The organism is Planctopirus sp. SH287 (assembly GCF_056500625.1).
In genome coordinates this window covers 4,572,743-4,630,108 of the sequence record NZ_CM151403.1, presented here as the reverse complement: position 1 = coordinate 4,630,108, position 57,366 = coordinate 4,572,743, and the positions used below count along the sequence as shown (strand labels likewise).

The 57,366-nt window shown below is 53.9% G+C and carries 52 protein-coding genes and 1 tRNA gene (2 of these 53 only partly in view); 20 read left to right on the top strand and 33 right to left on the bottom strand.

Translation table 11 applies throughout. The features are described 5' to 3' along the window. Positions 1 to 15 carry the final stretch of a PAS domain-containing hybrid sensor histidine kinase/response regulator gene (locus SH287x_RS17185; RefSeq protein WP_479515613.1) on the top strand. The gene continues 2,832 nt to the left of window position 1, outside the view, so 15 of the gene's 2,847 nt are visible here — the last part of the coding sequence; the start codon falls outside the window, past its left edge; its stop codon occupies positions 13 to 15. Continuing rightward, a complete protein-coding gene (locus tag SH287x_RS17180; RefSeq protein ID WP_479515612.1) occupies positions 15 to 1,247 on the top strand; it encodes an HD domain-containing phosphohydrolase in 1,233 nt (410 codons plus the stop codon). Before SH287x_RS17185 ends, SH287x_RS17180 begins: the two co-directional genes overlap by 1 nt. A gap of 212 nt (positions 1,248 to 1,459) precedes the next feature. Here the strand turns inward: SH287x_RS17180 and SH287x_RS17175 are convergent, their stop codons facing one another. The 9 genes from SH287x_RS17175 to SH287x_RS17135 all read right to left on the bottom strand — a co-directional run bounded on the left by SH287x_RS17175 (position 1,460) and on the right by SH287x_RS17135 (position 9,482). After that, on the bottom strand, positions 1,460 to 2,407 hold the full coding sequence (locus SH287x_RS17175; RefSeq protein ID WP_479515611.1) for an ATP-binding protein: 948 nt from the start codon (positions 2,405 to 2,407) through the stop codon (positions 1,460 to 1,462). 174 nt (positions 2,408 to 2,581) lie between these two features. Next, positions 2,582 to 3,001 (bottom strand): hypothetical protein, encoded by a 420-nt coding sequence (locus SH287x_RS17170; RefSeq protein ID WP_479515610.1) that lies wholly within the window; start codon positions 2,999 to 3,001, stop codon positions 2,582 to 2,584. Between the two features lie 445 nt (positions 3,002 to 3,446). After that, complete coding sequence (locus tag SH287x_RS17165; RefSeq protein WP_479515609.1) at positions 3,447 to 4,862, bottom strand: PepSY-associated TM helix domain-containing protein; 1,416 nt, start codon at positions 4,860 to 4,862, stop codon at positions 3,447 to 3,449. Positions 4,863 to 5,054: 192 nt separating this feature from the next. Then, positions 5,055 to 5,543: a hypothetical protein gene (locus SH287x_RS17160; RefSeq protein WP_479515608.1), complete on the bottom strand. Its 489-nt coding sequence runs from the start codon at positions 5,541 to 5,543 to the stop codon at positions 5,055 to 5,057. A gap of 72 nt (positions 5,544 to 5,615) precedes the next feature. After that, on the bottom strand, positions 5,616 to 6,566 hold the full coding sequence (locus SH287x_RS17155; protein ID WP_479518722.1) for a DUF1559 family PulG-like putative transporter: 951 nt from the start codon (positions 6,564 to 6,566) through the stop codon (positions 5,616 to 5,618). A 328-nt stretch (positions 6,567 to 6,894) separates the two neighbouring features. Beyond that, a complete protein-coding gene (locus SH287x_RS17150) occupies positions 6,895 to 7,389 on the bottom strand; it encodes a TIGR03067 domain-containing protein (protein ID WP_479515607.1) in 495 nt (164 codons plus the stop codon). A 63-nt stretch (positions 7,390 to 7,452) separates the two neighbouring features. Beyond that, the gene (locus SH287x_RS17145) at positions 7,453 to 7,740 is read right to left on the bottom strand and encodes a DUF1330 domain-containing protein (RefSeq protein ID WP_479515606.1); all 288 of its coding nucleotides are present in this window, start codon (positions 7,738 to 7,740) and stop codon (positions 7,453 to 7,455) included. Positions 7,741 to 7,774: 34 nt separating this feature from the next. Continuing rightward, positions 7,775 to 8,530, bottom strand: coding sequence for a glucose 1-dehydrogenase (locus SH287x_RS17140; protein ID WP_479515605.1), 756 nt, complete (start codon positions 8,528 to 8,530; stop codon positions 7,775 to 7,777). 70 nt (positions 8,531 to 8,600) lie between these two features. Beyond that, on the bottom strand, positions 8,601 to 9,482 hold the full coding sequence (locus tag SH287x_RS17135) for an RNA polymerase sigma factor (protein ID WP_479515604.1): 882 nt from the start codon (positions 9,480 to 9,482) through the stop codon (positions 8,601 to 8,603). A gap of 389 nt (positions 9,483 to 9,871) precedes the next feature. On the opposite strand from SH287x_RS17135, the gene SH287x_RS17130 reads away from it, so the two are divergent. The 4 genes from SH287x_RS17130 (at position 9,872) to SH287x_RS17115 (ending at position 12,555) form a co-directional block, all read left to right on the top strand. After that, a complete protein-coding gene (locus SH287x_RS17130) occupies positions 9,872 to 10,339 on the top strand; it encodes an Rrf2 family transcriptional regulator (RefSeq protein ID WP_479515603.1) in 468 nt (155 codons plus the stop codon). Continuing rightward, a complete protein-coding gene (locus SH287x_RS17125; protein WP_479515602.1) occupies positions 10,329 to 11,024 on the top strand; it encodes a class I SAM-dependent methyltransferase in 696 nt (231 codons plus the stop codon). Before SH287x_RS17130 ends, SH287x_RS17125 begins: the two co-directional genes overlap by 11 nt. 63 nt (positions 11,025 to 11,087) lie before the next feature. Further along, on the top strand, positions 11,088 to 12,128 hold the full coding sequence (locus SH287x_RS17120) for an NAD(P)/FAD-dependent oxidoreductase (RefSeq protein ID WP_479515601.1): 1,041 nt from the start codon (positions 11,088 to 11,090) through the stop codon (positions 12,126 to 12,128). A gap of 61 nt (positions 12,129 to 12,189) precedes the next feature. Continuing rightward, positions 12,190 to 12,555 (top strand): carboxymuconolactone decarboxylase family protein, encoded by a 366-nt coding sequence (locus SH287x_RS17115; RefSeq protein WP_479515600.1) that lies wholly within the window; start codon positions 12,190 to 12,192, stop codon positions 12,553 to 12,555. On the opposite strand, the gene SH287x_RS17110 is transcribed toward SH287x_RS17115, so the two are convergent. The 3 genes from SH287x_RS17110 to glgP form a co-directional block, all read right to left on the bottom strand. After that, a complete protein-coding gene (locus SH287x_RS17110) occupies positions 12,462 to 13,670 on the bottom strand; it encodes a PDDEXK nuclease domain-containing protein (RefSeq protein ID WP_479515599.1) in 1,209 nt (402 codons plus the stop codon). The two genes, SH287x_RS17115 and SH287x_RS17110, sit on opposite strands and share 94 nt — an antisense overlap. Continuing rightward, entirely contained in the window at positions 13,649 to 13,945 is a 297-nt protein-coding gene (locus SH287x_RS17105; protein ID WP_479515598.1) for a hypothetical protein, read from the bottom strand. The genes SH287x_RS17110 and SH287x_RS17105 overlap by 22 nt, the downstream gene beginning before the upstream one ends. Before the next feature lie 243 nt (positions 13,946 to 14,188). Next, positions 14,189 to 16,330 (bottom strand): alpha-glucan family phosphorylase, encoded by a 2,142-nt coding sequence (gene glgP / locus SH287x_RS17100; protein WP_479515597.1) that lies wholly within the window; start codon positions 16,328 to 16,330, stop codon positions 14,189 to 14,191. Positions 16,331 to 16,986: 656 nt separating this feature from the next. Between glgP and SH287x_RS17095 the strand changes: the two genes are divergently transcribed. Both SH287x_RS17095 and SH287x_RS17090 read left to right on the top strand, forming a co-directional pair. Then, a complete protein-coding gene (locus SH287x_RS17095) occupies positions 16,987 to 18,039 on the top strand; it encodes a DUF1559 domain-containing protein (RefSeq protein ID WP_479515596.1) in 1,053 nt (350 codons plus the stop codon). A 264-nt stretch (positions 18,040 to 18,303) separates the two neighbouring features. Further along, positions 18,304 to 18,762 (top strand): carboxypeptidase-like regulatory domain-containing protein, encoded by a 459-nt coding sequence (locus SH287x_RS17090; protein WP_479515595.1) that lies wholly within the window; start codon positions 18,304 to 18,306, stop codon positions 18,760 to 18,762. Between the two features lie 93 nt (positions 18,763 to 18,855). On the opposite strand, the gene lipA is transcribed toward SH287x_RS17090, so the two are convergent. The 3 genes from lipA to SH287x_RS17075 all read right to left on the bottom strand — a co-directional run bounded on the left by lipA (position 18,856) and on the right by SH287x_RS17075 (position 20,958). Further along, positions 18,856 to 19,830, bottom strand: coding sequence for a lipoyl synthase (gene lipA / locus SH287x_RS17085; protein ID WP_479515594.1), 975 nt, complete (start codon positions 19,828 to 19,830; stop codon positions 18,856 to 18,858). Continuing rightward, the gene (locus SH287x_RS17080) at positions 19,796 to 20,563 is read right to left on the bottom strand and encodes a lipoyl(octanoyl) transferase LipB (RefSeq protein WP_479515593.1); all 768 of its coding nucleotides are present in this window, start codon (positions 20,561 to 20,563) and stop codon (positions 19,796 to 19,798) included. Before SH287x_RS17080 ends, lipA begins: the two co-directional genes overlap by 35 nt. A gap of 179 nt (positions 20,564 to 20,742) precedes the next feature. Continuing rightward, positions 20,743 to 20,958, bottom strand: a complete 216-nt coding sequence (locus SH287x_RS17075; protein ID WP_479515592.1) for a DNA gyrase inhibitor YacG — start codon at positions 20,956 to 20,958, stop codon at positions 20,743 to 20,745. Positions 20,959 to 21,314: 356 nt separating this feature from the next. On the opposite strand from SH287x_RS17075, the gene hisB reads away from it, so the two are divergent. Then, the gene (gene hisB, locus SH287x_RS17070) at positions 21,315 to 21,914 is read left to right on the top strand and encodes an imidazoleglycerol-phosphate dehydratase HisB (protein WP_479515591.1); all 600 of its coding nucleotides are present in this window, start codon (positions 21,315 to 21,317) and stop codon (positions 21,912 to 21,914) included. A 99-nt stretch (positions 21,915 to 22,013) separates the two neighbouring features. On the opposite strand, the gene SH287x_RS17065 is transcribed toward hisB, so the two are convergent. The 5 genes from SH287x_RS17065 to SH287x_RS17045 all read right to left on the bottom strand — a co-directional run bounded on the left by SH287x_RS17065 (position 22,014) and on the right by SH287x_RS17045 (position 26,816). After that, entirely contained in the window at positions 22,014 to 22,553 is a 540-nt protein-coding gene (locus tag SH287x_RS17065) for a GNAT family N-acetyltransferase (RefSeq protein WP_479515590.1), read from the bottom strand. A gap of 110 nt (positions 22,554 to 22,663) precedes the next feature. Then, positions 22,664 to 23,899 carry an aminotransferase class I/II-fold pyridoxal phosphate-dependent enzyme gene (locus SH287x_RS17060; RefSeq protein WP_479515589.1) on the bottom strand — a complete coding sequence of 412 codons (1,236 nt, stop codon included), beginning with the start codon at positions 23,897 to 23,899 and terminating at the stop codon, positions 22,664 to 22,666. Between the two features lie 283 nt (positions 23,900 to 24,182). Further along, a complete protein-coding gene (gene trmB / locus SH287x_RS17055; protein WP_479515588.1) occupies positions 24,183 to 24,917 on the bottom strand; it encodes a tRNA (guanine(46)-N(7))-methyltransferase TrmB in 735 nt (244 codons plus the stop codon). 212 nt (positions 24,918 to 25,129) lie between these two features. After that, complete coding sequence (locus SH287x_RS17050) at positions 25,130 to 25,648, bottom strand: 3-hydroxyacyl-ACP dehydratase FabZ family protein (RefSeq protein WP_479515587.1); 519 nt, start codon at positions 25,646 to 25,648, stop codon at positions 25,130 to 25,132. A 91-nt stretch (positions 25,649 to 25,739) separates the two neighbouring features. After that, the gene (locus SH287x_RS17045) at positions 25,740 to 26,816 is read right to left on the bottom strand and encodes a hypothetical protein (protein WP_479515586.1); all 1,077 of its coding nucleotides are present in this window, start codon (positions 26,814 to 26,816) and stop codon (positions 25,740 to 25,742) included. A 105-nt stretch (positions 26,817 to 26,921) separates the two neighbouring features. Here SH287x_RS17045 and SH287x_RS17040 point away from each other — a divergent pair, with 105 nt between their 5' ends. Further along, positions 26,922 to 27,224 (top strand): hypothetical protein, encoded by a 303-nt coding sequence (locus SH287x_RS17040; RefSeq protein ID WP_479515585.1) that lies wholly within the window; start codon positions 26,922 to 26,924, stop codon positions 27,222 to 27,224. A 19-nt stretch (positions 27,225 to 27,243) separates the two neighbouring features. Here SH287x_RS17040 and SH287x_RS17035 read toward each other — a convergent pair whose 3' ends face one another. Both SH287x_RS17035 and SH287x_RS17030 read right to left on the bottom strand, forming a co-directional pair. Beyond that, entirely contained in the window at positions 27,244 to 29,151 is a 1,908-nt protein-coding gene (locus SH287x_RS17035; RefSeq protein ID WP_479515584.1) for a transglutaminase domain-containing protein, read from the bottom strand. A gap of 299 nt (positions 29,152 to 29,450) precedes the next feature. After that, positions 29,451 to 31,310: a tetratricopeptide repeat protein gene (locus tag SH287x_RS17030; protein WP_479515583.1), complete on the bottom strand. Its 1,860-nt coding sequence runs from the start codon at positions 31,308 to 31,310 to the stop codon at positions 29,451 to 29,453. A 352-nt stretch (positions 31,311 to 31,662) separates the two neighbouring features. On the opposite strand from SH287x_RS17030, the gene SH287x_RS17025 reads away from it, so the two are divergent. Next, on the top strand, positions 31,663 to 32,118 hold the full coding sequence (locus tag SH287x_RS17025; RefSeq protein WP_479515582.1) for an SHD1 domain-containing protein: 456 nt from the start codon (positions 31,663 to 31,665) through the stop codon (positions 32,116 to 32,118). A gap of 509 nt (positions 32,119 to 32,627) precedes the next feature. Here the strand turns inward: SH287x_RS17025 and SH287x_RS17020 are convergent. Next, positions 32,628 to 32,897, bottom strand: a complete 270-nt coding sequence (locus tag SH287x_RS17020; RefSeq protein WP_479515581.1) for a hypothetical protein — start codon at positions 32,895 to 32,897, stop codon at positions 32,628 to 32,630. A gap of 430 nt (positions 32,898 to 33,327) precedes the next feature. On the opposite strand from SH287x_RS17020, the gene SH287x_RS17015 reads away from it, so the two are divergent. The 3 genes from SH287x_RS17015 (at position 33,328) to SH287x_RS17005 (ending at position 37,063) form a co-directional block, all read left to right on the top strand. Then, positions 33,328 to 34,863, top strand: a complete 1,536-nt coding sequence (locus tag SH287x_RS17015; protein ID WP_479515580.1) for a YifB family Mg chelatase-like AAA ATPase — start codon at positions 33,328 to 33,330, stop codon at positions 34,861 to 34,863. Positions 34,864 to 35,159: 296 nt separating this feature from the next. Further along, on the top strand, positions 35,160 to 36,278 hold the full coding sequence (lpxK, locus tag SH287x_RS17010; protein WP_479515579.1) for a tetraacyldisaccharide 4'-kinase: 1,119 nt from the start codon (positions 35,160 to 35,162) through the stop codon (positions 36,276 to 36,278). Further along, positions 36,278 to 37,063: an HAD family hydrolase gene (locus tag SH287x_RS17005; protein ID WP_479515578.1), complete on the top strand. Its 786-nt coding sequence runs from the start codon at positions 36,278 to 36,280 to the stop codon at positions 37,061 to 37,063. Before lpxK ends, SH287x_RS17005 begins: the two co-directional genes overlap by 1 nt. A gap of 142 nt (positions 37,064 to 37,205) precedes the next feature. Here SH287x_RS17005 and SH287x_RS17000 read toward each other — a convergent pair whose 3' ends face one another. From SH287x_RS17000 to SH287x_RS16990, 3 genes are all read right to left on the bottom strand, one after another. After that, positions 37,206 to 38,780, bottom strand: coding sequence for an HTTM domain-containing protein (locus SH287x_RS17000; RefSeq protein WP_479515577.1), 1,575 nt, complete (start codon positions 38,778 to 38,780; stop codon positions 37,206 to 37,208). Between the two features lie 119 nt (positions 38,781 to 38,899). Next, complete coding sequence (locus SH287x_RS16995; RefSeq protein WP_479515576.1) at positions 38,900 to 39,559, bottom strand: hypothetical protein; 660 nt, start codon at positions 39,557 to 39,559, stop codon at positions 38,900 to 38,902. A 319-nt stretch (positions 39,560 to 39,878) separates the two neighbouring features. Then, positions 39,879 to 40,340, bottom strand: a complete 462-nt coding sequence (locus tag SH287x_RS16990; RefSeq protein WP_479515575.1) for a GNAT family N-acetyltransferase — start codon at positions 40,338 to 40,340, stop codon at positions 39,879 to 39,881. Positions 40,341 to 40,568: 228 nt separating this feature from the next. Here SH287x_RS16990 and SH287x_RS16985 point away from each other — a divergent pair, with 228 nt between their 5' ends. Together SH287x_RS16985 and SH287x_RS16980 are read left to right on the top strand one after the other, a co-directional pair. After that, a complete protein-coding gene (locus SH287x_RS16985; RefSeq protein WP_479515574.1) occupies positions 40,569 to 42,929 on the top strand; it encodes a DUF1549 and DUF1553 domain-containing protein in 2,361 nt (786 codons plus the stop codon). Between the two features lie 237 nt (positions 42,930 to 43,166). After that, positions 43,167 to 44,555, top strand: coding sequence for a DUF1501 domain-containing protein (locus tag SH287x_RS16980; RefSeq protein WP_479515573.1), 1,389 nt, complete (start codon positions 43,167 to 43,169; stop codon positions 44,553 to 44,555). A gap of 118 nt (positions 44,556 to 44,673) precedes the next feature. Here SH287x_RS16980 and ggt read toward each other — a convergent pair whose 3' ends face one another. Continuing rightward, positions 44,674 to 46,455: a gamma-glutamyltransferase gene (ggt, locus tag SH287x_RS16975; protein WP_479515572.1), complete on the bottom strand. Its 1,782-nt coding sequence runs from the start codon at positions 46,453 to 46,455 to the stop codon at positions 44,674 to 44,676. A gap of 318 nt (positions 46,456 to 46,773) precedes the next feature. Between ggt and SH287x_RS16970 the strand changes: the two genes are divergently transcribed. After that, complete coding sequence (locus tag SH287x_RS16970) at positions 46,774 to 47,499, top strand: hypothetical protein (RefSeq protein WP_479515571.1); 726 nt, start codon at positions 46,774 to 46,776, stop codon at positions 47,497 to 47,499. 35 nt (positions 47,500 to 47,534) lie between these two features. On the opposite strand, the gene SH287x_RS16965 is transcribed toward SH287x_RS16970, so the two are convergent. The 3 genes from SH287x_RS16965 to SH287x_RS16955 form a co-directional block, all read right to left on the bottom strand. Beyond that, positions 47,535 to 48,743 (bottom strand): type II secretion system F family protein, encoded by a 1,209-nt coding sequence (locus tag SH287x_RS16965; RefSeq protein WP_479515570.1) that lies wholly within the window; start codon positions 48,741 to 48,743, stop codon positions 47,535 to 47,537. Between the two features lie 604 nt (positions 48,744 to 49,347). Beyond that, a tRNA-Glu gene (locus SH287x_RS16960) sits at positions 49,348 to 49,420 on the bottom strand. A gap of 275 nt (positions 49,421 to 49,695) precedes the next feature. Continuing rightward, on the bottom strand, positions 49,696 to 49,938 hold the full coding sequence (locus SH287x_RS16955; protein WP_479515569.1) for a carbon storage regulator: 243 nt from the start codon (positions 49,936 to 49,938) through the stop codon (positions 49,696 to 49,698). An 842-nt stretch (positions 49,939 to 50,780) separates the two neighbouring features. On the opposite strand from SH287x_RS16955, the gene SH287x_RS16950 reads away from it, so the two are divergent. Both SH287x_RS16950 and SH287x_RS16945 read left to right on the top strand, forming a co-directional pair. Next, complete coding sequence (locus tag SH287x_RS16950; protein ID WP_479515568.1) at positions 50,781 to 51,776, top strand: diacylglycerol/polyprenol kinase family protein; 996 nt, start codon at positions 50,781 to 50,783, stop codon at positions 51,774 to 51,776. Between the two features lie 136 nt (positions 51,777 to 51,912). After that, positions 51,913 to 52,890, top strand: a complete 978-nt coding sequence (locus SH287x_RS16945) for an ABC transporter ATP-binding protein (protein ID WP_479515567.1) — start codon at positions 51,913 to 51,915, stop codon at positions 52,888 to 52,890. Between the two features lie 13 nt (positions 52,891 to 52,903). Here SH287x_RS16945 and SH287x_RS16940 read toward each other — a convergent pair whose 3' ends face one another. Together SH287x_RS16940 and SH287x_RS16935 are read right to left on the bottom strand one after the other, a co-directional pair. Beyond that, on the bottom strand, positions 52,904 to 53,971 hold the full coding sequence (locus SH287x_RS16940; RefSeq protein WP_479515566.1) for an Ldh family oxidoreductase: 1,068 nt from the start codon (positions 53,969 to 53,971) through the stop codon (positions 52,904 to 52,906). Positions 53,972 to 54,121: 150 nt separating this feature from the next. Continuing rightward, positions 54,122 to 54,556, bottom strand: coding sequence for a hypothetical protein (locus tag SH287x_RS16935; RefSeq protein ID WP_479515565.1), 435 nt, complete (start codon positions 54,554 to 54,556; stop codon positions 54,122 to 54,124). A 515-nt stretch (positions 54,557 to 55,071) separates the two neighbouring features. Between SH287x_RS16935 and mscL the strand changes: the two genes are divergently transcribed. After that, positions 55,072 to 55,497: a large-conductance mechanosensitive channel protein MscL gene (mscL, locus tag SH287x_RS16930; RefSeq protein ID WP_479515564.1), complete on the top strand. Its 426-nt coding sequence runs from the start codon at positions 55,072 to 55,074 to the stop codon at positions 55,495 to 55,497. Between the two features lie 16 nt (positions 55,498 to 55,513). Here the strand turns inward: mscL and SH287x_RS16925 are convergent, their stop codons facing one another. Further along, positions 55,514 to 57,366 carry the 3' portion of a PQQ-binding-like beta-propeller repeat protein gene (locus SH287x_RS16925; RefSeq protein ID WP_479515563.1) on the bottom strand. 2,869 nt of this gene lie beyond the right edge of the window, so the window shows 1,853 of its 4,722 coding nt (coding positions 2,870–4,722); its start codon lies beyond the right edge, outside the window; the stop codon is at positions 55,514 to 55,516.

Below are 57,366 nucleotides of genomic sequence, written 5' to 3'. Positions count from 1 at the left end.
GTAGGAGCTTCCTGATGACTATCAACAAACATCAAGAAATGACTGAAGTTCTCGATATGATCGCACAACAGCAATTACAGGTGGAATCTCATCCTGAGGCTCCGACGCTCATGTTTTCCGCAGAGTCTCCGACAGCGAAAGTGCTGATTGTCGACGACGAGGTTCTCTCGGCCAAAATCATTCGCAAGCAATTGCGTGATTCGGGCTATCTGAATGTGGATTATGTGTCCCAAGCCACTCAAGCGGTGCAGCTTCTCCGGCAGAACACTTTTGACGTGGTGCTGTTGGATGTCCAGATGCCTGGCTGTTCCGGCTTTGAGTTACTGGGCATTCTCCGTAACCAGATTGACATGCCCTGGACACCCGTGGTCATGCTGACGGCCGATACCGATCAGGAGACTAGGATTCGGGCACTGCAATTGGGAGCGACGGATTTTCTCAATAAGCCCGTCAATATCCATGAACTCTTGTTGCGTGTCCGGAACATGCTGCTGGTCAAAGAGAATTATGATCGGCAACGAACCTATGCCGCTGATCTGGAACGCGAAGTCCGTCAGCGCACACGTCAATTAGAAATCGCCCAGCAGCAAATTGTCCATGCCCTCGGGCGTGCGGCAGAGTTCCGCGATGATGATACCGGCCATCACGTCTATCGTGTCGGACGCTATACCCGCATTATTGCAGCCCGTCTGGGAATGGACGAGCAACGTCTCGACCTGCTGGAACAGGCCGCCCAGCTGCATGATGTCGGCAAGATCGGTGTCCCTGACGAAATTCTCTTAAAGCAGGGGAAGCTGCTTCCAGATGAATATGACTACATGCGACGACATGCCCAGTTTGGCAAGCAGATTATTGAGCCGCTCTCACCTCGGGAAGTCCACAAATTCCGTCATCATCCGCAGATTGGCTCTGAGATCCTCAACTTTAGTGAGTCGCCACTTTTAGGATTAGCCGCCAAAGTGGCTCTGACTCACCACGAACGATGGGATGGTGCAGGTTATCCCCTGGGACTGGCCGGTACTGATATTCCGCTGGAGGGACGAATCACGGCTGTGGCCGACGTTTTTGATGCCCTGAGCAGCAAACGCCCCTACAAGCCAGCCCTGCCCATTTCCAAATGTTTCGAGATTCTTCGTGAAGAATCGGGCAAACATTTTGACCCTGATGTGGTCAACGCCTTCTTCGATGCCAAGGACGAAATCCTGGCGATCCAGATGCAATATATTGATGAGCTACCGGTCTCATAAATACGCTGCCGATAGTTCGTCTCGCAAGTAGTAGGGTGGGGTTAAGGCTTTGCGCAACCCACCTTCGCTTTACTTGAAAGATCGTTCTGTGTGCCATGCCTTGCAGTAACTCTGAGCAAACACGTTTTGCGATCTTCAACGCGCCATTTCAAGTTGCGATTCGTCTAAGTGGCATAAAGGGAGTGGTGCCAATTCTGCTGACAGAGTCTTTCTCACGTCATACTTGACTGTTGGCGAGTGGCTTTCTTGCTGAGGCGAAGTTCGCTGCCGGTCGGCCCGTGTTCGACCGTATCAAAGAAGCTGCGAATCAGAAGCAGACCGCGCCCCGAGGGTCGTTCGAGATTATCCACTGACGTGGGGTCGGGCAGCTTTCGGGGATCGTAGCCGGGGCCTTCGTCGCGAACAACAAATTCTGCCCCTTCGCGCGACAACCGCATGAGAAACTGGACGTGCCGCTCACGAAAGGGAGCCTGATGACGCCGGGCTTCGGCTAGCTCGAAATAGGTTTTCGTCGCCCCGGCATCACGTAGCGCCGAACTGACTTCCAGATTCCCGTGAAAGATGGCGTTATCAATTGCTTCGTGCAAGCCAATGACCATGCGGGTGACGTCAGCCATTTCAAACAGACCGCTGGTCTGCAATTCATCCTCAACACCGGCTAAAACGGCGGGCGTGATCGAAGGATCGTTTTCTAGCTCATAATGAAATTCGGCCCGTACGAGAGCTTTACGAATGCGTTTCTGAGCCGTAATTCGCTGAAGCAAACCATAAGTGTTTTTGAGCGTCTGAGGCAGATCCTGCTCCAGCAGCCGCTTGCGAATATAGCTGACCGCCCCTGTTTCCAGAGCCTGTAATGCGCAGATCTCCTCGTTTCGGGAAAGCGACAAGACAATGGGAACATGCCGCTGATGCTGGTGTAACCACTTAATAAACGACATGGCATGGACATCACAGGCGGTGTCGGGCATGTCGGTGACGACAAGTTCCGGAGGCGACTTTTGACAAGCGGCAATGGCCTCTGCGGGAGTGGTTGTGGTCTCTACGGTGAAGCCTTGCTCCGTGAGGAGTTTAGCCATCCGACCGGCTTCTAAGGCATTGTGTTCGAGCAACACGACTCGTTGCATGCTGGTTCGTCCCTGAATCGCTCTGAATTTGGACATCAAAAGTCGCACTGCCGACCATGGTAACACGATTTCCGGCTGAGCATGAGGCCAGTGCGTGACGACAACCCTGCGGCGCGACAGAGGCGACCATAAGCCACGCTCAGTTCCTGGTCTAGAGAAAAAACCGCCAATGCCCCTGAAACCCGTACCGCGTCCGGGTGATTGTGTGAATTAATTGACGGTGATGGTGTACTTTTCTTCGAGGGGCTTCTTCGTTCGGTCGAAAGTCTGTTTTGAGACAACGATGTCGAGAAGTCCCGCTTCAGTGGCTTCAACTTCGTATTCAGTGACCATGGCACCAATCATCGGCCGACCATCTTTGAATGTGCGTATCGAAGATTGACGAACAAGCTTCCCGGCTCCTTTAACGGCAATGGAGAGCGATCCACCCGCGACCGTCGATCCCGTGATCCGCAGCAGACTCCCTTTCTCGACGGTCGCCTTCTGTGGCCCATCAAGAACAATCACGTGAACGATCTGCCCCGCAGGCTCGCTTTCTTGAGCCTTCACCACCGGCATGCAAAGTGAGAGTGCCGCAAGTGTCGACAGAACGGCCACTGATGATGAAATCATGCTCGGTGACGAAGTCATGCGCATAGTCAATTCTCTCGCGAAGTGTCCCTCTTGGCTCCCGTGTAAAAATCACGGGAGCAGGTATGAGCATTCTCCAGCGAGAACTTGAACGCAAGGTTCAGATGGAAACTCCCGCGATCCCCCCGCTGATTTTTCAGAATAATGGTTCCATTTTGTCGAAATGACTGGAGTCACAAGCAACATGTCTTCTCGATGAAGTGAGGTGCTGACGATTTCACGGACAGTTCAACACACACAAGAAAAATGTTCTTCGGGTCTCACTTTACCCACGGTGCGACGTCATTTGACTTTGCTCAGACATCTGACATCACTAAAAAGTTCAAATCCCGCCAACAGTCACTTTCGCAACCACTGACGAGATTTGATGTGTGAAAATCGTCGGAGTGACATGACCGGATGCTATATAAACGATTTCCAGAGAACTGTTTCCTCCAGAGAGATGTCACTGCGGGGGAACTGTGGTCGCCGGTTCTTCTGAAGACACTGGTCGGATCCTCGAATGACGCAGTCGGCGGATTCCGTAGCGTAGAAACTCCCAGGCGAACAGAGCGATAAACGAAATGCCGATCAAGGGGAAGATCAAGCTGACTAGGATCAATGAGGCGATGAGCCATCGGGAAATCGGCTGATTTTCCAGTTTTCTGGGCAGAGCACGGGATGTTTGAGAATCTCCCTTCCCTTTTTTGAGTCGCTTCCACCACCAGATCAGATAGCCAGAGACGGACAGAATCGGAACCACTAGGCATGAGAGCAGAGCAATAATTTTTGTGGGGAGGCCGAAGATTGATCCGTAATGCACCGTCAGACAGAAAGTCCAGAAACGATCCATCACATGCATCTGATTCCAGGGTTTGTGAGCCACCTGTTGACCGGTGAATTGATCGAAAGTCCAAGTCTCCAGGTCTTCCAGCCGGTGCCATTGAGGGCGATGCTCGCGAATGGTGGCGAGCACAAAATGTGCTTTATCATTCCGGGGCAGCGTGACCTGCAGAGGAGTTCTCGGTGGTAATTGTGGACGGACAACCGCCAGGAGCTGATCGATAGCGATTCGGGTTTGATCTTCCTGGCGGACGGAAGCAGGAAGCTCTTTTTTTTTAGCCGAAGTCCATTGTTTCACACTCTGATACATGCTTCCGGAATAGGTGGAGAAGACCATTCCCGTCAGGCACATCAATAGAACGGCGATCCCTGTCCAGGCTCCCAGTGTATTGTGCAGCCGCCAGTTGACTTTATAAGCACTTCCTTGAGCTGAAAGTGTCAGGCCGTGTTTCAAGGCTTTCCACGTTTTGGGCCACCAGAGATAGAAGCCGGTCAGAGTGAGAATGATCATCCATCCGGTGATCAGTTCCATGATCGTACTACCGTTCTCGCCATTGAGCAGGCGGCGGTGAAGTTGCTCAACAATGCGGACAAACGATGTTTCCCGCATTCGCTCGCCGACGATTTCCCCCGTGTACTGGTTGATCCAGACATCATGAATCCCGCCTGACCGCAGGCGTTTGGCGTTCATGAGAAACTGATAAGGTTGATCTGCCCGCTCGGCCTGTCGATAGAAGATGATCGTTTCGTCAGGATATTGCTTGATGATCGTGTCAACAATTTGTTGATCAGGCAGGACAGTTGTGGCAGCTGTGATCGGAGGAGAAATCTTCCAGAGATCCGGTCGCAGCAGTTCATCAATCTCAGGGCTGAAAACCAGAATCGCTCCGGTAACCGCAATCAGAATGATTAAGGGCCCGCCCAGCCAGCCTGCATAAAGATGCCACTTCCAGAAGAGCTGACGATATGGAAATGCTCGCGGAGGGATGACAACGGCTGATTTGTCAGGCGAGGATTTTGCAACAGTATTCGGCAGCATCGTCTGACTACTTTTTGCTATGTGGACTACGAAACGATTGTACCGTTTCAGACACTGGCTTGAATTCAGGACTCGCTGGAGGGACAGTCCGGAACCTCATCTTCCTGCCGGTGAGGGTTGCCTCATCCTTGGCATAGCAAGCGCGAATGCCATTCTGTTTGAATCGTGGACGGCATCTGCGCTGAATTGATATTACTTTTGAGGCATTGCCGTTTGTGCAAGCCGCTGCACAGCTTTCGTCACATTGGCTTCACTTGCCTGAAGTTGAAATGGAGGAACTTCTACGTTGGATTCACCCACGTTGATGCGGAAGCTGGAGTTCGCTCGGTTGGCATATTTGCCATCCAGAAAGTCTTTAAGGCTATCGCTCCCATCGTACCAGCGCATCGTGACGATGTACTCACCTGCGACGGCTCCGTCCTTCTCGCCATTGGTTGATAGCTCGTACCTGCCCTCTGCATTCGTGACGGCGATAGGTCTGGCAGCATTGCCTTTGACGGATTCATCGACGTGCTGAAGACTGAGTACCACACCGCGATACGGCTTGCCGTTGATCAGGACTTGCCCGCGAACAGGCTGTTTGACCAGCCCGTCCCCACCGCTACCACATCCACTCAATGCCAGTGCTGCGAACATCAACACGATGTGGGCGTAGTAAGAAATCGCAATCACTGGTTTCATAAGATATCTTGCTCAGCATTACGAAAGTGAGACTGATCTCGACCAAATCTTCAGTTTGGGCAACACAAGACTTTAAAACTCTCCGGTGACGCGGCCGTCGTCCCGAATGATGAGTAGTTCGACTGTTGTCACATCAATATTCGCAGACAGGAATCTGACGGAGCCATCGCCCATGGCCACGTGAGCGCCACCTGAGTGAAAACTGAAAATGTTTCCGTTGGCACTGCTGCAATTCACGACACAATTTCCACCATTCTGAACCAGGCCATCTGTGCTGAATAGACGCAACGCCAGGCGATTGAATGTTGCCCAGTTCTTGAAATTCATGACAGAAGCTGTCGGAAGAACTTGTAATTGTCGGTTGTAATTACTTCCCCCCCCAGCGATTTCGCAGAACATCATGGTGTTGCTGAGGCCGTCGGTGACCTGACTGAGTTTGACGGAATTTGTAATGTCCCCGGTGTAAGGGAACATACCGTTGCCGTTGACACCGCCAGCTGTCTGGCTGTGAGAAACAGACGCATACTCGTTGATCCCCAGGAGCAGTTGATCCCCGGCATTGATTCCCCCTGAATAAGCAGTGGTCGTGGTCCAGGTAAAAGTGCCTTGAGCCACTGAGGATGGACATCGATAGACGGCAAGCGGTGTTGCGGCTAAAGCCAGATTGGGCTGTTCAGAGAATCCCAGGCTGTAATTCCATTTGTTGCCAATCGTTGCCTGATCCAAAAATGGGAGCAATCCCAGTGACCAGGTCGTATTGATCCGGGCAGGACTATTCACCGCCCAGGACTGACAGATCGGCAAGCGGGAGTAGACATCCGCATAATTGTGAGTTGCCAATGCGATCTGCTTCAGGTTGTTCCGGCACTGACTTCTTCGAGCCGCCTCTCGCGCCTGCTGGACAGCGGGCAAAAGGAGAGCAATCAGGACTGCAATGATCGCGATGACCACAAGAAGTTCAATCAATGTGAACCCTGCGGTCGCCCGAGTTGAGTTCCGCCGGTTCGCCGAAGTGAAACTCAAAGCGGAGTCAGATGCAGAGCCAATAGGAAGGTTGAACATTGGTAGGCCATTTGTGGGGGGGCATTGGAGAGGCCATAAAAGTACTGCAACTGAATCTCAATGTCAAACACTATTCGATCCACTTCTACTTTGAACATTCCGGCCAAGGCCCGTAGTGAAAACGCCTGAAACCATTTGCTGTTTGAATGTTACTCAAAATTAATGAGTCCTCGCTGCACGCTGAAAAACTGGAATTCCCCACGCATGATGGACTCTGGGGAAAGACCTTGTTCTTCCCAGTGAGGAGAGCATGGCGTGCTCCAGTGTCGTCTCGTTTTTACAGCAGAGTTCAAGCGCCAGACACTGCAACAGATGCAGTGGGATGGCCTCTCACAGGTCGAAATGGCACGACATCGGCAGTCGATCGCTTAAAATCGGTTGGACGGGGCTTTCCTGTCCATTGTCCATCTTTCCAAACGCCGACGACGCAGCAGACTTTCAGTTTGTCGCCGTTCAGTTCGTAGATCCCCAGAGCATCCCCGCCCTTCTTCTGCGACTCGTGCGAGCGGTGATCCCAGACTTTTGGCGTCGCCGCTGGATCGAGATTGAAAGTCCCGGCCCACAGTTCCTGCCCCTCGGCGTTCAGTGCCGCGTAGGTTCGATCCTTCCGGAAGACCAATCTTTTGGCTTCCTTCGTACTTCCCGGCGGTTGCACGGCGACGATCTCCCAGGTGCCGGAGAATTGCTCGATGGCAGCCCTCGTCGCTTTCTCGGGGCCTTTTTCATCTGCAATCGCTCCAAAGCTGAGGGCGAGTAAGGCGAGTGCCGATAGGATTGGCTTCATGAAATTGCTCCCATGATTAACAGGTATTGTTATAGCGATGAGTGGATAGTGGATTAAGAACGCTCAAACGCCTTCGACGATCAAGCCACGATAGACCGCGCCGCGATGCCGATGCTGAGCCGCCTCCTGGTAGGCCGGACTGTGATAAAAGTCACGGGCCTCTTCGAAAGTCGGGAACTCGGCAACGACGGCGCCTTCAACATCAGAACCCTCCAGGGTCAAATGTCTCCCGTAGGCGGCCAGCGCCTTGAGTGGGCGGCCCTCCAAAGCTCCCTTGACCTTCTCCCAGTAGACCTCCAATTCAGATTGGTCGAGTGTCGTTTCTCGAATAAATATCATGTAGGCGGCCATCTGTCTCTCCTTGATCAATGAGTAGGAATCAGGTTTAACGCAACCCGCCGGAAGCAAAGATGACTTCGCCAGTCAGCCAGCCGGAATCGTCCGAAGCAAGAAATGCAACAACTTTGGCGATGTCAGATGGCATGCCAGTTCGCCCTAACGGGGTCATGGCCACGAGTTGCTTTTCAAAGTCGCTGCCGACCCCATACAGTCCCGCCTGTTTCGTCCCCTCGCTAAGCGTGGCTCCTGGATTGACGGAGTTCACGCGAATTCCTCGTGAAGCAAGTTCTTTCGACAACACGCCAGTCACGGCATCAAGACCTGCCTTGCTGGCCGAGTAGATCGAGTATCCCGGTGGTTGGGCACGAGAGGCAACGGAGCTGATGTTGATGATGCTTCCGCCGTCGGAACTGAAGTGCTTCAGCGACTCCTGGATGGTCAGTAGCGGCCCGAGCAGATTGATGTTGATCTCGCGGTGGAACTTTTCCTCGGTGAGTTCCGCGATAGGGACAGCCTGATAGACTCCGGCGTTGTTGACCAGAATATCGAGCGGGCCAAATGCTTCTTTCGCCTGCTCAAAAAGCCGGGCGACATCGGCGACCTTCGCGACATCCGCCTGAATCGCGATAGCACGGCCGCCGGCATTGGTAATCTCATCGACGACCACTTCCGCTCCGGCCACATCGCTTACATAGTTCACCACGACTGCCGCACCTTTTGCGGCAAGTTCTTTGGCGATTCCTGCTCCGATTCCTTTGGATGCTCCCGTGACGAGAGCCACTTTGCTTTGCAATTTCGACATGATTTGTCCTCCTTGTTGCCCCCATAGACACCCCGGGAAGGAGACTGTGACAACTCTGTTCAAATTTTTTTCAGTTGAGGTGCAGAGAGTTCCTGAAATCGCCTTTGTCGAGAAGTTGCCTCAACCAGCGGATCTGATCGTTCGGCTCCAGAAATGGATGCTCGCGGAAGAGGGCTGCGTATTGTCCCTCCACGGTCGTCTCGATGCTCCGCACGACCCCTTCTGCCGCTTCCGAAATGCGTCGCAGATGCTGAGGGATGAATTGCAGGTGATCGGGATCAACATGCCCCGCCTCGATGAAACCCCTGGTTTTTTTCGCGCAGCGGCAGGGGTTGTTCGCGTTGACCAGTCCGCATTGTCCGTGCATGAACTGGTAGAGATCACGCCGGGCGCGTGAGAGGTTCTGCCGGAAGTTATCGGCGGTCATCTCCAGGATTTCGCTGCCGACCGTGTCGCTGGCACCCAGGATCTCACCGAGCGTGAAGATCAGCCGTTGCTTGCGATCCAGGCACAGCAGCATCCCCGTGGTGCAGGAGACTTTGGTTTCTTCGACCAACAGCGGCACATCGACCGGCACGGATTTCGGGTCGGGAGGATCGAGATCAGGGGTGTCGTTGATGGCGTCGGCGTAGCTGGAGAAAGTCTGAGGCCCCCTTTCACCGCCACGGCGTTTCATGTTCAACACATGGTTCGCTGTGATGCGGTAGAGCCAGGTACGAAACTGGCTTTCCCCCTGAAAGGTACTGAGTCGAGTGATGGCCTTGATCAACACTTCCTGCGTGACTTCCTCGGCATCCTGCGGGTGAAAGACCATGCGGACAGCGATGTTGTAGATCCACGATTGATGCCGGAGAATCAGCTTTTCCAGCGCCTCACCGCTGCCATGCCTGGCTTGCTCGATCAGATCCGTCTCTGTCGATTCATCGACAATTTCGGCAAAGGGATTGTGCATTTCCGCATTCCTCGTTGAGAACATCTCATTCACCTTTTTATCGGCAGAAACTCCTTGGACACACGAGGCAATGGACTGTGACAATCGCCTGTGAAATTGCAGCAACCACCCAAAACGTTCAAATCCCGCCAGTGGTTGCCAAAGCGACTGTTGTCGGGGCTTGAGCTGATGAATCAGTCGAGGTGACAAGACTTCGTTTGAACTTTTCCTCGTTCCGAATTCGGCTTGGAAACATGCCCGGCGGGATTTGGCGCAATCGTGCAACTCCTGAATTGGAAAAGCGTTGCGATCTTGATGATCTCTCTGTTCTCCCGTGCAACGTCCGGCCCCGATCTCGTCAATGTGGCAAAGACTTGACATCGGCCCTTTCATGTAACATGATTAGTTACATGAAACGCGATAGCAGACTTTCTGGTGTTCTTCATATCCTGCTCCACATGGCGGAGCGGACGGGGCCTGTCACCTCGGAAGACCTTGCCAGGATGATGGCGACCAATCCTGTGGTTGTCCGGCGAATCATGGCTGGTCTTAGACAGCAGGGGTATCTGAGGTCTGAAAAGGGACATGGCGGCGGTTGGACGCTGGCGTGTGACCTGTCGAAGGTGACGTTGCGGGACATTTATGTTGCGATCGGAAGCCCTTCGCTTCTCGCTATTGGAAACCGAACCGAAGCTCCGGGTTGTCTCGTCGAGCAGGCTGTAAACGCTTCGCTTCAACAGGCCTTCCATGAAGCGGAAGAGTTGCTACTCACCCGCTTTGGCGAAGTCACGCTGGCCATGCTGAGCGCCGACATCCACGTGCGACTGGCTGCTCGCGGCAACTCTCAAGGTCACGAGGAATCCGTTCATGCGCCCTGAGTCACCCCATTCCCAATTCGCGTTCTCAGATCCCGAGTTCGTTGCTCAGTACGCTGAGGGGCCGCCACGGTTTGTGCCTGGCTATTTCGACTTGCACCGTATGGCGGCGATTCTCCTGGCCGAATGCGTGCCTCGAAATGGCCGGATCCTTGTCCTTGGGGCTGGTGGAGGCCTGGAGCTGAAAGCGTTTGCGGAAACGCATCCCGATTGGACGTTCGACGGTGTCGACCCCTCCTCGGAAATGCTGAAACTGGCCGTTCAGACCCTCGGTCCGCTGGAACCTCGCGTGCGTCTGCACGAAGGCTATATCGACGATGCGCCGGATGGGCCTTTCGACGGAGCCACATGCCTGCTGACCTTTCACTTCCTGAGTTCGGAGGAACGGCGGCACACGCTGGCAGAAGTTCACCGCCGCCTCAAACCCGGTGCGCCCTTTGTGACTGTTCATGCCAGCCTTCCACACGGCGACGACCAGCGTAGTCGCTGGCTCGCTCGATACGCTGCGTTTGCGAAGACTTCCGGTGTCAATTCCGAACATGCGGAAACTGCACGCAAGGGTGTTCAAACGGGCGTGACGATACTCGCTCCCGAACAAGAGGAAGAGATGCTGCGTGGAGCGGGGTTCTCGAATGTCGGCCTGTTTTATGCCGCGTTGATCCTTCGTGGATGGATTTCATATGCGTGATTCTCTCCCACGAAAGCAACAGGGGCGAACGAATCGACACCACTGTTGTGAATCGGACAAGCCATGACTGCCAGCCATGACATCAGCCGCAGAGACGCCATCACCGTCATCGCCGGTGCGACGACGGGGCTGATGATCGCCAGTTCCCAGACACACGCCAAGGAGACGAAGATGCCGCCTTTCAGGTTTGACTATGACGTGGTGATTGTTGGTGGCGGACCGGCTGGACTCAGTGCCGCCCTGGTTCTTGGCAGGGCTTGCCGCAAGGTGCTGGTGTGCGACGAGGGCAAGCCCCGGAACCACACGTCTCCTGCCGTCCACGGCTTCTTCTCACGGGACGGGATCAGCCCGGCGGAATTACTCGACATCGGGCGAGAGCAACTGAAGCCTTATGCCGTTGAGTGGCGAGACGCTCTGGTCACGGACGCAGAGAAAGTGGACGGGGGCTTTCGGATCGTGATTTCTGACGGCAAAGCGGTGACGACCCGCAAGTTGATCCTGGCGACGGGCGTTAGGGATGAACTGCCTGAAATTGAGGGACTGCCCGTCTTGTGGGGGACCGAAGTATTTCACTGCGCGTACTGCCACGGATGGGAAGTTCGGCATCAACGGTGGGCATTCATCGCGAGAGGAGATCAGGCCGTCGAGTGGGGCACTGAACTGCTGGGATGGACGACGAATTTGACTTTCTGCTCAAACGGAGCGGCGAAATTGAGCGGCGCCGATCGAGACATCCTCAATGACTTGGGCATCCTGGTTCGGGAAGAGGCAATCCAGCGATTGGAAAGCGAGAATGGCATTCTGAAAGCCATCGAATTTGATCGTGGGGAGAAGCTTGAACTCGATGCTCTATTCATCCGCACAACGATGGTGCAGCGGTCGTCCCTTCCGAAGAAGCTCGGCTGCAAGCTGGAATCGGTCGATGGAGGATTCAGGGACGCTGTGGATGCCGACCTTTTTGGAGCGACTTCCGTCCCTGGGCTGTATGTCATCGGGGATGCTTCCCGTGGCGCGCCGTCAGTGACGACCGCCGTTGCGGATGGATCGCTGGCAGCAGTGATGGCAAATAAGGCGATTGCCAAAGAAGACGCCGAACCGAAATAAAGGCCCCCTCTTTCATTCGATAGGGTTCATTCAATAGAGTTCATTCGACACGTAGAACAAGATGCAATCTCGCATGATGAACCCCATGATGGTCATTCCTGATGTGATGCCTGCCCTTATGGAAATGGCGAAGGCATTAGGGACTGCACGCGTGTCGCCGACAATATTAAGCCTCGTTAGTCTGAGGGCAAGTCAGATCAACGGAAGCAGCGTTTGCGTTGATCTGCACAACCGCAAGTCTCTCGGCGCAGGCGAAACCGATAGACGTTCGGTGGTCATAGGGGGGCCTTGGTTTTCAGTGCTCAGTAAGAAGGAAATCACTGAAAACATCCCTCACTTCTTCGGTTGCTTCTTCTTGGCTGGCTTCGATGTCTTGACGGTCTTGCGATTTTTTGGCGCAGTGAGTGCTGCCGATTCATCCGGTTGAGCCGAAGCCGATTCAGCCAGTTCGGCTTCGATTTCTTCTACCGTCGGCAGAGCTGATTTCAGGCTCGGCGGCAATGCGCGGGTCAATTCATATTCCGAGATGCCGATAGGCTTCTCGACACCACGCAGCGTATATTCAGCGACGATATGGTTGCGATCCTGACAGAGGATCAAGCCGATGGACGGCGCGTCGGCTTCGTGGCGAATCTGGTCATCGACAACGCTCAGGAAGAAGTTCATCTTGCCCGCATACTCGGGCTTGAACTCCCCTTTCTTCAGGTCGATCACAACGAAGCAACGCAGCTTCAGGTGGTAGAACAGCAGGTCGATGTAGAACTCGCGGTCGCCCACCTTCAGATAATACTGGCGGCCGACGAACGCGAAGCCTTGCCCGAGTTCCAGCAAGAAACGTTCAAGCTGGTGCAGGAGAGTGGTTTCGAGTTCCCGCTCGTGGAACGGTTCCTGGAGCGTGAGAAAATCGAAGATGTACGGGTCTTTGAGTGTCTGCTGAACAAGGTCGGACTGCGGCGACGGAAGCAACCGCTCAAAATTGGTGATGGCCTTGCCCTGGCGGGCGTGGGCATCGGACTGGATCATCGCCAGCAGGACGTTGCGACTCCATCCATTGGCGAGAGTCTGCGTCATGTACCACAGGCGAACCGCCCGGTCTTTGACCTTCTCCATCAAGACGACGTGATGCGCCCAGGGGATCGACCAGAGCAAAGAATCTGGTAATTGTGCCGCCAGCCGCGGTACTTTTTCGGATGTCTTCAATTTCGCCACAGTCGGTGGCGAAAACTCTGCTGGATCGGAATAAGTCCGATAGAAGGCAATCATCCGATCGAGATTCCGCTCGGAAAAGCCCTTTTCCTCGGGCAGTTCGTTCTTCAGTTCCCGCGCCAACCGAGGGATGACGGCAGCTCCCCAGCCTTCCAGTTGCTGCCTTGCGGCGATGATGCGGCCGATGTCCCAGTAAAGCTGGATGAGTTCGGCATTGACCGACAACATCGCCCGCGTCTGGGCCTCTTGAACGCGTCCTTTGATCTCCTTCAAGAGGTTCGGAAAGTCGGCGGGCACGGAAAGATTTGTCTTGCTCATGTGACCCTCCAGTGCCATGTGAAGATTTCGACGCACGAAGTTTGCTGCTGAAGGCGGCGGCTGATCTTATCGGGCAGGGCGTTTTTTTGCTTGCCCACATCCCGGCTGGCGGCATCATAGGCTCGCCATGAATCATCCCGTTTTGTTTCCAGTCCCCGCAGCTTCCGTTGGAAGTCGAGTTTCTCCGGCAGGTTGGGAGCCAGCCGGGCGGATTTCTTCGCCTCTTTGATGCTCTGGTCAAGTTTCTCCAGATCGGCCTTGAGCGCGGCGATCCTCGGCCCATTTCTGGGCAATGAGTAATACGAATCGCAACTTGAAATGGCGAGTTGATGACCTCAAAAGCATGCTTGCCCAAAGCTGCAAGTAGGGCACACCAAGTAGGGCACACAGAGCGCTGTTTCAAATGAGAGTGCGTAGAGGACTCTGGAGTTCACACGGGGCTTGATAATAAAAATGCCGCTCTGGCAGGCATGACCAGAGCGGCATCTGAAGTGTGATTGATCCTGCATTCACAGGAACATGAAGAGCAAATCGGATCAGGCGAAGCGATCCATATCGCAGTATTCGCCACCAGCGGCAGGGATATAGCCCTTGAGGACATAATCCATCACCTGGCGGTCGCTATTAAAGCGCCATCCCAATGTGCGAACGGAACGTTTCATGGCCTTGATCCAATGGTGCGGCTGGCCGTGTTCGTCACGGTCGTAGAACAGAGGAATGACTTCCTCTTGCAGCACTTTCATCAAAGCCTTGGCGTCGCGTTCGTCCTGGATTTCCTGATTGGAATGGATACGTCCATTGCCAATGGCAAACCCGTTCAGGCCATCATAGGCTTCTGCCCACCAACCATCGAGAATCGAACAGTTGAGGCCGCCGTTGAGCACCACCTTCTGGCCGCTGGTGCCCGAGGCTTCCAGAGGACGACGCGGGTTGTTCAACCAGACATCGACCCCCTGAACCAGATGGCGAGCCAGATTCATATCGTAGTTCTCGACAAGCACCACCTTGCCCTTGAAAGCAGGGTCTTGCGACATCTTGAAGATTCGCTGAAGAATCCCCTTACCGAAGTCGTCAGCCGGATGGCTCTTACCCGCAAACACCAGTTGCACCGGCCGCTCGGAATCGGCCACGATGCTGGCCAGTTGCTGAACATCTTTCAGCACCAGATCGGCTCGTTTGTAAGGGGCGAATCGTCGGGCAAAGCCGATGGTCAAGGCTTCGGGGTTGAGCAGCGTTTCCAGCTCTGCCAACTCTTTTTTGCTTTGATTCAACCGCTGAGCACGAGTGATCATGCGACGGCGAACCATGGCAATGAGTCGCTGCTTGAGCGCTTCGTGAGCTTCCCAGAACTCGCCGCTGGAAATGCTTTCAAAGTTCTTCCAGGTGTCGGCTTCCCCGCTGGTTGTCTTCCAGTCGGGAGGCAGCACGCGGTTGTAGACTTCTGCCAATTGCGGAGCCAGCCATGTCGAAAGGTGCACACCGTTCGTGATGTGACCAATCGGCAGTTCATGCTCGGCTTTGTTCGGCCAGAGTCCACCCCACATACGTCGGCTGACAATGCCGTGCAGAGCCGACACACCGTTCGCACGCCGACTGCATCGGAATGCCAGCACGGTCATCGTGAATGGCTCGTTGGGATCAGAGGCATTGACGCGCCCCATGCCGATCAGACCGACAGTGCCGATGCCCAATTGATCGGCCGTTGGCCCGAGGTGCTCATCGATCATGTCGTAACCGAAACGGTCGTGCCCGGCGGGCACCGGCGTGTGCGTGGTGAAGACGCACATTTCGGTGGTTTCACGCATGGCGTCGACGAAAGTCATGCCATCGTCGACCATGCGCTGGCGAATCAGTTCGAGGGTGGCGAAAGCCGAGTGACCTTCGTTCATATGGACGACGTTGGGAACGATGCCCATCTGGGCCAACGCGCGGACGCCGCCGATCCCGAGAATGACTTCCTGTCGGATGCGGATGCGGACATCACCGCCATAGAGCCGGGCGGTCAGACGGCGGTCTTCCGGGGTGTTCTGTTCGATATTGGTATCGAGCAGGAACAAGCGGACGCGACCGACATTGACTTGCCAGGCCTGTGCAAAGATGGAACCCGTGCGGGTCTCAACCTGAACAATCACGTCCTTTCCATCCAGCCCCTTGGCCTTCTGAATCGGGAGTCGATGATTGGAGACAGGATCGTAGATTTCACGCTGCCAGCCGGTCTCATCAATTTGCTGAGAGAAGTAGCCTTCGTTATAGAGCAGACCCACAGCGACCAGTGGCACGCCCAGATCAGAAGCACTCTTCAAATGGTCGCCAGCGAGCACACCCAGACCACCGGAATAATTCGGAAGTGACTCGTGAATTCCGAACTCTGCGGAAAAGTAAGCGACAGGCTTTTGCCCCAGAATCCCGGCGTTGAGGGCACCCCAGGTGTTCTTGTCGTGAAGGTACTCTTCGCAGCGACGATAGGCGTAATTCACGCGGGAATGCAGTACCGACTCACGGGCACGTTCTTCCAGCTGATCTTCGGTCATGCCTTCCAGCAGGAGGACTGGATTGTGATCCAATTCTCGCCACTTGGATGCATCCAGATCGCGGAAAATCGACGTGACGTCTGGTTGCCAGCACCACCAATAATTACGTGCTAGCGCGAAAAGCTTGTCCCGAAATGACTTGGCCATGAACCACTCATCCTCGTGAACTGAAGTGACTAAAACTGTGAATGGAGAGATCAGAGGTCGAGGATCTCATTCCGCCTGAACGATCCCACCTGAATTGGCAGGACAGTGCGGGCAGTCTAACGGCCAACTCGCCATCATGCTTGTGGGTGATGACGAATTTCCCCTGAATTACCACGAAGTGACTCATCGAACCGCAAACGGAATGCCCATTCTGTCGGCAACTCGCCAAGAAATCGATCTTTCACCTGTGCTGCACAGCCTCAGACGATTTTTCTCGCAGTGTTTTCTGGTGAAGTGATCCGCTTCACAGATGAATATGCTCGCCTTGCGGGCGAAGGCTGCCTTGTTATGTCGCAGAGACAGATTGCTCGACTTTCCTGAGCCGCTTCTCATTCCATTGGCCAGCCTTCCTTCGACTTGTTGAGTCGTATCCCCTCACCCACATCTCCTGGCGCGCAAAGAAACTCAATCCATAGATCGTGATTCACAAGTTTTTCAACAATTTCAGCATATTTTTGTCAAATTCCGGTGACTTGGGATATTAGAAATTGACGAATAGGAGTCGGTCGATACGATCACTATTGGCCTCTCTTCGATAGGTGATTCCACCTGCTGGCCTTTCAGTTTTTTTCAATTTTCCTGCCCAGGACTCTCAAATGACTCCTTCTATTCGACGCAAGACCCGCGGGTTTACATTGATTGAGTTATTGGTGGTGATTGCCATCATTGCGATTTTGATTGCTCTTTTGCTGCCCGCTGTCCAACAAGCCCGCGAGGCGGCCCGTCGGACGCAGTGCAAAAACAATCTCAAACAGCTGGGGTTGGCTCTGCACAATTACCACGACACTTTTGGTGTGTTTGCCCCCCGGCAGACCGGTTCGGGAACACCTACTTCCGGTGGAATGCGAACCCGACTCAGCGGGTTTGTCAGCCTGCTGCCTTATCTGGATCAGACCCCGCTCTTCCAGCAGATTCAGTCCGGGACGGAAACACCGTGGACAACCGGCGGTTACTGGATGAAGGATCTGCCTGCTTTATTGTGCCCCTCGGATCCGTTGGGGGCACCGCCTAACAGCAGCATGACCGGACGGTATAATTACAGTTTCTGCAGCGGTGACAGCGTCACATCCTCGGGCGGAAACGGTAGTTCAACAACACCGATCGTAGTTCGCTCTCGCGGTATGTTTGGTTCACTCATTTGTTATGGCATTCGTGATGCTTTGGATGGCGCCAGCAACACCATCGCCATGTCAGAAGGTGTTCGCGCCACAGGAGCCAATACGCTGGGGAAAATTGGCAGTCCAGGGGGCGTGACCAATCCCGCCGCTTGCAATGCCATGTTTGACCGCAGCACCCGCACCTATCCTGGCGGGGGATGGGGTTCTGATGTCGCCTGGGGCTTCCGCTGGGGCGATGGAGCCGGCTTCCATTCCGGTTTCACAACAGCTCTGGCACCGAATGGCCCATCCTGCTCCGACAATTCCACGATTGGCCACTGGAATGCCACCGTCAATACCGCCAGCAGCCGCCATACGGGTGGTGTTCACTGCCTGATGACCGACGGGGCTGTCAGGTTTGTGAGCGAGAACATCAATACTGGTGATCAATCCGCTGCCTGGGCCGGAATTAACGACGGTGGCGCATCGCCTTTCGGTGTCTGGGGGGGATTGGGATCGCGCGCCGGTGGCGAAACAGTCGGTGAGTTTTAGTTAGTAGTTATTAATTAGTAGGGTGCATGGAGTTCCGACGAAATGCACCAGCAAACGTCAATAGATATCTAGGGCGTTCACCGCCGCATATTTGAAATTGGTGCATGGGCATGCACCCTACCGGAAGATGGAATATATAAGATTTCAAACCCCGCAGGGTGCATAAAGTTCCGACAAAATTTACCAAGCGTCGTTGATCGATATTCATAGTCAACGACGATTCTGTCTCTATTGTTCAATCTGTTATGGCGAAAAAGGCTCGACATGCGTCATCTTCCAATTATCGGCTGTCTGGCCCTGGCCTGCTGTCTGGGTTGCGGCAGCGAAACAGACAAGCTGAAAGCACAGCGACCTAAAACCGCTCCCGCTTCAGGTGTCGTGACCTTCAAAGGTGAGCCGCTTGCTGGTGCGATTGTCGTTTTCGTGCCACAAACAGGTGGAACAGCAGCCTCCAGCGCAACTGATTCGTCGGGACATTTTGACGCGAAAGCCTTCGCCCCCGATCCCGGTGCCGTTCCCGGTACTTATCGTGTGACTGTCACAAAGAACGCACCTGTCCCCGATGCCCCTGCAACACCCGCCAGCCATGACTCACCGATGGCGAAGGAGACAAAGCCAGTTTCGCTCATCCCGGCTAAATATACAGACCCCAAGAAAACACCCCTCACCGTTGAAATCGGAGAGAAGGGGAATACGGATATCAAACTGGAACTGACTCCATAAGGTTGACATTACATAAACGCCAGCAAGGCCTTCTCATCATGCGCGAGAAGGCCTTGCTGGCGTTTTATATTTCACTATTGTTTATCTATTTCTTTACTTAGCCGCATGTTCGGCCATTTCCCCGGCATGGTAGCTGGAACGGACAAACGGCCCACTGGCGACCATGGAAAAGCCCAGGCCACGAGCCAGTTCGCCCAGTTCATCAAATTCTTCGGGAGGGACATATCGCTCGACGGGCAGCATGTCGGGAGTCGGCTGGAGGTACTGGCCCAGCGTCAGCATGTCACAATCGACGGCACGGAGATCTGACAACACTTCCAGCAGTTCATCACGTGTTTCCCCCAGGCCAAGCATCAGGCCCGTTTTGGTCAACATGGCGGGGGCTTCTTCTTTGACCTGAGCCAGCAGGTTCAGAGTTCTCTGGTATTCGGCATTGCGGCGAACGCGGTGATACAGCCGGGGAACGGTCTCCGTGTTGTGATTAAAGACATCAGGTCGAGCTTCAATCACGCGGGAAATCGCGGCCCGGTTCCCCTTAAAATCGGGTGTGAGCACCTCGACTTGAGCACCGGTGCGTTCTCTCACCGCAAGAATGCACTCATAGAAGTGATTGGCGCCGCCATCAGGAAGATCATCACGCGTTACCGACGTGATCACCACATGCTTGAGGCCCAACCGGGCGGCAGCTTCGGCCACGCGGCCGGGTTCATCAATCTGGACGACTTCCGTCTTACCACGAGGGACAGAGCAGAAGCCGCAGGGCCGGGTGCAGACGTTGCCCAGCACCATGAACGTCGCTGTTTTCGATGACCAGCATTCCGTGCGATTAGGGCACTTGGCGCTGTCGCAAACCGTTTCCAGGCGAAGATCAGAGATGACGTCCGAAGTGTATTGCATGCCCGCTTGCGGCAAAGGTCGCTTGAGCCACTTGGGCAATCGCAAGCGTGTGGGTGTGGTGGCCAGTTCCAAGTGAGGACTGGCTGTTGATCCACAGGAGGAGGGAACTCCGGCGCTGGCAGGCGTTTCACAGCCGCTAGGCAGAATGGGCAGCAGGTTGGGTGAAGACATAAACTTTCCTGACGGTTCGCCGGAGCAGAGGATGTCCGGTCGTCAAATGATAGCGGGGATAGTCGAGTGCGGCTGCCAAGTGGCGAACAAAAGTTTCACGAACGGATGCAATGGTGACCGGCGCGCGGCGATGTGCTGCCAGTGTCGAGACACGTCCATCATGTGTTCCCCAATCGACCAACCGCAAGGCTGGCGGGGGAATGGCCACGTTAATGAACACTCCTTGATGGGTTATCCCCCTACGGCAACCGGCTCCAATGAAGGCATATTGCCCGCTGCGGCCTGCCAGTCCCGGTGATTGAGGATGTGATAATCCAGGAGCTTTCAGCTCATTGGTCATCGCAATCAGCGCCTGTTCCAGCCGCGTACGGTACTCCAGCAGTGACCAGCCTTTACGGTCAATCGGCAGCAGGATGTAAGCGGCCAGTTGTCCCGGAGTATGCACCCAGGTTCCGCCGGGGCGATTGATCCATTGAACAGGCATTTCCCGCGAGGTGAATTCGACAGGATCTGCGAGAATATCGGCCTGGCTCCCCTGCCGACCAATCGTCACGGTGGCGGGATGTTCGCAAAAGAGGGCATAGCCCTTGGTGTCGTCGCGGGCCAGTAATTCTTCGAGCAGTTGTTCTTGCAAACGCTGGCCCGAATCGAAATCAACCATCCCCAACAGGTGGAAGTGAAGCGCGGAGGAATGTTTCGCAATCCGGCTCCAATTCGAGGAAGGGGTGGGCATCAGTTAGTCGCTTGGCCAGAAGTGAACAGGTGGTTCGTGGGGAAAATTCGCGGACACGCTTCATTTTAGCAACTGCCCAGGAGCCGATCAGTCCCTCGACACCAGTTCAATAAACTTTCTGTGATGAAATCTCTGGTTGATCGGGGGAACCCGGCGATCTTTGTCGATTGGAAGCGAACTTAATCATCGCCCGTGTCCTCTCCCTCAAGACGCTTCTGCGCCTCGATTTCCAGAAGCTGATCTTCGTCAAGATCATCGACAATCTGGTATTTACCGTCCCACCAACGAGAAAAATCGACCACTTTGCATCGTTCACTACAGAACGGGAAATAGGCGTTTACGGTGGCTTGTTGGGCGACCTTATTACAAATGGGGCAAGTTGTTGGCCGGATCATCTTGAGTCCTCTGAAGCTCGGCGCCTCAATGGTGCAGAGTCACAAACGAGCAGTTTGGGGAATGTGTGAGAACTTTGAATTATAACGCCTCCTGGAAATAATCAGTCACCTGCCAGCAGAAATCCTGTGCGGCAAGAGGTGCCTGGCAGACAATTCCAGATGTCCTTTGACGGATCGATGGCCGTTCTCTGTTTTTCGTGAGACCCCTCGTTTGTTTCCTGAAAACGGTATAGTGTCCAACGAAAACACCTGCCCGATTTCTGAATGAGCGGCTTCTCTGCCAAAAATCGGCCATCATGAAGAATGCAGGCCCACTGGAATTGTCTGACGCAAATCTTTGGCTCTGGAAAACTCTTATGCCTGCTCCCCGAACGGCTCGGATTGAACGGAATACCTTTGAAACCAGGATCAAGCTGGCCATCAATCTTGATGGCAGCGGCATCGCCAAAATTGCCACCGGCGTGGGATTTCTCGATCACATGCTCACGCTGTTTGCCAAGCATGGACTGTTTGATCTGGAAGTCACCTGCCAAGGGGACACCCACATTGATGACCATCACTCTACCGAAGATATCGGCATCTGCCTGGGGAAAGCGCTGCTGGAAGCGATTGGAGATAAGGCCGGCATCACACGGTATGGCAGCATGACATTGCCCATGGAAGAGACGCTGGTCACTTCGGCGCTGGATCTCTCGGGCCGGATGAAGTTTATCTATAAAGTGGAATTTCCCACGGAGAAAATTGGCAGTTTCGATACGGAGCTGGTGGAAGAGTTCTGGCAAGCCGTTGCTGCTAATGGCTTGATGAATCTCCATCTGGTACTGCATCACGGCACCAACAGCCATCACATCAGCGAAGCGATTTTTAAGGGAACCGCCCGCGCGCTGCGTCAAGCGGTTGCCGTCGATCCTCGCCAAACCGGCGTCCCATCCTCCAAAGGAACGCTGAACACCTAACGCTTCTGATCGCGTATCAGATGTGTAGATACCAATGCGCAAGCGGGAGAGGGCGTTTTCTTGGGCAAGCTCTGAGTGTCCCATAGAAAAGCCGGGGCGTTATGCCAATTCTTTTCCCATGCGAAGCATCGGGACAGCGGCGCCACCCCGTTCATCTTCAATGCGTTCAATGGATCGATAACCACATGCAAGATAGAGGGGTTCGCCGGCCATTGTTGCCATGAGTTCGGCTTTCGTGAATCCCTCGTCTTTGGCCGCTTTTTCACAGAGGGAGAGGATCAGCCGACCGACCCCTCTGCGAGTAAAGTTCGGGTGTGTGTACATGGCTCTGATCCTGGCAGAATCGCATCGAGGATCAAGGAGTTCTGCGCTGCGACCGGGCGTCTGGTCACCTCCATAAAGCGTTGCCCGGCGACTCCACCCTCCGCAACCAGCAACTTGCCCCTCGGCTTCGACGAGGAAATAGGTTCCATCTTCGATCAATTGGGTATCCAAGCCCATGATCGTGCGGCTGGACTGGATTTGATCCTGATCGAGAAAGGGTTTTTGCAACTCGAAAATCGCGGCGTCCATCAATGCCCGCAGCGATTCAATATCAGCCAGAGTGGCGAATCGGTGGCTGAGAGAAACATCTGTCATGTCTCTGGCATTCCACAAAGAAGGAACCCGGCAATTGCAGCAGGCAAAGCCGGGTTCCTGATGATCATGACTGAACTATCGCACGGGATCACTCATAAAGGGATCACTCATTAAACCGTGGCGGCGCCTTCGGGCTTGAGGCATTTGCCGATGGCTCGGACAGCTTGGCGCAAACGCTGTGAGTTTTCGACAAGAGCCAGACGCAGATAGCCTTCGCCTTCTTCGCCGAATCCACGGCCGGGTGAAACTGCGACGCCGGCTTCATCGAGCAGCTTCATCGAGAAATCGATGGATCCCATTTGTGCCCAAGGCTCGGGGATCTTAGCCCAGACAAACATCCCGGCTGAAGGACGTTCGATTTCCCAGCCAAGGCGCGTCAGGCCATCGACCAGAGCATCGCGGCGGTGCTCATATTCCTTGGCAATGCTTTCCACAGCCGACTCGCAATGACGCATGGCAACGATGGCGGCAATCTGAATCGACTGGAAAATACCATAGTCGTAGTAACCTTTAATGGTGGCGAGAGCACGCACCATCTCGCGGTTGCCGCAGCAAAAGCCGATCCGCCAGCCCGCCATGCTGAAGCCCTTGGACATGGTGGTCAGTTCGACACCCACGTCGATGGCACCGGGGGTGGAAAGGAAGCTGGGGGCCTTGTAGCCGTCGTAGCAGATGTCGGCATAGGCAAAATCGCTGATAACGAGGAACTTGTACTTCTTGGCCAGCGCCACCAGTTCATCGAAGAAGCTTTGCTCGATGCAGGTTCCCGAGGGGTTATGCGGGAAATTGACAATCACCAGTTTCGGCTTGGGAAAAAGGTGTTCGCAGGTGTAAGCCACGTTTTCGAGGAACTTATGTGGCTCGCGAACATCAAGCTGAATCACGTTGCCGCCGGCGAGCATGACCGAATAGGCATGAATCGGGAAGGTCGGTGCCGGGACAATGGCGGTGTCACCTGGCCCCATCAGCGCCAGGCACATATGGCTGAAGCCTTCTTTTGATCCCAGGCAGGCGATGACTTCATCGTCCGGATTCAGGCGGGCGCCGTAAATGCGATGGTAACGAGCGGCGACTTCCTTACGCAGGTTGCTGATGCCGTTAGCGACCGAATACCGGTGATTGCGGGGATCGGCGAGCGACTCCTTCATCTTATCGGTAATCAGTGGATCCGGCGGATCTGTGGGGTTGCCCATGCCCAGATCGATCACATCAATCCCCGCCTGACGCTTCTGATACTTGAGCTTATTAATCCGCCCAAAGAGATAGGGCGGCAATCGCTTCAGCCGATCTGCCACAGGGATTGAAAAAGCGGAATCGGAGACGGGAACTTCAGATTCGTTACGCATGGCAGACTGAGCCTGATCATCCAGTTATGAAAAACACGGGGCATGCGGCTGACACAAAGATCAAGAGCGAGGTTCTCTCGATTCACGCCTTCCCGCCCCAGTACGGAAACATACCGTTTGCATGGATTCTATCGACGGGAACAAGTTCCGGGAATGCGACGACTTGGCGGCCTCGGCAAAGTCTACCAAGAGGGACGGCAATATTCGCCAGAATAATCAAGCAATGTGAACCCACGACCACATTGGAAATAGAGTTATCGTCCCTGCAAGGGCTTCGCGGTCGCTATTTACGGCGCCAGAGGCCGCGGTGGATGATCCAGCCGTCTTGTCGTTTGCGGCGTTCAAAGCTGGTGTGGTAATCATCGTCGCTGGCGGCTTCCTGTTCGGGAGGCGGAGGCAGCTTCTCGAAGTCCGGGTGGTGATCCATCAGGCCCTGGATCACGACAAAATAATCTTCCACATCTGTCCACGAATGAACATGACCGCCGTGCATCACCACGCGGCTGAGAAGTTCCACGAATTGATCTGTGAACAACCGCCGCCGCATATGCTTTTTCTTCCACCAGGGATCGGGGAAGTAAACGTGCGCAGCTGTCACCGAATGGGCAGGCAACTTCTTGAGGAGGACTTCGCGGGCATCGCCACCCACAATCCGGGCGTTGGGCTGTTTGCGGCGTTCCAACCGACGGGCCGCCCGGCGACCCTCTTTGAAATCAAGTTCTAACCCAAGAAAGTTGGTGTCAGGCCTGGTTGTTGATGACTTGAACATGAACAGGCCGCGGCCGCAGCCAATATCCAGTTCCAGTGGTGCTGGCTGCTCGAAGAATGTGGCCGGGTCGAGCGTCGGGCCGACATCCTCCAATGTTTGGAACCATGGTCGCAGGTCAATTTGACCGCGTTGACCACGCCCCCCGGCTGCGTCATCGTCATCAAAAGTCATGTCGAGCGAAAAGTCATTCATGTTTGCCGGCATATCAATCTGTCTGCGAGGGATTGGCACGAAGAGTCCACGTGCCATCGAAAATCATCGAATCACCCTCATTGTGGGAAAAACGGTATCTGACTCCAGACTTCTGAGCCAGGATTTCTCCCCGGATGAATAAAAAATCCGATTCCCAGCAGGAGGCCCACACCGGGAATCGGAAAAGCAGTGATCAAACACGGGCTGCTGCCGGCGGGAAACCAAGACATAATAGATTATGCCAGCAGGAGTTGCGACGTGTTAAGACATTAAGCGATGGCATCATTGCCGCCGCCAGCGGGGTCTTTCTCGATGGGGACACCAATCATTTGGCCGCTGTAAACCATGCGTTGGCCGACAAATCCCTGGAAGTCGAATTCTGCACGTTTGCCCTGGCGCAGGCGCGTCAACTTGGCCATGATCAGCAAGCGGTCGCCGGGAACGACGGGGGCGCGGAAGCGGACTTCGTTCATACCGCCAAAGCCCAGAAAATCGCCATCCAGCAGACGGTATTTTCGGGCGTAAAAACCAGCCAGCTGCGCCGCACACTCGCAGAGAATCACGCCGGGCATGAGCGGGAAACCGGGCATGTGACCCCGCACCCAGAATTCCTGATCCGTGACTTCTTTGTAGCCAATAATGCCGTGGTTTTCGGTATCGACATGCAGAATGGCTGTGAGTTGCTCCATCTCAAACCGCTGAGGATTGATTTCACGGATTTGATCGAGGTTGAACACTGGCTGATCAAAGTTAACCAGATCCATACTGTAGATGGACGGCGCAGGCATATCGAAACTCACAATTTCGGAAGAACAGAAGAGACCACATGCGTGCCACCCGAAACCCGGTTGGTCGCTCAAGCTGACAGACTATGTCAAATCAGGTGATAATGTCCAGAATCTGGCGGGGATTCGTCAAGAGTCGTTCGGGTTTCTTCACGGGATCCCGCAGATCTTCCGTCGTCGCGGCTAGGCCCAACTTCTCTGAAGCATAAAGAATTGTTTTCATTCTGGCAGTTTTTGCTGCGATGAGCACTGGCATCCGGCAACTGATCACCGCCACGTTTTCCGCCGCGAACCCAGCGGTTGCCAGAGTTTCAGCATATTTTGTCCAGAAAGATTCCGCCGTTGACCGGTAGCCCACCTGCCACGAAAGTTGACCGAGGTTCTCTTTGAGCCTCGTTGCTGAAACTGACCGACGAATCAATCCCAGTGAAAGCTGGTCGAAGGTAAATGGCTGGCCATCGCCTGCCAGCGTCTGGGAGATATTTGTCAGTTCAAGAGCCTGTGCCGCATCGGAAGTGACTTCCCAGCCTTGTAAAGACGCCTGAAAGAACCACGCGATCTTCAGGCTCAGTTCGTCCAGGTCGCCATAGAGCGATTCATCGTACGAGTAAGATTTCTGCTCCAGTTTGGCAAGCACTTTCCGCCACAATGAGGCCGTGTTCAATTCGGGAATTTCGCCCCGTTTGACACGCGCCTGCAAGCGGCTGTCTTCCACAATCTTCTGATAAATCTGCCACAGATATTCCCATGGCGCGCCGGGCTTGCGCGTCATGCTGTTCCACATGTTGAATTCTTTGAGCGTCTTATCGAGAGCCACTTCCATCCGCAACATGAGCGGAACAACCTGTTCGACCTGACCGTCAGCAATCCGGATCAGCGTGCCATAAGGATCCCAAACAACCAGCTTGATCCCAGGCAACGATTTAAGTGTCGGTGCGGCTTTAATCTCTTCTCGTTTCGGTGGAGCAGGCCAACGACGCGCAGGATCATCCAGCATCTGCAGATATTGAAGTAGCGTTTTCGACATCATCACCTGAACGCCAACAGAATTCGGACAAAGATCATTCTTCAAAAGATAGCGACCCCCACTCAGCGAAGCGACCAAACAAACGCGTCTGGGCAATCCGAAAGGGTGAGCCATCGCCCCCAGAAGAAATAAAGATGCGGCCAACTTCCTCCCGACATGAGAATTCAGCACCTGACACGATTGTTGGAGTGACACCGCCAGCGTAAACCGACAGACTCATCGTGTTGGCTTTCACTTGAAAGGAGTCCGATGAACGATCCCATCCGGCAACGGCCGCTCCAGTCGGCAGGCTTTGTGATGCTGGCCATCGCGGCAACCGACTTTATCATCAAGCTGATTGAATACATGGCAGGAGATACCCCGCTGTGGAAAATGATGCTGGGGGCTGGCATTGCCGTGCTGCTGGTGGATCTTGTCGCTTACGATCGTTCAGCGGTTGGTTCAAATCTTCGTCAAGCGACCCAATGGCTGTGGAGCGGGCTGCGTCAGGGATTTTCGACACTCTGGCGATCCATCGCTCCCTTTTTCAGAAACACACCGCCGGGTAATTAGCTTTTGTGGAAGGCATTTTTCAGGCGTCTTTGCTCCGCCGCCTCATGAGGATCAAATCCAGAGTGTCGGCATGCGACGCTTCAAGGCAAAGTGCTCGGTGTGCCGGATAATCTTTGGCGGGAATCAGCGAGCCTTCGTAACTCACACGGCGCGTCGCGATCAGTTTTCCCTGTTTCATGGCCAACCGGCAGTGAAAATCAATCCAGTGTGACGACAAATCCCGCTTGAACGGTAAGCCGTAGGGTCGCACCCCTTCGGGAAGTTCCAGTTCAAAGCGTTCGCTGGTGCTCATCACCCGCGAGAGTAACATGGGGAACTGCCGCTCCCGAGCGGCCAGCACTCCGGTTAATTCAAAAGCCCATCCCCAGGGAAGCCGTCCAATCATGATGTCTTTAGTTTTCTTGGCCCAATGCGGAATTTGAATGCGGTAGCTCACTTTGACTGGCTGCCCCAAATCCTGCAGGCCTGAAAATTCCAGTTGATCCAGGCTGGCCCCTGGCATGTCCGCTGTCACATTCTGCAACCAGAAATGAAAGCGGTCTTCAGGCGAAGCATCACAGGTTATCGAGCGAATCTGGGCCGCGAGTTCGCCTCTCATTGTTGCTCGCGCTTCGATATTCAAAGAACCGTCTGAGCCGATGGAACCTCGGTATCGCCGTTTGATGGAATGTTCGCTGGGCCGAGATGGTGGCGTGGTGAGCAATTGAGGTGGTTGCTTCCCCATGACCATGGCTTGAACCCCCTGTATGTTCCAGGGGACATCACCCAAAGTGAACGGCCCCGCCGCAGGATCAATCCACACCTCGCTGCCATCCAACTCTGTCCGAACAACGGCATGATTGAAACGGGGTGCGGGCAGGTAGTCCCCCCGGCCTTCATTGGCTGTTGTCAGCACCACCATTTCCGCTGGAATTCCCACTTCCCGCAACATTCCGACCATCAATGCCGACTTGTCCTTACAGTCGCCACGAAGTTCTTGCAGAATCTCACCCGGTGCGCGAACGCGGTGGTTGTTAAGTTCGGCAGGAGGTCGTCCGTAGCGAATTTCGTTCGAGACATGCTGATGAATCGCCAGCAGTTTCTCTCGAGGGGAATGCGAAGATTTTGTCAGCCGGCCCACCAGTTCTTTCAGCGAGTCATGGTGGATCGTGTCGAGTGTCAGTTCCTTGGAAATGAACCGGTAGACAGGGTTCCACGAAGGGAGCGTACTGAAGTCGACCCACGGCAGATGTTCTCTCCCCGGCGGCAGAAAGTCGTTAGAGATCCCTGGCGTATCATGCAAATCCCACTGAAGAACCTGGTAGCCTCCTTTTTGAAATGACGTCGGCGCAGCAGCCTCGTGGTGCAGGGCAAACTGGCAATGAAATGGTGCCGCTGCCGCTATCGTCAATCGACGGCGGCGGCAGGGAGCACCCGTCCGCAGAAAGTATTGCCCCCAAAAACACGGGCCAAATTCACTGAGCTTGAATTGATCCACCTGCTCCACCAGATCCACCGCGACACCGGGGCGCAAGGGCTTAAAGTTCAAATGCAGAAAATGGTTTCCAGCGGCATCGGTCTGGTGCTGAACTTTCTGTTTTTGCGCTGTCCCCTCAGGGGTATAGAGGACGCTTCTTGCGAACTTGATGCGGGATTGCCGGGGATGGTACCAGCGATGAAATTCATCCCAATTGGCCAGCGCCTCGCTTGACCATGGCATCGCCACCAGGTGGTATCGAAAAGTGGTTGTGCCATCGCGGTGCAGCACATAAAGGTGGTCTTCGATTAAAATATGTTCGCCGAATGGCGTGATCTGTTCGATAGGGGGTTTGTCGGCCAGCAGCGCCGCTGTATCGAGGAGGGGGGCCAATTCATCCACCGGCCGATGCCACGAAAGCCGTGTTCGCCAAAGCTTGCTTCGTGGATGAGGCAACCCACTCTCAACCATCTCGTCACTCCTGAGCCAAAAACCTGAACCTGCAATTCGCCGAGAATCAAAGCTTTTCAGCGCACACATCACCTGACAAGATGGAATTTCCTTCGTGGCAGGCTACTAAGGCGCATACTCCGAAAGTGTAGCGTTCTGGCAGAGTAAAAACCCGGACTTTTCAGGGCCAATGACGGACAGGCGCGGGCGCTCTGACCTGGAAACAGGCCTGAAGCCACCAGCAGTCAGCCATCCAGATTTTCAGGAGAGAGAATCCGGGGCGACAACTTGAAATGAGGTCGTCGTTCGCGCTGATCCGCTTATTGACCGGTTCGACCTTGTGCTGCTTTCTTCTGCAAGTTGGTCGCCACGACCCGGTTCTTTATGGCGGTGTGGAGTTGCGGATTGATTTTCAAGGCCATCTCATAAGCAACGATTGCTTGGGAGTAGCGTTTCGTGCGGACAAGAAGATTGCCATAGCTATTGTGAGCATTGGCGTTTCGCGGGTTGATTGTGATCGCTTTTTGGAAGTAAGTCTCAGCCTTTAAATAGTCCTTTTCTACCTCCTGAGTAACAATTCCCAGGTTATTAAATATTTCGCTTGATGGCGGCGGCAACTTTGCCGCACGTTCATAGCAGAACAGCGAGATTTCCGGCAAATCGTTTCGATAAGAGTTTCCGATATCAATCAGCTCGTTTTGAGAATAGGGTGATTCTAGAATTCGGGCCATTGTTAAATATTTAACTCCCTCCTGTTTTCGGCCAGCTTCCCGGAGTACATAAGCGAGGTTGCGAAAGGCGAGAGCATTCTGGCCGCGACTGCGGGTCGATTTTTCTGCTAATACGACGGCCTGGTCGAATATTTCTTGCTTCTCTTGGCTGTCAGTAAGGTTTTTCGCTCGAGTCACAAGAGCCAGGGCATAGTTTCCCATAGCGCGTCCGTTACCGGGCGATTTCTCCAGAGCATCCTGCCAGAATACTTCTTCGCTCCAGTAGACCTGATTGCGCAAGTTTGTCGTCGTAATCAGGAGTATCAGAATCATCCCCACCAGGCCTGTTAATGGCCATTGAGAGACCGTTTTTAATAAGCGAATTCCCCGAATGATCAGCACGGCACTTAACACCGCCAGTGCCATACTGGGGATGTACATGCGATGCTCGAAATAGAGATCCTGGATGGGGATCATCGAACTGGTCGGGGACAGAACAACGAACCCAACTCCGAGGAGGAATCCCCACGCCGGGCGTTTAAAGATCAAGACGACAATGGTTACGAATCCGATCAACGCAACCGCCAATGCCGGCCAGTAAGACCAGGGATCATTAACCGGCATCATCAACGCGTCGGCACATTGGCCATGGGGGAAGACCCAGAGCCATATATACCGCGCGACAGAGAAAGGCTGTGAGCGGAAGTATTGCCAGCGAGAGACTCCCTGCACTTCACCAATTCCACCAGTGGCGTACTCTCCGGCATGAGAAGCCATCACCGCAGCAAGAATCCCCAGAGTCAACCATAACCCTAAATGCCAGTACCAGCGTTTAAGCACTTCCCTGGGATGATTTGACAGCACTGCCAGATCAAGCCAGAGGATACAAAAAGGTGCCGTCACCACCACTTCTTTGGTAAGCATCCCCGCAGCACAACTGATGATTGACAAAATGAACCATACTTGTCTTGCCCGGATGACTCCAAATGAAAATGCCAGCAGTGCCCCGATAAAGAACAGTCCCGCTAACGACTCCTGCCGTTGGTAAATATAGGCCACTGCTTGTGAGTTCAAGGGATGGACGACCCAAAGCAGGCTGCTAACTAAAGCCACTTTCGCTGGCCAGTTGGCCTCACGACGACCAATTCGTGGTGATGATTCGCAAACGACTCGTACCAGCACGTATAAAACAATCGCTGTCGAGAGATGGATAATGATATTAATGACAATATAGCTGAGAGAGCCTGGGCCAAACAGAAAATGATTTAACGCGAAGCTGAAAAAGCTCAATGGCCGTGTGTATTTCCAAAGATAGTCCGGAGGCCAAAGCTGCCTCAGGACAGGATTGTCTTTAATCAACACGACGCCATCATAAGTGAAATCGACGAATAACCCTGTGAGATAAGCCGCAACTCCACTCACAACAACCAGCGCAATCGGTAGCAAATGGTGCGATAACGAAAGTCTCATCGTTCATATCTCGGGTAAGCCAACGCATTTTTGGCGAGTTGTCAGTCTTTCATGACTATAAGTTGAAATATGAAGTCGTGATGAAGACTGGTCTTTGTCGCTTTGTGAGAGAGCCTTCTATCGAGTAACGCCTGGAGACTAAAGTCCGTGGGAAATTCCCAAGAAGGGGGCAATATGCCATATCAGCGAACTTCGATGAGGCCTCTTGCATTTGATGGATGATTTGAGAAGATTTCCAAAGCTAGGTCATTCACGATTTCTGACTTTATTGAACCAGGTCTCACAACTTGCCTGTGTTTCTAGCCGCATTCATTGACATTTCTTCTATGCCGTATTGGTAAAAGGGTGAATCATGTCCCACTTCGCCAGTTTTGCTGTGATGCCCGCGGCGTCGTTGACATTGCGTCGGTTTTCATTGACCGGACGCCACTTCGCGATGGCAGTGTGGGTGTCAGGCATTTGCCTTCTGAATTTGCTTCCAGATGCTCAGGCTCAGGAAAGCCGAACCTGGACGGACACCACAGGAAAGTTCAAAATTCAAGCCAAATTTGTGTCACTGGAAGGGACGCAAGTCACATTGCAACAGACGAATGGTGACGAGATCGAAATTGACCTTTCCAAGTTAAGCCCATCCGATCGCAAAATCGCGCAGGATCTGGCGAAAAGCTCCGGAGAGAATCCTTTCCAGACCAAAGGGTCAAACCCGTTTTCCGCCAAGGGGAGTTCCAAGTCCGGTTCAGGGACGACGACAACGAGCCGTCGTGGAATGCCAAGGAATACACAGTCCAGTCCTATGTCAGCCAACTGAAGTTTCTCTGGAATGGTCAGGACGTATGGCAAGTCTCGGGCAATAACATTCCCGGATTCCTTTCGTTTGGGAAGGGAGAGTCGATCGAAGAGGCTCTCAAGAAGCACGAGAAACCCAATTATGGGTTCTTTGAGCACGCCGATGTCCCCAAACTGTTGACCAGACCCGCCGACACCTCGTCACCACAGGGAGCTTCCTCAGCGCTTGGGAAATCCACCGTGACTGCGGCCGGCTTACAATAGATACATAGACTTACGATCGTTTGGGGAAGTAAGCATTTGGTGGGCTGGGCAGGCCGTTTGAGAAGAACTCGTCATTATCTCGGCGCCCCTTACATCCAGGGCGATTGCGCCATGCTGGGCAGTTAATGAACATCATCACTATCGCACTCTGCGCCGTTATTTGCCAAACGCACTCAACGGTTGTTCTACGATGGGATTGATCAATACTTTCAAGCCTGAGTTGAGAAGGCAGGTTATGACCATGTGTTGGAGATGGCAGGCAGGATGCTATTTCAAGCTTTGATTCTCTGGATTCTCATCTTCACTCAATAAGGCTTTCCGGCCTTGCAAGAAGAGCATTGTGCCAAGTGTAGATATCAGCACAATGCAGATGATTTTCCAGATCAGAAGCCACCAAGGTCGCCACCACGCACCAGACCAGATCTCAACTGCATCTGATGCCCCGAACGCCAAAAGCCCCATCGCCAGCCACACGCGAAGAGTTTTTTCGCCGCTCAGGTCAGGAATCAACGGCCGCATCAGAACAACGGCAGCCATTCCACTCCAAATGATGACTTCGGCCGCATTGATGACCGCCGCATAATCCCACTCCTTCCAATTCATGGTATTTCCTTGCCACTGCGATGTTTACTCAGTTTCACAGTATTCCTGGTCGCCCACGTCCTATCTTGTGGTACGACCACTCGGTTCTGACAGGTGGTTGAGCCTGTCCGCAGGCTCGTTGGCCTGCTCACCATTCTTTGTTTAACCTGTCAAATCAGAAGGGAAGCTCCACGAGTGCTTCCCAGTTTATGGGTAGTCTTTCACTCCCGCACCTCATTTCTCGTTTCAGCGTTGATTGTATCGCCTCACGATGGCAATACTGTTCGCATGAGCAATATGGGGTTTGTTGTCAGTGGCGTTGAGAGAGATCTGGGCTGTGGGTTGTCCCAGTGATGGCCAGCGAAATTGATGGGGAAATGGGGATATGCTGGCACGGCTGAAGACCTATTCGCTTCTGGGAATTGATGCGGTTTCTGTTGATGTTGAAGTCGATATTTCTGCAGGGGCTCTCCCAAAAACCACGCTGGTCGGATTGGCAGAAGCCGCAGTGCGGGAAAGTATTCATCGCATTGAACGCGCGCTCGTGAACAGCGGTTATTCACGCCCTGTCGATCATGTGGTGATCAATCTTTCCCCCGCCGATCTTCCCAAAGATGCCGCTTCATTTGACCTGCCCATTGCGCTGGGAATGCTGGTCGCCAGTGGCCAGTTAGGCTCGGATCTGCTGGATCAATATGACGCTGTGGGAGAACTGGCGCTCGATGGCTCGCTTCGTCCGGTGAAGGGAGTGCTGTCGATGGCGCTGTCTTGCCGCGAGCGTGGTTGCCGGGGTTTGATTGTCCCCGTGGCCAACGTTCAGGAAGCCGCTGTTGTCGAAGGAGTGGATGTCATTCCCGTGGGTTCGCTGGCTGAAGCAGCGGGTTTTCTTTCAGGTCAGTTGCCGATTGAACCTGTTCCGTTCTCGTGGGCGGAAGCGACTCGCGAGTTCGGTGGTTATTCGGTCGATTATAGCGATGTTAAAGGTCAGGAAAGTGCCAAGCGGGCGGTGGTTGTTGCTGCCGCCGGTGGACACCATTTGTTGATGATTGGTAGTCCGGGAACAGGGAAGACGCTGCTGGCCTCCCGGTTGGCTACGATTCTGCCGCAGCTCTCTCCGGATGAAAGCCTGGAGACAACGCGTATTTATAGCTCGGTAGGACGATTGCAGCCTGGGCAACCGCTGCTGATGCAACGTCCTTTTCGGACGCCTCACCACACGATCAGCGAAGCGGGACTGGTTGGCGGCGGCAGTGTGCCATCACCGGGCGAACTTTCGCTATCGCATCATGGCGTGCTGTTTCTGGATGAGCTTCCCGAATTCAACCGCAAGACGCTGGAGGTGCTGCGTCAGCCTTTGGAAGAAGGACGGGTGACTATTTCGCGTGCCCTGGCGAGCCTCACGTTTCCCGCCAGTATCATGCTGGTGGCCGCTATGAATCCTTGTCCGTGCGGCTATCGGGGTGATCCCAGAAAATCGTGCAATTGCACACCCATTCAGGTCGAGCGTTATCTCGGGAAAATCAGCGGGCCACTGCTGGATCGGCTGGATATCCATATTGAAGTGCCACCCGTTCCCTTTCGAGATCTGTCGGACACTCAAATGGGAACATCAAGCGAGCAAATGCGGCGAGACGTTCTGAAAGCCCGCGAAATTCAGCAGGAACGTGCCAAATCGGGTGGTCAGCCTTTGAATGCCCGGTTAGCACCTCAGCAGTTGAGAAAATACTGTCAATTGAAAAGCGATGCCGAGATGTTGCTCAAGCATGCGATGGAGTCGATGGGCCTCTCTGCTCGCGCCCATGACAAAGTGCTGAGAATCAGCCGGACGATTGCGGATCTGGAAGGAGCCACCCAGATCGAGGCTCACCATCTGTCTGAAGCGATTAATTACCGGGCACTCGACCGTTCCTACTGGCGATGAACGACTGCTCACCTGATGTGGGAGTGGATGGGCACCTGGCGTTCCCAAATGTGCCCGATGACCACAAGACAGTGGTACGACCACTCTGTCATGACAGGTCGCAAGGGCCTGACAGGTTATTGAGTATGTTCGCAGGCTCGTTGGCCTGTTCACCACTCTTTGCTTAATCTGTCGATTCAGAACAGTTAATTTCTGGAAAGCGGATCAGCAGGCATGAGTTGTAAATCTCTCGAGGCCACTGCTTCTGGTTGTCTCTGTTTGGTGTTTGGCCAATGAACCTTCCATGGATTCACGCGGTGCAATCAGGTGGGGATCGATCGATCCTGGCCGGGATGCTGCGCGGTGTCACTTATGTGGCCAGTTGGGGTTATCGTGGCGTGATCGCCACGCGGAACCTGGCCTATGACAAAGGTTGGCTCCAATCGCGCCGGTTAGATGCCTTTGTGATCAGCGTGGGTAACATCACCACGGGAGGAACGGGAAAGACGCCGCTCGTGGGTTGGGTGATTCATGCCTTACGAAATGTTGTTGGCCCGGACGTTCCCCTGGCGATCGTCAGTCGTGGTTACCGTTCGGGCGATGACGGCACCAACGATGAAAAGCGGGTGCTCGACCTGATCTGCCCTCTTGTCCCTCATCTGCAAGGGCGGGAGCGTGCGAAAATTGCCAATGAGTGGATGTCTCAAGAAAAAAGAAACGGCTCACAGAACCCTCCGGCGATGGTGCTGGATGACGCGATGCAGCACCGCCAACTGGTACGTCAGGTGAATCTGGTGGTCATCGACGCCACGCGTCCGTTTGGCTATGGCTACCTGTTGCCGCGAGGAATGTTGCGGGAGTCACTATCGGCGCTGCAGCGGGCGGACTGGTTTCTCATTACGCGAGCCGAAGTGGTTTCCCGGCGAGAACTGGAACTCATTCATCAGACATTGTCTGTTATTGCACCAGGCACACCCGTCGCGGAATTAGGGTTCCATCCTTCACGGTTGATCAATGCGGCGGGGGAAACGCGAGATGTCTCCGAATTATCACAATCAAAATTCCTCCCTTTTTGCGGCATTGGCAATCCCGGCGGATTTCTGCAATTGCTGAAGCACAAGCTGGCCCCTCTGGGCGGCGTGGAATTTGGCCCGATGCAGATTTTTGCGGATCACCATCATTACTCCCCTTCAGAGATTGATGAATTGGGCCTTCTGGCCAACGCACATGGGGCTTTGAAATTGGTCACAACGGTCAAAGACCTTGTAAAAATCCCTCAGTTGTCAACACATGGCGTGGAAATCTGGGCGGTGGATATCGCCCCGGAATTTCGCTCGGGAGAGGCGGCGCTGCGAGAATTTCTGGCAGAGAAATATCATCAGTGGCAATTGGCCCGAAGCGATTTTCAACGTGTTTCTGCCAAGGAAAATGCCTGATGCCAGGGTGGGTCTTCTTCGACATTGGGAATGTTCTGTTCAACGATGATCAGCAGGCGTTTGCCGGGTATCTCTCGTTGTTTGAAACGCTGCGGGAAACTCATCCCGAACAGACTTTTGCCGAACTGATGGCAGATCGAGAAGCCGAAGCAGCCTTGGGGCGGCAATGGATCATCTCCCGGATTGCCCGCGCCCGGTTGTCCGAAACAGCTTATCAGGCATGGAGTCACCGCCTGGCGCAAACCCTGGTCGAGCGCTACGATGAATTTCACCTGGTGAATCCAGGTGTCATGGACGTGCTGACTCAATTGAAGAGAGTGTATCGCCTGGGGGTCATTGCCAATCAGACGCTTTCGTGCCGACCTTCGCTGGAACGACGAGGGCTGGCCAGTTTTTTTGATGTGATCGGGATCAGTGATGAAGTGGGTGTGGCGAAACCTGACCCGGAGTTTTTTCAGTGGGCACTTCAAAAAGCGGGATGCCGCCCCTCTGAGGCCGTCATGGTGGGAGACCGCCGGGATAACGACATTGCCCCCGCGCAGAGCCTGGGATTACGTACCTTACTGATTGAGTGGCCATCGTTTGAGCAGAAGTTCTGGCAGCCGACCGATGAATTGGCCCGGGAGTTTCTCGCATCCTGCGGTCGTGTTGCGCTGTTCCCGCAAGGATCCCCCGACATTCGCCCGGATCAAACGATTCAGGGGCTGGATGGACTTGTCGAAGCGATTGACAAGATCACGCTCAAATCATCATCACTCAACGAATCGGGTGATCAGTTTTTATAGGGTGCCTGGAGCCTGCGCAATGTACCAGCAGGCACCATAAACGGATAGATATCACCAGAGTTTGTATCAGCCATTTAGCCCCTGATTGCTCTATTTTACAGCCTGATGAAAATTCACCCGTCTCAACCAATGGTCGAATCAGTTATTTATTGACCGGGCAAGCTTCGCCTTCAACGAAGAATGTTCGCCGGGCGACTTCTTGACCCGCTGAGCGGATAACGACCTGATGGCGTCCGCCTTTCACAGTATCGCAGATGGGCCAATGGAAATTCGCGCGGTTCATTTCTCGGGTCGCCACCATATCCTGCTGCCCGACAATCAAACCCTCGGCGTCCACAATCATACATTCCAGATACATATCTTCATGCGGCGGCAGTAACTGGCACTGAACCGTCATGTTTTCTCCACTGTGATAGTGCTGCTTACGGATCGCCATTTGATCCGCCACCAGTAGCGTGCCCAAATCGACAGCGAAGAATTTATCCGTTTCCCGAAACTTAGGAGCGGGTGCCAGATACTTTCGAGCCTCTGCCTGATCCATCGGTTCCAGAACATAAGGCCCTTCGGATCGCCGGACGCCATAGCGATCCATTTGATATTCCGCAGCCATCCCCATCAGTGCCAGACAAGCACATCCGGCTGCCCAAACAGCCGGTTGTTTGAGCACTGAAAGCTTTTGAGGATTGAAGTAAGAAGAAACGCCCGACAAAGGCACCATCAGTGCGGCCTGCATCTGCCGCAGCGGAAGCTTTCGCCTGACCCAACGGGCACCAGCAGCCAGCCAGCGAGCATCATCATCATTCATGAATGCCATATAGCAGGCAAAACAGACGGGAGGAAACGAGAGCAGTCCCAGAGTGAAATAGGTGGAGACATGAAAGATGACGCCGAGTGTAATAAATGCTATTCGCCAGAACCCACGCCAGGCCAGAACGATAAACATCATTTCCCACACGACGGCGACATAGCACATTGCCACGATGACAGCCGGGTACATACTGATAAAGGCGCCCAGAGGATGCTTATAGTTCAGATCGGCCAGCATCCACCATTGGAGCTGATCTCCCGAGAAGAAGGCCGGGGTGTGAATTTTTGTAACTGCTGCGCCAAAGTAAACTGTACCAATGAGAAGCTGTAGGCAACGTCGTGGCCAAGCCGACGACTTGGGGAGATCGTTGATTGTCCATCCCAGCCAGGGGTTCGCGGGTGTCCGGCGCTTCAGCCAGGCGTCCACGGAAAAAACGCTGCCACAATCAGAGAACGCCAGCAGCAGCAGAATATGAGTGCTGATGACTGAATACTTTGTGTGAGTTGTTACATAATCGATATTGCAAAAATAGATAAACAACAGATTGCTGACGATTAATGACGCGCGTGTCTTCCAGCCAACGCAGGCGGCCAGGAATGCGAACATCATGGCGCTGAAGAGAAACGTCACGACCGAGGGGGGCAGAATCGGGAACAGCTCACCGAAGCCAAAATTCACGGCAATCGGAGCCGGGGCGCCGTCTGTCGAGTAAATCTCGCGGGCATACTGCCAACGATCTGACATTACGATAAACAGCGTTGCACAAATCACTATACGGGCCAATGCCATGCCAATCGATGATTCTTTCGCAAAAAAGAATTGATCGAGTTGTGTTCGGCAATCCTGCGCTATTTCTCGCAATGAGCGAATTGGCGAATGATTGACGGGGCTTTCAGGCGATGGAGTCATGCTGCACCTTCAACAGATAACATGGAAAACGATCACCAGATTCGGGGGGTGGTTTCCCTGCGAGAAGTCATTAAGTCGTGAGAAAAACTTCGGGCTGGAGGTTATCGCTGCCTGCCATCCTATTTTTCGTAGCTGGCGCGCTGGATTGCCGAATCGTCCGTGCTGTTGGAATAGGTATATGCCGATTGACGATGCTCGGGATTCACTGCGTAAAACGGCTTGCCACGTTTGAAGTCGGCCTGCAACCGGGGATTGGAATGCACCGATTGAACATAGAGATATGAGGGATAGTTTGGCTGATCCAGCGTCACTGTTCCATCAGGATTCACAATCATGCGGCGAGTGTGGTACGAATTCTTCTCTTTGGGTTCTTCGTAGCGGGAAGCCCATAGATAGTCAGGGATGTTGTATTTCTTCGGCCAGGCTTCTTCGATGATATGCACGCACTCAATTGGCTCATGCTGTGTGTGCTTGAGGACATTCATCGACATCGGCCCGAAAGCGTTGCCGACGGAGTCATATGTCGCACGTGTGATGTTGCCAAAGAGTTGCACATCGCCCCACGGGCCATGAGTGACATCGTAGTAAGTGCCGCTTTCACCTTCAGCAATGAAGTGATAGCGATATTCGTGGGCTGACCATCCGCAGAACATGTCCCACACAAAGTAATACATGAGGGGGCTGCTGACGTTGCCCACGCTGAACATATGCGATAGCACGCCGATGGATAGCATCGAGAAATAGACCGACATAAACCCGATGGCCAGACGCTTGCGCATGGCGGATTCCTTCCCCCAGGAACAAAGGAGACGGCAACGCGACTCAGCAATCCTTGCTGAAAAGCCACGTGGAGGCAAACCCCCAGGGGAGAACGCTCAATATCGCCTCCCCACGCCATGATCCCGAAGAAGGGGTTGTCGCAAGAGTCGGAAATTCCGTCAAGATGGGGTCTTGATCAGGTCAAAACGTGCGTTTTTTCTGCAAGTTCAGCCACTGATCGGAAATTCTGGTGAGGTGCCTGAGAAATGGTGACCGCACGCGGGAGAGGGAGTCTTCTCAGGCAGGCTTTAAGAACAAAAGGATGTCGTGGCATCAACGTTATGACGAGGATTGGATGGAAAGATCCACCCGGTAACCCAATGCCCACTGGTGGAACCCGAGTTTTTCATAAAAGGGGGCGATTTCCGGGGCGCAGTCGAGAATCACCTTATAGCAGCCGGCTTCCTGACAGACCTGAAAGAGGTGCTTCATTAACGCCAGTCCAATCCCGTGATGCTGATCGGCCTGGCGGACTGCCACATCTTCGATATGTCCTACCGAACTACCGCCATGCAGAAACTTCGGCTCAATCATTAAAGACGCCGTCCCGATCACATTGTGATCCAGCACGGCGACGTAGGTCTGAACCTTGTTTTTCAAACGCTTCTGAAAAACGGTCACTGCTGATTCATAATCAAGTTGTGTCGGCCTGAGTGCTGAAAGCGTTTCCAGGAAACCCTTTTTGAGGTCACGAGCATCCATCAGGCGGACGATGAGGCCCTCGGGCGGAGTTACGGTCATCGGTTTCATCCTGAAAATTTGGGCCATGGCGGCAATGTGAAGCTGTCTGTGCCTCTCGCCTGTGAGTCCATAGCGTCGTCAATTCCCCTGTTTTTGACAAATGTGACGACAGGATAATCAAAAATCAGCGATCTGTCCGTTTCATGACTATTGTCTTGGCTCTGGGGGACGAAAATGATAGTCTATCCATGAACGCTGATTGATGCGTTCCCGCCGGAGCCTTCCTCCATGCCTGCCGTAATTTCTGACATGCCCTACTGCCTGATCAAATGTGGATGCCCACACGGCGCGGAAATTCCGATTCCAGGGAGAGAACCCAACCCGCTTTTGGCCCTCGGGAAGCAGATCACGCTGCGCCTCATGATGGCCCTGAGCTTGATCGTGACCACATCTCTGGTGACGCGCGCAGCGGACGATGTCAAGCCGGTAGCTCCCAGCTATCGCAATGAGGTCATGGCCGCCCTTTCGAAAGCCGGGTGTAATCAGGGAGCCTGCCACGGTAATGCTCGTGGTAAAGGGGGGTTTCAGTTATCTCTTCGTGGGCAGGATCCGGCCAATGACTTTCGAGCCATTGTCAACGAGTGGTCGGGCCGCCGCGTCAATTCTTTGGAACCGGCACGCAGCCTGTTGTTGGAAAAGCCAATGATGCGCGTCCCGCATGAAGGGGGGCGTCGCTTACGTGCAGGAACCATTGAGTATCAGTTGCTCCATGACTGGATTGCAGCGGGCATGCCAAATGACCCGCCTGGCAGCCCGGTTCTGAAATCAATCGTCGTGACTCCCCCTTCCCGTGATCTGATTGTGAGTGATCTTGCTGAGGCCAAGTTTTCCTTGCAGGTGACGGCTCATTTTTCGGATGAGTCAACGAAAGACGTCACCCGGCTGACGGTGTTTGAACCTTCGCAGCCAGTGGTAGAAATCAGTCCGGAAGGCGTCGTTCTCGTTCGGGAGTTCGGCGCCTACGCCATTGTGGCCCGCTATCTCGATCAACAGTTCACGTTGCGACTGGCGGTCTTTCCTCCTCATACGGCTGCGGGGAAAACCACACGTCAGCCTCAATCACCCATTGATGAAATCGTTTTTCGTCGACTGGCAGAACTTCAGATTGAACCCTCTTCCCTGTGTGATGATGCCACGTTCGCCCGGCGATCCAGCCTCGACATCGTCGGGCTATTGCCGACCTCTGAAGAAGCCCGTCAATTTGTGGCTGACACGTCACCAGAGAAACGTCAGCAATGGATTGAAAAGTTGCTGAACCGTTCGGAATTCGCGGACTGGTGGGCGCTGAAATGGTGTGATGTTTTGCGGGTGGAAGAAAAGACGCTCGATCCTCGCGGCGTGGCTGTTTTTCATCAATGGATTCGTGATTCCATTGCCAGTGGCCGCCCCATGGATGAATTCGTCCGAGAGTTAGTTTCGGCCAAAGGAAGCTCTTACGAAGTTCCCGCTGCGAACTATTATCGTGCCTTGCGTGACCCTGCGACACGAGCCGAAGCGACGGCGCAGATCTTTCTTGGTGTCCGGCTTCAATGTGCGAAATGCCACAATCATCCATTCGATCAGTGGAGCCAGAACGATTACTACAGTTGGTCAAACGTCTTCTCGCAGATTGATTACAAGATCATTGAAAACAAGCGAAGAGATACCAATGACGAACACGAATTTCTGGGTGAACAGATCATCCAGTTGAAGCCTGCCCAGCAGTTCAATGATCCCAGGACAGGTCAACCTCTGGTGCCCAGACTGCTGGCGGCTTCCGGCGGCTCGTTATCGGTCGAAGAGGATCGACTGGTTCCGATGGCGCAGTGGCTGGCCAGTCGTGATAACCGCCGATTTATTGAAGTGCTGGTCAATCGCGTCTGGCAGCAGATGTTTGGCCAGGGGATTGTCGAGCCGATCGATGATTTTCGAGCGACCAATCCCCCCTGTCATCCGGAACTACTGGCCTGGCTCAGTGACGAGTTCATCAAGCACAATTGTGACCTGAAATGGCTGGTCAAAACGATGGCTCTTTCCGGGGTCTATCAAACGAGCGCCGTTACCAATGAATCCAATGCCCGCGACGACATCTTTTTTTCGCATGCCCTTGTCCGAAGATTAAGTGCCGAGCAGATTCTTGATGGGATCAGCACTGCAACCAATGTGCCCGTCACGTTTGCCGAACATCCGAAAGTGACTCGTGCTCAGGCCCTTCCCGGTGTTCAGGCCATGGTCTTCCGCCGGGGAAAGCCGACTGTTGCCGATCGCTTCCTGCGAGAGTTTGGCAGACCTCAGCGATTGCAGTCGTGCGATTGTGAACGGACTTCCGAAACGACACTCACACAGACATTCCAGATGATTGGCGGAACGCTGGTTCAGGAATGGGTCACTGCTCCCAAAAATATTCTGGCGGAGATCGGCCAATCAAAGTCATTGACAGAAAAACAGATTGTTGAAGAGCTTTACTGGCGAACGATTTCCCGTCCGCCGACACCGAAAGAATTGGACGCTCATCTCGGACATCTTCAAACCACCACTCCCAAGCGAGCAGGGTTGGAAGATATTCTCTGGGCGCTCCTTAATAGTGATGAATTCCTGTTGCGGCATTAAATATGTAGGTCGGTCGTTTTGTAGGGTGCATGCCAATGCACCAAGAGAAACCTTGAGTTAAATACTGGTGTATTGGCATGCAGAGCGGTGTTTCAGGTTGGAATGCGTATGGCGAAGGTGGGTTGCGCAAAGCCTTAACCCACCCTACAAAACTTGAATTGAATACTGGTGCATTGGCATGCACCCTACAAAATTGCAATACACTCTGATGATTGTTAAAGAAACGGGAACGTGATCATGTGGCCTAGCGGTAACGACCACAGCTTCAATCGGCGCCGGCTATTAACCGCCGGGGGGATGGCAGGCTTTGGACTGACGTTGCCCAGATGGCTTGCGGCACAGGAATCCCCTTCCAGCGAACTTCCTCAGGCGATCAGTTCCGCCAAGTCGGTGATTTTCCTGTATCAATTCGGCGGGCCAAGTCATGTTGATACCTTCGACATGAAACCGTTGGCACCTGACGGGACTCGCAGCCAGTTTGAGGGGATATCCACGTCAGTTCCCGGCCTGTCGATTTGTGAGCACCTGCCGAAAATGGCACAGGTCATGGATCGTGTGACGCTCATGCGCACGGTCTGGCACAACATGAAGAACCATAACAGCGCGTCCTATTATGCACTGACGGGCCATGCTCCGCCGGTGGATGACATTCGACTGCGAGATACACCAGATCTTTTTCCTGCGTATGGTTCGGTCGTTGACCGATATGCACCCAATACGAACGGCATGCCCACTTTTGTCGCTTATCCGTATGTCATGCGCGATGGCGAAGTCACCCCTGGCCAGCATGCCAGCTTTCTGGGGAAAGCCCATGATCCGCTATTAGTGACGAATAAACCCAACACTCCCGGTTTTGGACTTCCCGAATTGAGCCTCCCTGCGGGAGTATCTGCTTCTCGTCTCGAAAGCCGACGGCATTTACAGCAATTGATTAACGCTCAGGCCAGGATGGGAGATGCTGTTGCTGCGGCCCGGGGAATTGATGACTATTACACCCGCGCGATTTCGATGATCAATTCGCCCAAAATTCGCCAGGCGTTCGCTATCGACGAAGAACCAGAAAACGTGCGAGATCGCTATGGCCGTACGGAGTATGGGCAGGGCTGCCTGCTGGCCCGGCGCTTAGTCGAACGCGGCGTGAAATTTGTCAGCGTTTACTACTCTCAGGGGATCGGTGGCCGCTTCAAATCCGATGGGTGGGATACCCATGGGTTTGACAACACGCGTATGTATCCGATCCTGAAGGACTATCACCTTCCTCTGCTGGATCAGACGCTCCCCACGCTGATTCTTGATCTGGAAGAACGGGGGCTATTGGACGAAACCCTGATTGTCTGGATGGGCGAATTTGGCCGGACGCCGCGACTCAATGCGAACTTCAGCCGTGATCACTGGCCGCAATGCTACAGCGTTGTGCTGGCGGGTGGAGGGACAAAGCGCGGGTACGTTCACGGCACCTCCGACAAAAACGGAGCCTTTCCCGAGAAAGACCCTGTGGCTTTGGATGATCTGGCAGCCACTATGTTTTCTGCCGTAGGTGTTTCGCCAGAAATTGAACTGCGCGATCGAGGCAACCGCCCGCAAGCGGTCGCTCTGGGCCACGTTGTGCATGAAGTCTTCGCCTGACCGACGGCTTGGAACTCATTCGGCTTTTTTTCTTAAGGGTCGCGATCTGGTGGCGTAAAAAACAAACTGATCAGGGTAAATGATGCCCATACGCCGCCCCACCGACCCGGAAACGGCTTTAATGGCCAGCCGGTTGGCCATGTTTCCGGGGATCGCTGACGGCCCATAATTTGCCGTCTTTACGAACGACCAATTGGCTGATTGCCACTGCGGATCGCTGTGAAATTTCGTGGCCAAACGCCGCAAGATCATCACTCAGTTTTTCCAGAGGATATTCGATCACCAGCGTGTTGGGCATCCATTGGTGATGAATTCGAGGCTTACTCACCGCATCCGCTGGCGGCAGTTCATGCTCTGTCGCATTGAGCAAGACTTGAATCGTTGTCGAAATAATCCTCGGCCCGCCAGAAGCACCGACCGCCACCTCGGCTTTGCCGTCTTTCACGAACAAGGTGGGGGTCATGCTGGAGAGAGGCTTTTTCCCCGCTTGCACTTCATTGCTCGCACTCTGAATTAAACCGAAGGCGTTTGGCTTGCCGGGAACAGCGGCAAAGTCATCCATTTCATTGTTCAGCACCACTCCCGATTCTGGCAGGACGACATAGCTTCCATATGTCAGGTTGATGGTTTCTGTACAGGCCACGGCGTTGCCGTCCTGATCAATGACCGATAAGTGACTGGTTCCCCCATCATTGACCGGAGCAATCCTGCCATAATGTTCGGGAGGAAAGGTTTTGGTCAGATCAATCCTGCCAGCCAGTTTTTGAGCATGGCTTTTGGAAAGTAATTCATCCACCGGGACTTTGACAAAATCCGTATCGCCCAGGTAGGCCGCCCGGTCGGCATAGGCATGCTTCATGGCTTCGGTCAGCAGGTGTAACCCGAGTGGGGTGTTATGGCCGAGTTGCTTGAGCGTCTGCTGAGAATGTGTTTCCCCGAAGGCGTCGAGAATTTGCAGCACTTGCAGCAGGCAGATCCCTCCACTGGAAGGAGGAGGCATTGTGATGACTTGCCCGCCGCGCCAATCCATTTTGAGAGGAGTGCGTTGTCGAGGACGATAATTGGCCAGATCTTCTGCAGAGATGATCCCTCCCTGAGCCTTCATCAAGCTGACAATTTCCTTGGCGATGACACCATGGTAGAAGGCGTCCGGCCCGTCTTTCGCAATCGCTTCAAGTGCAGGAAGCTGCGGCGAATAGAACCGGTCTCCCAGTTTCCAGGGCGTTCCCTGGTTCAGATAGCGGTTTTTCAACGTTGCGAATTCGTCACCACGTGACCCCATCGATTTCAATGTTTCGGCCTGAACACCCAGGTCATGTTCATCGATCAGCACGCCATCCCGTGCCAATCGGATGGCAGGGGCTAATACCGTTGGCAGATCGAGTGTCCCGTGTTGCTTAAGAGCCTGGCACAAACCGGCCACTGTCCCTGGAACGGCTACCGCCAGCGGGCCGCGCTGGCTGGTCTTGGGATTCTTTAAGTACATCTCGGCATGAGCCTGTCCGGGAGCGACTTCGCGATAGTCCAGGGCCACAACCTGTTGCTCTTTGGCCTTCCAGATCACCATGAAGCCCCCGCCACCAATCCCGCAACTGGCTGGTCGCACGACCGAGAGAGCGAATGATGTCGCCACGGCGGCATCAACCGCATTGCCGCCTTTTCGCAGCATCTCGGCCCCGGCTTCGCTGGCAGATGGATGATCCGCAGCGACAGCCCCATGGGCGTAAGTACTGGCAAACGGCAGAGGTTCGCCCGCGAGAGCAGAGGCTGAATGCAGTTGGCCTAATAGCCAGCCTGCAATCGCCAGAAGCAGTCCACCAACGACTCGAATAGAGCCGTCGTACTGTCGAGCAATCAAAGAGGAAAGAGAAGCGTTTGACGGGAACAGAAGAGAGTTCACAACAGCTCCAGAGAATTCAAATGCAACGTGGTCGATGGCACGAGCGCGTGCCACCTGACTTTGCCACATGGAAGCAGAGATCACAAGAGTGCAAAGCGGTCGTTCATCGCTGATGTGAGCCGTCAGAGTTTGCCCGGTCAGCATTTTGAGTCGAGGCCGTTCAGTCCAATGCAGAAAAGCCTCCCGGGCTACTCGATAAAAACGCCTTGAGAATCCCGTGTGGTAAGTTTCCCTTAGCAGTTGAGCGGTTTTCTTCTTGAGAGACCGTTATTGCCTGCTGCCGAGAAAACCTAATCCTCTCATGATGGAGGTTCTGCCTTGCCTTCTTTTCTGCCCAATCGTGCCTGTGTTGTGCCTGGCTTCTGGCGTTCCGCCATTCGGTCTGTCGCATTGCTGGCGGCCTTGCCGACTCTGTCGTTTACCTTTTTTTCATCAGAAACGGTCACAGCGGGGCAGGACAACGGGTTTGTGCCAGTTCCCGCCGCACAACCCGCCGTGCCATCCTTTCCAAACCCTCCTGCGAACGGTTCTCCAGTGAATCCTCCCGTCGCCGGGGAATCGGAATCCCCAGTCATGCAGGCCCCGGTAATGACTGCCCCGCCAGTGGCACCCATGCCCGGGCTTACTCAAGAGGCGGCACCTCAAAACCAGTTTGCTGCTCCGCCTGTGACAAGATCGTTCGGAACAGCCGTGGTTCAGCCGGGAGTTCCGGTTCCTCAGGCAAACCTGGATGGACTCGCGCCACCACCGGGAACTCTGGGTATGACCTACAAGCGGCGGACGCGGCTGGTTCCTGACGACAAGCACCCCCGAACCGCGATCATCGATCTCTGGAATGTTCCTGAGTCCGCCGATATTTCGGCCCGTGGGCTGAAGCCTCGCTGGTACAACGATCACTGGCGGCTGGAGTCCGAAGCCCCACTTGTTCCGGGCGTTCCGCACATCTATGGGATTCAAGTCACCAATACGATTGCCGGCCAGAAGACCACTTCCGTTAAATGGGCACGGTTGATTATGGGCCGCATTGTGGATCTGGAATTCTAATGCCGTTTCCGGGTTAAGTAGCGTCCGGCAAGGCGTTAGACAACCCCTGAACTCTGGAAGATCGGCAACATGAGGGCGATGAGCAGAAACAGAATGGCACCCGCCATGACCACCAGCATCAATGGTTCCAGCAAACGCACCACCAGATCCAACTGACGATTGGTCGTCTTTTCCATTTTATCAGCGACACTAATCAGGACGTTCTCCAGATTGTTCGCTTCTTCTCCCACTGAGATCATTTCCAGCACGTCAACAGGGAACTGCTTCGAAGCGGCCAATGGCTGAGCCAGTGTTTTTCCGCTCGAAACGTTGTCTGCAGCCGAGGCAATCGCTTCGCTCAGCACGCGGTTTCCCGTTGCATCCTTGGCGATATTCAATGCCTGCAACAGCGGAACGCCGTTGTGCAGCAACGTTCCCAGAACGCGGCAGAAGCGAGAGATCCCCAAACTGCGGGTGACGTAGCCAATCCCCGGCGCTTTGAGCTTCACCTGATCGAGAAGCAGTTGCCCTTTGGGTGTTTTCATTGACCACATCAAACCGAAAATGGCTGCACCGATCACCATGACGATCAACCACCACCAGTTCTGCAAGGCATTACTGATGGCCAGCAACATGACCGTTGCGAACGGGAGCGTGCCACTCTCTTTCATGGACTCAAACATCGGCTCAAAGCCAGGGACGAAAAAGACAATCATCCCGATCACGACGGCTGTGCCGAGAACCATCAGCACAGCGGGATAAGACATTGCCGCCACAACTTTCGATTTTAGCTCTTCCTGATGTTCGGTGAACATGGCCACGCGAGAGAGAGAATCTTCCAGAAAGCTTCCCTCTTCACCGGCGCGAATCATGCTGATCGTTAATTGGTTGAATGCGTTGGGGTGCTCACGCATGGAATCCGCCAGGCGGCCCCCATCGGCAATGCGGCTGCGGACTGTCGACAGAACATATTTCAACGAAGGATTGCGTGTTTGACGTTCCAGCAACTCAATTGATCGGAGGAGCGGCACACCGGCACGCAGCAAATCGCTCAATTGAGAGAAGAGAGTGGCCAGCATTCGTGGGGGAATACGCCGACTCGACAACCGCTGTTCCACTTCTGTCGATTGCACAGGGGAAATTTTGACAGTGAACAGGCTACGACTAGCCAGCGACTGGAGCGCTTCACGCTCGCTCGCCGCGACCAGAGTCCCGACCACCTGCTGTCCGGAGAGTTCACGAGCCACATATTGAAAATCAGGCATCTTTGAACCACCCGTCTCCTACTAACCCATTCAGAGGCTGTTGCCACGCTGATCAACAAGCCAAGCGATCCTAATCAATGTCAGATGATCTTGTTATAGTATGCTTCATGTGTACTGCACAAAAGTAACTATCCCGGCAATCTGACACTGCGAAGAAAAATTCACTGACGGTCAATCGGTGTCTCAGAAGATTAACCCTAAGGTCAAGATGATAGCTCTCTTCATCTGGCGAGAAGCTCGTTTTTTGCGTAATTTGTCGAACCTGATATGTCTTTCAATTTGAAATAGCGCTCTGTGTGCCATGCTTGCCAACTTTGGGCAAGCATGGCTTTTGAAACGAAGGCAGATCGACGGTAAGCGCACATTCGGCATGCTCACCTCAGATCCGTGAGCATGGCACTTCGTGACTTCAATACTTGGGAGAAGGCAGCACTGGGAAGAAGGTGCGCTGAATCATGTTGTGGTTGGCTTTATGCCATCACACGACACTGTCGGCGGAAAACACAGTAGTTGGAAACAGTGGCCGGAAAACGAAAAAACCCTTGGAAACCAAGGGTTTTAACGGTGGCGACTTCTGCTGAGGACAACAGCGAAGTCAACGAAATGACCCCATGGGGATTCGAACCCCAGTTCTTGGACTGAAAATCCAATGTCCTAGGCCTCTAGACGATGGGGCCTCGTGAGGAAAAATGTATCTGCTCGACACTCTTCGGGCAAGTGTCGCGACGTCAGGAATTCTCAGATTTCTTCATGAGCTTCACAAACCAGGATTCACCCGTCAGTCGCTGACCCGGCGCCATTCGCACAACCGTCACGCACGGAGACCTTTCCCTTTTTCCGGAGTAACAGTGATTCGCTCCGTGCCGCTCCGAAACCCGCAGGTCAGTCGGAACCTCTTCACTGACGCCTGACTTCACTGAAACCGGGCTTCACTGAAACCGTCAGTCCCAAATCAGGGAGAACTGTCGGTTGAGCAAGGAGGCTCGCATGGAGAAGGGGTCGGCTGTTGCACGCCATGACTGGGGGCGTTCTGGGCAGGAGTGGTACTGGACTGAAGCTCGTTGCGGATGATTGAAACATCACGGGGTGCCTCAATCCCAATCCGTACTTTGTCGCCGCGAATCTCGACCACAGTGATTACGATCGAGTCGTTAATCACAATACTTTCGAGCTTCTTTCGGGAGAGCACCAACATGACTGACCTCCGGGATTTTCTCCCGATCGCGTGAGCGACGCCATTTCATCAACAGACACGACACATTGACCAGAGACCCAAACACCTTCCATCACATCCGACCATCATATCCGAACGATCGAATGGCAATATTCAGACGTTAAATTACGATTCTCATTGAACAATGACATGCAGAGAAAAACAGACCGCCACATTCCGGCCTTGCCACTCTGTCTCATGGCTCTGATCGCGCCGCCATGGAATTCAGTTGTCCACCAACATGATTTTTGGCATGCACGCCAGCCGCGTCAAGATGGGAAAAGCCGCTACAGGAAATATGTTGCGACTATTTCGGAAAGTTCCGGCAACCGAAATTCTCCGTCGATGCCGCAAAATCCTTTAGGAACTGGCAAGCGGAAATGGTTCGCGGCAGATCGTTCGTTGTGCCGCAGCATTTCACGGCACATCTCTGCTGGTCATTCTGACTCTGAATTCTGCTGAGAATTTCTCCTGCGATGGTCGCTCGCCAACCCGTTTGGCTTCAGAAAGACCATTTCAAGCCTTGGGGAATATAAGCGGTCTTGAGGCCTCTTTGTAAAACGCTCTCCCCTCTCAATCTTCTCTCTCACAGAGCTTTGTCTGGGATTCCGCCAGAATTTTCGTGGCAAAAATGAATTCCGTAGCTGGCGTGACCTTTGCAGAAGAATCCCGTCTTAATGGGACTGGCGCACGATTTGCCTCGCATAGGGATGTTTCATTGCTCCATGAATCTTTGTCGATACGACATTTCAGACAACAGGCGATGAGGCTCCCGGTCATGGATAAGACCTGGTTTCCACTTTAGTGATCACTGGTATGCCGCGATGGTTCGTCTCTCTTCCACAGCCAGACTCCTTCACCCCAAAAGCGTGACCGACCGGAAATTTTCGGGGGTATCACGACCGGAAGCGAAGGCGAACATTGATGGCACCTTGCGGGACACGCTGCCGGATTCTCCCCAAATGACGGGGAAGATGACTTTTTTCAGACGTCATACCGCCGAGGTTTCTCGCGGAACTGGCACTATCAACTTAAGGAGTCTGCCGGCGGATCACTTCCCTCGTCAGTTGGCTCCCTTTCCCATGAAATCTCTGGTCAACTCTCTCAGCATCAAGCATGCTCTCGCTGACGCCGGGCAGATCCCGAACAAATCCACCAGCCTGACTGCGACAGCGCCCTTTCCCAGCGTGGGTGTCTCTTTCCGCTGGCATCCCCCCCGAGCGCTCACTCATGCCGAATATCGTCGTCGCCTCTGGCATATGACCCCCGGATTACTTCCTCTCCTGCTGTGGGTGATTCCTCATACTGACCCTTGGGGATGGATTCTCTGGAGTGTGGTCTTTGGACTGATTGTCACAACAGCGCTGGTCATGTTGCAGCGCTTTCACCGCATTGCACGCCCAGGGGAAGATGAAGGTTACAGTGCGGTCGCAACCTACGCGGGGGTTGTCCTGGCCACGTTGTTCCTGTTTCCCGGCAAAGAAGAAATCGGGCTGATGACATTGGCCATTCTTGCGTTTGGTGATGGCTTTGCGACTCTTTGCGGATTGAGCCTGGGAGGCTGGTCGCTTCCCTGGAATTCACGCAAGTCGTGGACAGGTCTACTGGCCTTTATGGCCATGGGAACTCTGGGCGGTTCAATCATGTTCTGGGGAGAATCACGGCCGGGTATTTCGTGGCAATTGGCTGTGATCATCGCCGGTCTATCCAGCACAGTCGCTGCTATCAGCGAATCGTTACCATCGAAACAGAATGACAACCTTCGAGTGGGGTTGACAGCGGCCCTCATGGGTGCTGTTCTTCATTTCAGTTGGATTTAGTGTGTCGTTTGCCGTCTTACGGCGTCGTGTTTGGGATTGATCTGCCGTTGTCCTGCTTTGTGGGACATGGCCACTAACTCAACCTGAATTCCTGACTGAAACAACGTCAAAAGCGCCTCGCCCGGAGAATATTGGAGTGCCTTCTTTACTTGAAGCCCGGCATCTGAAGAAATCGTTCGGCTCACATCAGGCGGTTGTCGATGTCGGCTTTTCGGTGGAAGCAGGCGAAATTCTGGGATTGCTCGGCCCCAATGGGGCGGGCAAATCGACCACTGTCCGGATGTTGGCAGGTTTGCTGGCTCCCGATTCAGGCGAAATTCTTCTGGAAGGGAATCCCGCCTCTGAACGAATCAATCACTGGAAACGTCTGCTTGGTCTGGCTCCTCAGGAATTGGCGCTCTATCCCGAATTGACCGCTACTGAAAACCTGGCATTCTTCGGCGGGCTATATGGTCTCCAGGGGAGCCAACTCAAGTCGCGCGTTGATGAACTGCTGGCACAGGTGGGGCTGGAGGATGCCGCCAATCGGGCTGCTGGCACCTATTCGGGCGGTATGCAACGACGGCTCAATCTGGCCATTACTCTGATGCACCGCCCGAAGCTGATTATTCTGGACGAACCCACGGTGGGGGTCGATCCTCAATCGCGGGCACATCTGATTCAGTCGATCCAGCAGTTGGCTCATGAAGGAATGGGCGTGATTTACGTCAGCCACTACATGGAAGAAGTTGAGGCCCTTTGTCAGCGAGTCGCGATTATAGACCACGGCAAAGTTCTGGCTTATGGCACGCTGACTGACTTGTTGGGGAATGTCCCCGTCCAGTTAGTTCTGCATTTGAAATGCCCGACCGAGACGGCCAATTCCCAGCTTCTTAAGCACTTTGAAGAATCGTTTGGCTCGGGAAAAAACGCCGCAAAATTGGTTCCCGGCAAAGGAGATGTGTTACAGCCAGCGATTCATATGGAAACCAATGATCCCTGCTGGCCAGAGCAACTGCATCACCTTTCGACAAATCTCCAGCAGCAATCCATTGCGATTGCACGTGTCGAAACCCAGCAGCAGAATCTGGAGCGTCTCTTCCTGCAGTTGACTGGCCGTACTTTGCGGGCCTGACACCCCGACTCAGTCATGCCGGTGATGTCTCCCAGGGATGATCGATGCGCTGCTCTGTGAGCAATTCGACATAGAGTTCATGATGTGTCCGGGGAATAAGCATCGTCTCCGTGACTTCTGGTGACAGGCTTAATTGTCGAATCCGGGTTGAGTCATGGTTCGCTCCGACCTGGGCCAGATAGTCATTCAAACGTTCGGGCGTCATTCGGTCAGTTGATGATTCAGGAGGCTCGATCGCTATGACCAAGTGCTCGGAATCGTCACCGAATGGCGATTTTTTGAGTCGTTCTGTGGGAATCCGTCCTTCACTCAACCCGGCTAACAGCATTCCCCAAAGCAGTCCCAATGTCAGGTCATGACTGCCTGCCAACGAGGCCAGTGCTCGCAGTGAGGCCCAGCTTTCTGTCGGTTGGCCCTCTTTATTGAATCCTGCTCCTGCGGGGAACGGGCCGGCTGCGACCAGAGGATCAAGCAGCGCCAGAGAGTCATGACTCGAAGTCTGCATGGAGACCGTATAGCACCCGTTCGTTACTGGAAGGCTCCAGGCACTGCGGTGCCCCGCAATCCTCGGCGTGTTTTCTCCTGTCGCACAAAACTCGGCACGGCCGGTACTGGAGACGGCAAAGCCAATCAACCCTTCTTTGGCCAGCGCTGCAGCGACCAGTTCCGGACGATCAATGGCAGAACTATTCTTGATGACGATGCTGGCAATGCCCGCTGTCTTGGCCTTTTCGATGGCCATGTGAGTTGCCACCGCCATCGCCACCGGGCCAGCCGCACGGCTGCCATCCAAAACGGCCATTGCCGGTTTTTCAGAAGCCACCAGCACTCGCCCGCGCGGATCAATTTCGCCCAGATCCATCGCGCGAACCATCGCGACCAGATAAGGGAGATTGATGCCACCGCAAGATTCTCGCCATGGTGAGAGTGTCGCATCGATCACATGCTGGGCATCTGAAGCGAAGAGTCCCTGCCGGCTGAGCAAACGCGAGAGGGTCTCAGTGAGATCCGTTCTTTGAACTTCGGTCGTTACCACACTTAAGCCTACTGTATCGGATGGAGAAAATTGGCCATCTGACATGGAAAAGACTTTCTTGGAGGCATTCCGTTGAGCCGCTGATGGGCGGAGTGTGACTCAATATCTGAGAACAGGAAAATCACATGAATGAGATCAATAAAAACGAAACCATTCGCGAGCAAAAAGGAAACCTGATATCAACTTCATAGAAAGTCATAGCTCCGCAGGTGATGATTTGTCGAGCGGGTCGAAGCGATAACCGCGAATCTGCCATGGCCCTTTGCCTTTAACTTCGATCTGGTACTCCCCTCCTTTGGCAATATAAACCCCGCTTCCAGGGCGAATGGGTTTGCGATGCATGGCCACAATGGAATCTGTTTTCCCCGCTTTATCTTTCCAGGTGACTGACTCCAGCACGGTGGCTGACTTGTCTTTCGCGTCCCAATCCCAGCGAAGTTGCCAGTTGTCGGGCACTTTGAAAGACAAGATTCTTTCTGAGTCGCCAGTGCCAGCGACTTCAAAAAGCAGGCGTGATTCATCGGGAAGAATCGGTGCGAGAGTACCGGGAGACAGCGTGATACCGGCGACCACAGCAAACAGGAGTGCCGCCAGTCCGCAGGCTGCCAGTAGTTTTTGATTGTTTGACATCACCGATTCCACTGGCAGAAAAAAACATTGTCGAAGCATTCACATTGCCAACAATTTTCGTCAATAAAATTGGCACTGAGCTTTGATTTGACCAGCCATCGCCTACAAGTTTTCAAGTTGTCATGGGCGGCCACTGATTCAGTATAGTGGCGAGGCGTGCTCACGGTTATCCCTCCAGAGCGAACTTACTTCAAACTTCCTGATCGACGTCACATCCTCTCTGTTTTTACAAGGGTCATCAGCGGAAGAATCAGTCATCTTCAGTGAGCCAGGTGATCCTCGTACCCACTGGCAATCGCGCTGGCCCGTTGACGGGCAATGTTCGCGACTATCAGAAAACACGATCCTTTCACGTATTTCGCCTCGCCAAATCACTGGCATGAGTTATTCTCCAGGCCTTAGCCCGGCACGCCTGAATCCATTCTCTCAGGAATCGTGGATGGTCTTAAGGCCGTTCTTCTTAATCATTCGGGTGATAAGTTTTCAGCCAACCAACAGAAAGCAGGTGGAATCAGATGGGGTTGCTTCAGGAATTCAAAGAGTTTGCCATGCGTGGCAATGTCATTGATATGGCGGTAGGCATTGTCACCGGGGCGGCTTTCACCGGCATCGTGACCTCGCTGGTGGCGAACATCATCACGCCTCCCATTGGGGTGCTGCTGAAAGGAGTGGACTTCAAAGATCTGAAGATTCCGTTGGCGATACCAGAAGTTGCCGGGGTCAAGATTGACCCGGTGACCATCAAGTATGGCCTGTTTTTGCAGTCCTTGTTCGACTTTATTATTATCGCCTTTGTGCTCTTTATGGTGCTCAAAGGGATCAACTCTTTGAAACGCAAGCAGGCAGCCGAAGAAGCGGCTCCGCCAGTCCCCACACGCGATCAGGAACTGCTCATCGAGATTCGTGACCTGCTCAAGGCGCAATCACAGAAATCTGAATAGTGCCGTGGCACACGGCTTATTTCCCGGGAAGGAAGACGCGGGTGGTGCTGAACTCACGACGCAGCAGCAGTTCCCGCCCTTCGCCGGGTTCAATCGTGAGATATCCATTCAAAAACAACGCATCAGCCACGTCGGCGATTTCCCCGTTTTTTGACCAGTGAATTCGTTGATGCCCAACTGCACCCCGGCTGCCCGGAGATTCTGGCGTTGTCCAGCAGCGGACAATCAAGGGATAAGCTCTTGAGACATCCAAAGGCCAGGGTTCCTGTTCAATCGTCTGTCGCCAGGCAACGTCCAGAGACTGCCGATTGATTGCGACCACTTCTCCACTCAAATGCGGCTGACGGTAGCCGTGACGCAATTGAAAAATCGTGCTTTCCCGATGACTGAATTCCCCATTGGAGACCGCCACATAAAATCGTTCCTGATCGTATGTGGCAATTATTCTGCTGACCCGTTCCGGGAACTGCACCGGTATTGGTGAACCACGAACGGTTCCCGTCAGTGCATCGAGAATGAAAGCCTCACCTTGTCCAGACGTTTCGCTTCTCTGCACGACGCCGATTGTCCATAAGTCGAGCGGGAACGCAAAGGCCTGAGTGGATGATGTCCATGACCACGACTCCTGGCCGGTCACCAGATCATGGCAAATGAGTTGATACCGAACACCCGTGTCTGCTTGTGCTTCAGAAGCTGACACGGGTGATTTTGAAGCCGATGAATCGGGGTTGGAGGAACCGTGAATTTCCCGCCAGAGAGAGCGACCTTCGACCCACCACCCGCGTGGGGTCTCGCCAACGATTGTGGGGACGAGATGTTTCTTTTGATCATCTGGTGCATGTGATGGAAAATGGCCTTTCATCGATCGCGTTTCAAGGTGTTCTCCGTCAAGAGCATCGAATAATTGAATCTGCTCCTGATGGGGATCAATCACGATGACGGTATCGACATCGCCCGCGAGTAAGGCGCCGCGAGGGAAACCTCGGCGTGCCCAACGGGGAGTTCCCGAAGCGGTTTCTACCACTTCCAACAGGTTCCCGCTCATCCAGGCCGTCAGTTCGGGAGTGACCAGAGTGGCCTCTCCGATCTTGTTTCCATAAATATCGGTGACGTTATGACCCGACATATCAGCCAGATGTTTTCTCACCGATTGAGAGGGAAGCAGAGGCTCACCGACGTTCATTCGCGAACCAGCCATTTCCATCGACCACAACAAACGTGGCTGAGGTTCACCGTCCCGATTCAATGGTTCGATCGCAAAAAGTTCAGTACCAATCTGGATAACGAGAAGACGCCCCAGACCATGAGCCGCATAAAGTTGCCACAAGTGACGAAAAGGGGAGACTTCCTCGGATTTCTGCGATCCAAGACCAAAACTCCACGGGGATTCGATCCCTTCTCCCATAAAGCGCAAGGCGTTCCCGGAACGGGAAATTGACACATCCAGGCGATCGCCCAACAGGCCGGGCCATGTCTGCATGGGGACGGGAATTTGATAGACTTCGTCGTTGCGCTCTCTTGTGGACGTCAGAACCACTCCGGCACTTTCCGATTCCAAATCCGGGACAAGTTCACTTCCACTGGCAACATTGAGGGAAGAGTCCTTGCCAGCTTTGCTGCTGATGGTGCTCATCATCTGCTGCAGATTTTGTGCGCTCCGGACGTCTTGCAGAAGCCCGCGCCGCTTCCAGCCCTGTATCAATAATTGCCATGGCTTTTCCGAATCATCCCGCGAAAGATCCCTGGCATAGCGGCTGCGCTCAATCATGGCCAGGCAGGCCAGTTCTTCAGATGTGGAAGCCACACCTTTGGTTTTGACAGAAGGTTGTGCCAGCAGGAACCCGCTTCCCAGTTGCGTGCCGCTCCAGA

What these genes read in the sequence shown, in the direction of transcription:
- SH287x_RS17060 (WP_479515589.1), bottom strand. Translation starts at nt 23,899, where the DNA reads ATGCGTAACGAATCTGAAGTTCCCGTCTCCGATTCCGCTTTTTCAATC.
- SH287x_RS17145 (WP_479515606.1), bottom strand. Translation starts at nt 7,740, where the DNA reads ATGGCCGCCTACATGATATTTATTCGAGAAACGACACTCGACCAATCT.
- SH287x_RS17115 (WP_479515600.1), top strand. Translation starts at nt 12,190, where the DNA reads ATGCAATCTCGCATGATGAACCCCATGATGGTCATTCCTGATGTGATG.
- SH287x_RS17135 (WP_479515604.1), bottom strand. Translation starts at nt 9,482, where the DNA reads ATGCACAATCCCTTTGCCGAAATTGTCGATGAATCGACAGAGACGGAT.
- SH287x_RS17020 (WP_479515581.1), bottom strand. Translation starts at nt 32,897, where the DNA reads ATGGCTGCCGTTGTTCTGATGCGGCCGTTGATTCCTGACCTGAGCGGC.
- SH287x_RS17005 (WP_479515578.1), top strand. Translation starts at nt 36,278, where the DNA reads ATGCCAGGGTGGGTCTTCTTCGACATTGGGAATGTTCTGTTCAACGAT.
- SH287x_RS16985 (WP_479515574.1), top strand. Translation starts at nt 40,569, where the DNA reads ATGCCTGCCGTAATTTCTGACATGCCCTACTGCCTGATCAAATGTGGA.
- SH287x_RS16940 (WP_479515566.1), bottom strand. Translation starts at nt 53,971, where the DNA reads ATGTCAGATGGCCAATTTTCTCCATCCGATACAGTAGGCTTAAGTGTG.
- SH287x_RS17180 (WP_479515612.1), top strand. Translation starts at nt 15, where the DNA reads ATGACTATCAACAAACATCAAGAAATGACTGAAGTTCTCGATATGATC.
- glgP (WP_479515597.1), bottom strand. Translation starts at nt 16,330, where the DNA reads ATGGCCAAGTCATTTCGGGACAAGCTTTTCGCGCTAGCACGTAATTAT.
- SH287x_RS17170 (WP_479515610.1), bottom strand. Translation starts at nt 3,001, where the DNA reads ATGACTTCGTCACCGAGCATGATTTCATCATCAGTGGCCGTTCTGTCG.
- SH287x_RS17065 (WP_479515590.1), bottom strand. Translation starts at nt 22,553, where the DNA reads ATGACAGATGTTTCTCTCAGCCACCGATTCGCCACTCTGGCTGATATT.
- SH287x_RS17150 (WP_479515607.1), bottom strand. Translation starts at nt 7,389, where the DNA reads ATGAAGCCAATCCTATCGGCACTCGCCTTACTCGCCCTCAGCTTTGGA.
- mscL (WP_479515564.1), top strand. Translation starts at nt 55,072, where the DNA reads ATGGGGTTGCTTCAGGAATTCAAAGAGTTTGCCATGCGTGGCAATGTC.
- SH287x_RS17040 (WP_479515585.1), top strand. Translation starts at nt 26,922, where the DNA reads ATGAACGATCCCATCCGGCAACGGCCGCTCCAGTCGGCAGGCTTTGTG.
- SH287x_RS16935 (WP_479515565.1), bottom strand. Translation starts at nt 54,556, where the DNA reads ATGTCAAACAATCAAAAACTACTGGCAGCCTGCGGACTGGCGGCACTC.
- SH287x_RS17110 (WP_479515599.1), bottom strand. Translation starts at nt 13,670, where the DNA reads ATGGCACTGGAGGGTCACATGAGCAAGACAAATCTTTCCGTGCCCGCC.
- SH287x_RS17090 (WP_479515595.1), top strand. Translation starts at nt 18,304, where the DNA reads ATGCGTCATCTTCCAATTATCGGCTGTCTGGCCCTGGCCTGCTGTCTG.
- SH287x_RS17050 (WP_479515587.1), bottom strand. Translation starts at nt 25,648, where the DNA reads ATGCCTGCGCCGTCCATCTACAGTATGGATCTGGTTAACTTTGATCAG.
- trmB (WP_479515588.1), bottom strand. Translation starts at nt 24,917, where the DNA reads ATGGCACGTGGACTCTTCGTGCCAATCCCTCGCAGACAGATTGATATG.
- SH287x_RS17125 (WP_479515602.1), top strand. Translation starts at nt 10,329, where the DNA reads ATGCGCCCTGAGTCACCCCATTCCCAATTCGCGTTCTCAGATCCCGAG.
- SH287x_RS16995 (WP_479515576.1), bottom strand. Translation starts at nt 39,559, where the DNA reads ATGCGCAAGCGTCTGGCCATCGGGTTTATGTCGGTCTATTTCTCGATG.
- SH287x_RS17160 (WP_479515608.1), bottom strand. Translation starts at nt 5,543, where the DNA reads ATGAAACCAGTGATTGCGATTTCTTACTACGCCCACATCGTGTTGATG.
- SH287x_RS17080 (WP_479515593.1), bottom strand. Translation starts at nt 20,563, where the DNA reads ATGCCCACCCCTTCCTCGAATTGGAGCCGGATTGCGAAACATTCCTCC.
- SH287x_RS17130 (WP_479515603.1), top strand. Translation starts at nt 9,872, where the DNA reads ATGAAACGCGATAGCAGACTTTCTGGTGTTCTTCATATCCTGCTCCAC.
- SH287x_RS16990 (WP_479515575.1), bottom strand. Translation starts at nt 40,340, where the DNA reads ATGACCGTAACTCCGCCCGAGGGCCTCATCGTCCGCCTGATGGATGCT.
- lipA (WP_479515594.1), bottom strand. Translation starts at nt 19,830, where the DNA reads ATGTCTTCACCCAACCTGCTGCCCATTCTGCCTAGCGGCTGTGAAACG.
- SH287x_RS16980 (WP_479515573.1), top strand. Translation starts at nt 43,167, where the DNA reads ATGTGGCCTAGCGGTAACGACCACAGCTTCAATCGGCGCCGGCTATTA.
- SH287x_RS17120 (WP_479515601.1), top strand. Translation starts at nt 11,088, where the DNA reads ATGACTGCCAGCCATGACATCAGCCGCAGAGACGCCATCACCGTCATC.
- SH287x_RS17000 (WP_479515577.1), bottom strand. Translation starts at nt 38,780, where the DNA reads ATGACTCCATCGCCTGAAAGCCCCGTCAATCATTCGCCAATTCGCTCA.
- SH287x_RS17165 (WP_479515609.1), bottom strand. Translation starts at nt 4,862, where the DNA reads ATGCTGCCGAATACTGTTGCAAAATCCTCGCCTGACAAATCAGCCGTT.
- SH287x_RS17025 (WP_479515582.1), top strand. Translation starts at nt 31,663, where the DNA reads ATGTCCCACTTCGCCAGTTTTGCTGTGATGCCCGCGGCGTCGTTGACA.
- SH287x_RS17015 (WP_479515580.1), top strand. Translation starts at nt 33,328, where the DNA reads ATGCTGGCACGGCTGAAGACCTATTCGCTTCTGGGAATTGATGCGGTT.
- SH287x_RS16955 (WP_479515569.1), bottom strand. Translation starts at nt 49,938, where the DNA reads ATGTTGGTGCTCTCCCGAAAGAAGCTCGAAAGTATTGTGATTAACGAC.
- SH287x_RS16950 (WP_479515568.1), top strand. Translation starts at nt 50,781, where the DNA reads ATGGTTCGTCTCTCTTCCACAGCCAGACTCCTTCACCCCAAAAGCGTG.
- SH287x_RS17095 (WP_479515596.1), top strand. Translation starts at nt 16,987, where the DNA reads ATGACTCCTTCTATTCGACGCAAGACCCGCGGGTTTACATTGATTGAG.
- SH287x_RS17175 (WP_479515611.1), bottom strand. Translation starts at nt 2,407, where the DNA reads ATGTCCAAATTCAGAGCGATTCAGGGACGAACCAGCATGCAACGAGTC.
- SH287x_RS17075 (WP_479515592.1), bottom strand. Translation starts at nt 20,958, where the DNA reads ATGATCCGGCCAACAACTTGCCCCATTTGTAATAAGGTCGCCCAACAA.
- SH287x_RS17035 (WP_479515584.1), bottom strand. Translation starts at nt 29,151, where the DNA reads ATGGTTGAGAGTGGGTTGCCTCATCCACGAAGCAAGCTTTGGCGAACA.
- hisB (WP_479515591.1), top strand. Translation starts at nt 21,315, where the DNA reads ATGCCTGCTCCCCGAACGGCTCGGATTGAACGGAATACCTTTGAAACC.
- SH287x_RS17030 (WP_479515583.1), bottom strand. Translation starts at nt 31,310, where the DNA reads ATGAGACTTTCGTTATCGCACCATTTGCTACCGATTGCGCTGGTTGTT.
- SH287x_RS17140 (WP_479515605.1), bottom strand. Translation starts at nt 8,530, where the DNA reads ATGTCGAAATTGCAAAGCAAAGTGGCTCTCGTCACGGGAGCATCCAAA.
- SH287x_RS16965 (WP_479515570.1), bottom strand. Translation starts at nt 48,743, where the DNA reads ATGCCTGATTTTCAATATGTGGCTCGTGAACTCTCCGGACAGCAGGTG.